The 57,671-nt window shown below is 38.3% G+C and carries 55 protein-coding genes, 3 pseudogenes and 4 riboswitches (2 of these 62 only partly in view); of the genes and pseudogenes, 16 read left to right on the top strand and 42 right to left on the bottom strand.

The annotated features are described in order from the left end of the window. Positions 1–168, top strand: partial view of a GNAT family N-acetyltransferase gene (locus RE409_RS07385; protein ID WP_201221588.1) — the end only. Its footprint begins 339 nt before the window's first position; the window shows 168 of its 507 coding nt (coding positions 340–507); the start codon falls outside the window, past its left edge; it ends in the stop codon at positions 166–168. Positions 169–302: 134 nt separating this feature from the next. Here the strand turns inward: RE409_RS07385 and RE409_RS07380 are convergent, their stop codons facing one another. Next, positions 303–449, bottom strand: a complete 147-nt coding sequence (locus RE409_RS07380; protein WP_201254376.1) for an aspartyl-phosphate phosphatase Spo0E family protein — start codon at positions 447–449, stop codon at positions 303–305. 274 nt (positions 450–723) lie between these two features. Next, positions 724–939, bottom strand: a complete 216-nt coding sequence (locus tag RE409_RS07375; RefSeq protein ID WP_082527750.1) for a Fur-regulated basic protein FbpA — start codon at positions 937–939, stop codon at positions 724–726. A 146-nt stretch (positions 940–1,085) separates the two neighbouring features. After that, positions 1,086–1,190: riboswitch (SAM riboswitch) on the bottom strand. A 158-nt stretch (positions 1,191–1,348) separates the two neighbouring features. Beyond that, positions 1,349–1,452: riboswitch (TPP riboswitch) on the top strand. 78 nt (positions 1,453–1,530) lie between these two features. Next, positions 1,531–1,620: riboswitch (TPP riboswitch) on the top strand. A gap of 118 nt (positions 1,621–1,738) precedes the next feature. Here RE409_RS07375 and tenA point away from each other — a divergent pair. The 5 genes from tenA to thiE are packed head-to-tail and all read left to right on the top strand — an operon-like array spanning position 1,739 to position 5,165. Beyond that, a complete protein-coding gene (gene tenA / locus RE409_RS07370; protein ID WP_201221592.1) occupies positions 1,739–2,428 on the top strand; it encodes a thiaminase II in 690 nt (229 codons plus the stop codon). 15 nt (positions 2,429–2,443) lie between these two features. Then, positions 2,444–2,965: an energy coupling factor transporter S component ThiW gene (thiW, locus tag RE409_RS07365; protein ID WP_053347998.1), complete on the top strand. Its 522-nt coding sequence runs from the start codon at positions 2,444–2,446 to the stop codon at positions 2,963–2,965. Next, positions 2,934–3,740, top strand: coding sequence for a bifunctional hydroxymethylpyrimidine kinase/phosphomethylpyrimidine kinase (gene thiD / locus RE409_RS07360; protein ID WP_053345073.1), 807 nt, complete (start codon positions 2,934–2,936; stop codon positions 3,738–3,740). The genes thiW and thiD overlap by 32 nt, the downstream gene beginning before the upstream one ends. Then, positions 3,737–4,552: a hydroxyethylthiazole kinase gene (thiM, locus tag RE409_RS07355; protein ID WP_201221596.1), complete on the top strand. Its 816-nt coding sequence runs from the start codon at positions 3,737–3,739 to the stop codon at positions 4,550–4,552. The genes thiD and thiM overlap by 4 nt, the downstream gene beginning before the upstream one ends. Then, complete coding sequence (gene thiE, locus RE409_RS07350) at positions 4,533–5,165, top strand: thiamine phosphate synthase (protein WP_309558777.1); 633 nt, start codon at positions 4,533–4,535, stop codon at positions 5,163–5,165. Before thiM ends, thiE begins: the two co-directional genes overlap by 20 nt. A 39-nt stretch (positions 5,166–5,204) precedes the next feature. Here the strand turns inward: thiE and RE409_RS07345 are convergent, their stop codons facing one another. Continuing rightward, positions 5,205–6,410 (bottom strand): MFS transporter, encoded by a 1,206-nt coding sequence (locus RE409_RS07345; RefSeq protein WP_201181724.1) that lies wholly within the window; start codon positions 6,408–6,410, stop codon positions 5,205–5,207. Between the two features lie 298 nt (positions 6,411–6,708). On the opposite strand from RE409_RS07345, the gene RE409_RS07340 reads away from it, so the two are divergent. After that, a complete protein-coding gene (locus RE409_RS07340) occupies positions 6,709–8,196 on the top strand; it encodes an aldehyde dehydrogenase family protein (protein WP_201221598.1) in 1,488 nt (495 codons plus the stop codon). A 151-nt stretch (positions 8,197–8,347) separates the two neighbouring features. On the opposite strand, the pseudogene RE409_RS30645 reads toward RE409_RS07340, so the two are convergent. Next, positions 8,348–8,453, bottom strand: a pseudogene (locus RE409_RS30645) (pyridine nucleotide-disulfide oxidoreductase); the annotation flags it as partial. A 183-nt stretch (positions 8,454–8,636) separates the two neighbouring features. On the opposite strand from RE409_RS30645, the gene RE409_RS07335 reads away from it, so the two are divergent. After that, positions 8,637–9,869, top strand: coding sequence for an aminopeptidase (locus RE409_RS07335; RefSeq protein WP_201249867.1), 1,233 nt, complete (start codon positions 8,637–8,639; stop codon positions 9,867–9,869). 307 nt (positions 9,870–10,176) lie between these two features. Here the strand turns inward: RE409_RS07335 and RE409_RS07330 are convergent, their stop codons facing one another. Further along, positions 10,177–10,425, bottom strand: coding sequence for a hypothetical protein (locus RE409_RS07330; protein ID WP_053345068.1), 249 nt, complete (start codon positions 10,423–10,425; stop codon positions 10,177–10,179). 591 nt (positions 10,426–11,016) lie between these two features. On the opposite strand from RE409_RS07330, the gene RE409_RS07325 reads away from it, so the two are divergent. Next, on the top strand, positions 11,017–11,184 hold the full coding sequence (locus RE409_RS07325; RefSeq protein ID WP_162878786.1) for a hypothetical protein: 168 nt from the start codon (positions 11,017–11,019) through the stop codon (positions 11,182–11,184). Positions 11,185–11,315: 131 nt separating this feature from the next. Here the strand turns inward: RE409_RS07325 and cspC are convergent, their stop codons facing one another. After that, positions 11,316–11,516: a cold shock protein CspC gene (gene cspC, locus RE409_RS07320; RefSeq protein WP_010331195.1), complete on the bottom strand. Its 201-nt coding sequence runs from the start codon at positions 11,514–11,516 to the stop codon at positions 11,316–11,318. Positions 11,517–11,902: 386 nt separating this feature from the next. Here cspC and RE409_RS07315 point away from each other — a divergent pair, with 386 nt between their 5' ends. Continuing rightward, positions 11,903–12,067, top strand: coding sequence for a hypothetical protein (locus RE409_RS07315; protein ID WP_201249868.1), 165 nt, complete (start codon positions 11,903–11,905; stop codon positions 12,065–12,067). Positions 12,068–12,135: 68 nt separating this feature from the next. Here RE409_RS07315 and RE409_RS07310 read toward each other — a convergent pair whose 3' ends face one another. From RE409_RS07310 to RE409_RS07300, 3 genes are all read right to left on the bottom strand, one after another. Further along, positions 12,136–12,714, bottom strand: a complete 579-nt coding sequence (locus RE409_RS07310; protein WP_397444156.1) for a YdcF family protein — start codon at positions 12,712–12,714, stop codon at positions 12,136–12,138. A 211-nt stretch (positions 12,715–12,925) separates the two neighbouring features. Continuing rightward, positions 12,926–13,711 (bottom strand): serine hydrolase, encoded by a 786-nt coding sequence (locus tag RE409_RS07305; protein WP_056530792.1) that lies wholly within the window; start codon positions 13,709–13,711, stop codon positions 12,926–12,928. A 200-nt stretch (positions 13,712–13,911) separates the two neighbouring features. Beyond that, entirely contained in the window at positions 13,912–14,079 is a 168-nt protein-coding gene (locus RE409_RS07300; protein WP_082612767.1) for a YezD family protein, read from the bottom strand. Between the two features lie 554 nt (positions 14,080–14,633). Here RE409_RS07300 and RE409_RS07295 point away from each other — a divergent pair. Further along, positions 14,634–16,022, top strand: a complete 1,389-nt coding sequence (locus tag RE409_RS07295; protein WP_201181730.1) for an amino acid permease — start codon at positions 14,634–14,636, stop codon at positions 16,020–16,022. Positions 16,023–16,063: 41 nt separating this feature from the next. Here the strand turns inward: RE409_RS07295 and RE409_RS07290 are convergent, their stop codons facing one another. The 24 genes and pseudogenes from RE409_RS07290 to RE409_RS07175 all read right to left on the bottom strand — a co-directional run bounded on the left by RE409_RS07290 (position 16,064) and on the right by RE409_RS07175 (position 44,904). Beyond that, positions 16,064–17,035: an aldose 1-epimerase gene (locus tag RE409_RS07290; RefSeq protein ID WP_201221604.1), complete on the bottom strand. Its 972-nt coding sequence runs from the start codon at positions 17,033–17,035 to the stop codon at positions 16,064–16,066. Positions 17,036–17,197: 162 nt separating this feature from the next. Beyond that, positions 17,198–17,497, bottom strand: a complete 300-nt coding sequence (locus RE409_RS07285) for a YxcD family protein (protein WP_201221606.1) — start codon at positions 17,495–17,497, stop codon at positions 17,198–17,200. After that, positions 17,485–17,931 carry a hypothetical protein gene (locus RE409_RS07280; protein ID WP_201183396.1) on the bottom strand — a complete coding sequence of 149 codons (447 nt, stop codon included), beginning with the start codon at positions 17,929–17,931 and terminating at the stop codon, positions 17,485–17,487. The genes RE409_RS07285 and RE409_RS07280 overlap by 13 nt, the downstream gene beginning before the upstream one ends. 216 nt (positions 17,932–18,147) lie before the next feature. Beyond that, entirely contained in the window at positions 18,148–19,530 is a 1,383-nt protein-coding gene (locus RE409_RS07275) for a C40 family peptidase (RefSeq protein WP_201181735.1), read from the bottom strand. 580 nt (positions 19,531–20,110) lie between these two features. After that, on the bottom strand, positions 20,111–23,278 hold the full coding sequence (locus RE409_RS07270; RefSeq protein WP_309558776.1) for a bifunctional cytochrome P450/NADPH--P450 reductase: 3,168 nt from the start codon (positions 23,276–23,278) through the stop codon (positions 20,111–20,113). 78 nt (positions 23,279–23,356) lie between these two features. Beyond that, positions 23,357–23,932, bottom strand: coding sequence for a TetR/AcrR family transcriptional regulator (locus tag RE409_RS07265; protein ID WP_057216637.1), 576 nt, complete (start codon positions 23,930–23,932; stop codon positions 23,357–23,359). A gap of 489 nt (positions 23,933–24,421) precedes the next feature. Next, a complete protein-coding gene (locus RE409_RS07260) occupies positions 24,422–25,075 on the bottom strand; it encodes an HAD family hydrolase (RefSeq protein WP_201249870.1) in 654 nt (217 codons plus the stop codon). 715 nt (positions 25,076–25,790) lie between these two features. Next, complete coding sequence (locus RE409_RS07255) at positions 25,791–26,273, bottom strand: DUF2306 domain-containing protein (protein ID WP_309558775.1); 483 nt, start codon at positions 26,271–26,273, stop codon at positions 25,791–25,793. 184 nt (positions 26,274–26,457) lie between these two features. Continuing rightward, complete coding sequence (gene mgtE / locus RE409_RS07250) at positions 26,458–27,816, bottom strand: magnesium transporter (RefSeq protein ID WP_056530868.1); 1,359 nt, start codon at positions 27,814–27,816, stop codon at positions 26,458–26,460. Between the two features lie 285 nt (positions 27,817–28,101). Further along, positions 28,102–28,267, bottom strand: a riboswitch (M-box (ykoK) riboswitch). A 137-nt stretch (positions 28,268–28,404) separates the two neighbouring features. Then, the gene (locus RE409_RS07245; RefSeq protein ID WP_057216649.1) at positions 28,405–29,469 is read right to left on the bottom strand and encodes a sulfate/molybdate ABC transporter ATP-binding protein; all 1,065 of its coding nucleotides are present in this window, start codon (positions 29,467–29,469) and stop codon (positions 28,405–28,407) included. Positions 29,470–29,480: 11 nt separating this feature from the next. Then, positions 29,481–30,347, bottom strand: a complete 867-nt coding sequence (gene cysW, locus RE409_RS07240) for a sulfate ABC transporter permease subunit CysW (RefSeq protein ID WP_377372447.1) — start codon at positions 30,345–30,347, stop codon at positions 29,481–29,483. Positions 30,348–30,376: 29 nt separating this feature from the next. Beyond that, positions 30,377–31,213 carry a sulfate ABC transporter permease subunit CysT gene (cysT, locus tag RE409_RS07235; RefSeq protein WP_053345054.1) on the bottom strand — a complete coding sequence of 279 codons (837 nt, stop codon included), beginning with the start codon at positions 31,211–31,213 and terminating at the stop codon, positions 30,377–30,379. 71 nt (positions 31,214–31,284) lie between these two features. Further along, entirely contained in the window at positions 31,285–32,316 is a 1,032-nt protein-coding gene (locus RE409_RS07230; RefSeq protein WP_082527752.1) for a sulfate ABC transporter substrate-binding protein, read from the bottom strand. Between the two features lie 302 nt (positions 32,317–32,618). After that, a complete protein-coding gene (gene nadD / locus RE409_RS07225) occupies positions 32,619–33,272 on the bottom strand; it encodes a nicotinate (nicotinamide) nucleotide adenylyltransferase (RefSeq protein WP_201221620.1) in 654 nt (217 codons plus the stop codon). 17 nt (positions 33,273–33,289) lie between these two features. Next, a pseudogene (gene kynB, locus RE409_RS07220) lies at positions 33,290–33,915 on the bottom strand (arylformamidase). A 22-nt stretch (positions 33,916–33,937) separates the two neighbouring features. Continuing rightward, the gene (kynA, locus tag RE409_RS07215; protein WP_201181753.1) at positions 33,938–34,783 is read right to left on the bottom strand and encodes a tryptophan 2,3-dioxygenase; all 846 of its coding nucleotides are present in this window, start codon (positions 34,781–34,783) and stop codon (positions 33,938–33,940) included. Positions 34,784–34,797: 14 nt separating this feature from the next. After that, positions 34,798–36,147: an amino acid permease gene (locus tag RE409_RS07210; RefSeq protein ID WP_309558774.1), complete on the bottom strand. Its 1,350-nt coding sequence runs from the start codon at positions 36,145–36,147 to the stop codon at positions 34,798–34,800. Positions 36,148–36,161: 14 nt separating this feature from the next. Continuing rightward, on the bottom strand, positions 36,162–37,448 hold the full coding sequence (kynU, locus tag RE409_RS07205) for a kynureninase (protein WP_242486793.1): 1,287 nt from the start codon (positions 37,446–37,448) through the stop codon (positions 36,162–36,164). Positions 37,449–37,480: 32 nt separating this feature from the next. Then, entirely contained in the window at positions 37,481–38,995 is a 1,515-nt protein-coding gene (locus RE409_RS07200; protein ID WP_201221624.1) for a carboxylesterase/lipase family protein, read from the bottom strand. A gap of 442 nt (positions 38,996–39,437) precedes the next feature. Next, positions 39,438–39,851 carry a MerR family transcriptional regulator gene (locus RE409_RS07195; protein ID WP_309558773.1) on the bottom strand — a complete coding sequence of 138 codons (414 nt, stop codon included), beginning with the start codon at positions 39,849–39,851 and terminating at the stop codon, positions 39,438–39,440. Between the two features lie 84 nt (positions 39,852–39,935). After that, positions 39,936–41,579, bottom strand: coding sequence for a SulP family inorganic anion transporter (locus RE409_RS07190; RefSeq protein WP_309559247.1), 1,644 nt, complete (start codon positions 41,577–41,579; stop codon positions 39,936–39,938). Positions 41,580–42,356: 777 nt separating this feature from the next. Then, positions 42,357–43,478, bottom strand: coding sequence for an NADH-dependent flavin oxidoreductase (locus tag RE409_RS07185; protein ID WP_201221625.1), 1,122 nt, complete (start codon positions 43,476–43,478; stop codon positions 42,357–42,359). A gap of 20 nt (positions 43,479–43,498) precedes the next feature. Continuing rightward, entirely contained in the window at positions 43,499–43,807 is a 309-nt protein-coding gene (locus RE409_RS07180) for an iron-sulfur cluster assembly accessory protein (protein WP_053345048.1), read from the bottom strand. A gap of 113 nt (positions 43,808–43,920) precedes the next feature. Further along, on the bottom strand, positions 43,921–44,904 hold the full coding sequence (locus RE409_RS07175) for a Gfo/Idh/MocA family protein (protein WP_201221627.1): 984 nt from the start codon (positions 44,902–44,904) through the stop codon (positions 43,921–43,923). Between the two features lie 205 nt (positions 44,905–45,109). Between RE409_RS07175 and RE409_RS07170 the strand changes: the two genes are divergently transcribed. Further along, complete coding sequence (locus tag RE409_RS07170) at positions 45,110–45,895, top strand: SDR family oxidoreductase (protein WP_201183405.1); 786 nt, start codon at positions 45,110–45,112, stop codon at positions 45,893–45,895. Between the two features lie 99 nt (positions 45,896–45,994). On the opposite strand, the gene RE409_RS07165 is transcribed toward RE409_RS07170, so the two are convergent. Further along, on the bottom strand, positions 45,995–47,227 hold the full coding sequence (locus RE409_RS07165; protein ID WP_201181763.1) for a multidrug effflux MFS transporter: 1,233 nt from the start codon (positions 47,225–47,227) through the stop codon (positions 45,995–45,997). A 167-nt stretch (positions 47,228–47,394) separates the two neighbouring features. Between RE409_RS07165 and RE409_RS07160 the strand changes: the two genes are divergently transcribed. After that, positions 47,395–47,580 (top strand): hypothetical protein, encoded by a 186-nt coding sequence (locus tag RE409_RS07160; RefSeq protein WP_201181765.1) that lies wholly within the window; start codon positions 47,395–47,397, stop codon positions 47,578–47,580. A gap of 80 nt (positions 47,581–47,660) precedes the next feature. Here the strand turns inward: RE409_RS07160 and RE409_RS07155 are convergent, their stop codons facing one another. Next, positions 47,661–48,626 carry a 2-hydroxyacid dehydrogenase gene (locus RE409_RS07155; protein WP_309558772.1) on the bottom strand — a complete coding sequence of 322 codons (966 nt, stop codon included), beginning with the start codon at positions 48,624–48,626 and terminating at the stop codon, positions 47,661–47,663. A 354-nt stretch (positions 48,627–48,980) separates the two neighbouring features. Here RE409_RS07155 and RE409_RS07150 point away from each other — a divergent pair, with 354 nt between their 5' ends. Next, complete coding sequence (locus tag RE409_RS07150; RefSeq protein WP_201249875.1) at positions 48,981–49,946, top strand: MBL fold metallo-hydrolase; 966 nt, start codon at positions 48,981–48,983, stop codon at positions 49,944–49,946. Between the two features lie 57 nt (positions 49,947–50,003). Here RE409_RS07150 and RE409_RS07145 read toward each other — a convergent pair whose 3' ends face one another. Continuing rightward, positions 50,004–50,957, bottom strand: a complete 954-nt coding sequence (locus RE409_RS07145) for a TRM11 family SAM-dependent methyltransferase (protein WP_309558771.1) — start codon at positions 50,955–50,957, stop codon at positions 50,004–50,006. Positions 50,958–51,189: 232 nt separating this feature from the next. Continuing rightward, on the bottom strand, positions 51,190–52,281 hold the full coding sequence (locus tag RE409_RS07140; protein ID WP_309559246.1) for a CotH kinase family protein: 1,092 nt from the start codon (positions 52,279–52,281) through the stop codon (positions 51,190–51,192). A gap of 129 nt (positions 52,282–52,410) precedes the next feature. Here RE409_RS07140 and RE409_RS30640 point away from each other — a divergent pair. Further along, positions 52,411–52,509, top strand: a pseudogene (locus tag RE409_RS30640) (CotG/ExsB N-terminal domain-containing protein); the annotation flags it as partial. 63 nt (positions 52,510–52,572) lie between these two features. On the opposite strand, the gene RE409_RS07135 reads toward RE409_RS30640, so the two are convergent. The 4 genes from RE409_RS07135 to RE409_RS07120 form a co-directional block, all read right to left on the bottom strand. Next, positions 52,573–52,776 carry a hypothetical protein gene (locus RE409_RS07135; protein ID WP_201181775.1) on the bottom strand — a complete coding sequence of 68 codons (204 nt, stop codon included), beginning with the start codon at positions 52,774–52,776 and terminating at the stop codon, positions 52,573–52,575. Positions 52,777–53,268: 492 nt separating this feature from the next. Further along, on the bottom strand, positions 53,269–53,580 hold the full coding sequence (locus RE409_RS07130; RefSeq protein ID WP_309558770.1) for a DUF3870 domain-containing protein: 312 nt from the start codon (positions 53,578–53,580) through the stop codon (positions 53,269–53,271). 23 nt (positions 53,581–53,603) lie between these two features. Beyond that, positions 53,604–54,809 carry an acyl-CoA dehydrogenase family protein gene (locus RE409_RS07125; protein ID WP_201183407.1) on the bottom strand — a complete coding sequence of 402 codons (1,206 nt, stop codon included), beginning with the start codon at positions 54,807–54,809 and terminating at the stop codon, positions 53,604–53,606. 14 nt (positions 54,810–54,823) lie between these two features. Beyond that, entirely contained in the window at positions 54,824–56,011 is a 1,188-nt protein-coding gene (locus tag RE409_RS07120; protein ID WP_201181777.1) for a CaiB/BaiF CoA transferase family protein, read from the bottom strand. 521 nt (positions 56,012–56,532) lie between these two features. On the opposite strand from RE409_RS07120, the gene RE409_RS07115 reads away from it, so the two are divergent. After that, on the top strand, positions 56,533–57,474 hold the full coding sequence (locus RE409_RS07115; RefSeq protein WP_309558769.1) for a DHH family phosphoesterase: 942 nt from the start codon (positions 56,533–56,535) through the stop codon (positions 57,472–57,474). 83 nt (positions 57,475–57,557) lie between these two features. On the opposite strand, the gene RE409_RS07110 is transcribed toward RE409_RS07115, so the two are convergent. Beyond that, a protein-coding gene (locus RE409_RS07110) for a hypothetical protein (protein WP_274606908.1) crosses the window boundary here: on the bottom strand, positions 57,558–57,671 show its 3' portion. It continues 15 nt past the right edge of the window; the window shows 114 of its 129 coding nt (coding positions 16–129); its start codon lies beyond the right edge, outside the window; it ends in the stop codon at positions 57,558–57,560.

The following is a 57,671-nucleotide window of genomic DNA, read 5'->3' as shown; positions in this document are numbered from 1 at the left end:
AAATTAGGAGTTAAGACACTACTTGGTTTCATATTTGCTCACAATACACCGAGCATAAGACTGTTTTCTAAATTTGGTTTTGAAGAATGGGCGCATTTACCTCAAGTTGCCGAGCTAGATGGTATTGAACGGGATTTAGTAATCCTTGGTAAGCGTGTTAATATTTGAATTTCATTATTTAAAAGCTATTGCCTTCATTCAGCAGTAGCCTTTTTTAGTTTCAATGAAGAAATCTATTTTAAAGTCACTGACGAAATTTAAAAATCACTATAAACTTTCTTAAGCAAAAAATATTGTGATTTTCATTTATTTGTTATAGCATTTAACAGCGAATCCAATTCTTGACTTGCTTGAACAGTTAGAAGGCTTGTAAAACCATAATCAGCTGCCAATTTAATCATTTCCCGTCTCTTTTCTTCTATTCTTTCTACGGTTATCTGTGGGGGCATCTATAGTCACTTCCTATTTATTCAATTTTCTTACATCTTTTATGATAAAGAAATAAGTAGTTAAAATCAACCATATATGGAAATTAAAATGTGTTATTCCACAAGGTAAATGTGACAAAAAGCCTATTCTATTCCCTGTTTGTGTCTTTTTTGTGACATTTTATATTCTTGACAAATATAAAAAAGCATTCACTCATGTACACTGCGAATGCTTTAATAATATTCATCAGATTAAATAATATTTTAAGATAGTAAAGTATTTTAAGAACTCTTACTATGTCATCCACTCTGAAGGAGACTCGATATTAGGTCTATTTATAACAATCTTATATTCATCTTCAAGCACTTTTAAAGGAACATCATAAAGATGTCTTTCATCAGAGGTTTTATAAACTCCATTCGCTAATAACTCTTCAATCAGCAATGCCTTCCTCTGTTCAATTCTCTTAAATAATTCTGCCATGTAAATGGCTCCTTTCCTTGTCTTCATCAGCCCGCCTTCATATGAGCTAAATTGTAGTAACAGGTATCATTTTCACCAAATTATATCTTTTCTATTATGTCACTAAACGTTATTTCACAAAAATAAAAGCCTCTTCTAATTCAAGAAGAGGCTTACAGTAGTCCGTTCGGCTCTTCTTATCTTCCAAGCGTATGCTTGTTGGATGTAGCACAGTTCCCAAAATGGGTCTGCTGCCGAGGTTTCTTTGGGCCAAGTCCCTCCACCTCTCTGGATAAGAATTCAATATATAAATGATGTAGACATGATTTTATCCCAATATTCTTCAAAAGTCAATCACATGGTTCTCCCTTTTTTTGATAGGTATTCTCTATAGACCCCATTCAAATTGGGTTGCAATTTCCTGGCTTTCTGATATGATGTCAGTAATTACATACATTCACACCACTAGGGGAGTCTTTTTAAGACTGAGATGGAATTTGTTCCGGACCCTTTGAACCTGAACCGGATCATACCGGCGGAGGGAAGTGGATGATATCGTCTTTAAACACATGACTTTATCCATCTGCCCCGCTCCGTATTTCAGGAGCGGTTTTTTTTTCAGATGGAAAAGGTGAATAATTAGACTGCTAGGGGAGCACTTTTGCTGAGAATCAAACCCTTTGCACCTGATCTGGTCATACCAGCGGAGGGAAGCAGGCTGTAAGAAGGAATTTGCTTCTTCCTCGGTAACAGCCGCTTTCTTTCAGAGAGCGGTTTTTTTGTTTATCAGATAGTGTATGCATACTTTACAATTTTAGTAAATTTTAAATTTCAAGGAGGATGTACCATGGAGAATACAAAATTAGAAACCTTCAGTGATAGACTTCATGAACGGGCAAAAGGAATCTGGAAAAGGAACCATACACATCCCTTTGTTCAGGCGATTGGAGATGGGACGCTTTCAGAAAAGAAATTTGCCTATTACCTAAAGCAGGACTATATCTATCTTATGGATTATTCCAAACTCTTTGCGTTAGGAGTCATCAAAGCTCATAATCTCGAAACCATGGCTAAGTTTGCAAGTATTTTGAATGAAACCCTTCAAGTAGAAATGGATATCCATCGACATTATGCTTTGGAATTCGGAATCAGCTCAATCGAATTGGAAAATACAGAACCTACTCCAACCACTCTAGCTTATACGGGTTACATGCTAAATGCAGCCCAAAATGGGACTTTGGCCGACCTGATTGCCTGCCTCCTTCCATGCGCTTGGGATTATTATGAGATCGGCTTGCTATTAAAAGAACAAAATGGTGAAGCATTAGAAAACAATCGCTATGCTGATTGGATTAAATCATATTCGTCTCCTGAATTCGGTAAAGCACACAAATGGCTGATTGCTTTGTTGGAAGAGTTAACAGAAGGCATGCCTGAAAAGGAACTTCTTAGATTAGAGAAGCATTTTTTGGTGACTTCCCGTTATGAATATTTATTCTGGGATATGGTTCAAAATGAGCAGGATTGGCCACTGTAGGATGTTGTCATGATGATGAATCCAATCAAGAAAATGACGTTGACTGCCATGATCACGGCCATTACTACCATAACTAGTTCATTCATTTTCATCCCGGCCGGATTTGCAAAAATCTTTCCGATTCAGCATCTGGCAAATGTCATGACAGCCGTTTTATTGGGACCGGCTTATGCGGTAACACAAGCTTTTTTAGTTTCCATCATTAGAAACATGTCTGGTACAGGTTCAATTTTCGCCTTTCCGGGCAGCATGATCGGTGCACTATTGGCTGCCGTCCTTTATCGAAAAACACAAAGCTTGAAATTCGCTTGTTTAGGGGAAGTGATAGGGACCGGCATTCTTGGATCCCTAGCTTGTTATCCCCTTGCTGTCCTCCTATTGGGAGAAAAAGCAGCTATTTTTGGTTTTTTACCAGCTTTTATGCTTAGTTCATTCGCAGGTGCCATTTTAGCTTTCATTTTACTGAAAATACTTTTAAAAAATAATTATATGAAGGGGTTTTTTTATGAAAACAGCGTTAACCATCGCAGGCTCTGACTCAGGGGGCGGTGCTGGAATACAAGCTGATTTAAAAACATTTTCTGCACATGGGGTTTTTGGAATGTCTGTCATTACAGCTGTAACGGCACAAAATACAATGGAGGTACGTTCAGTACAAGCTATAGATACAGGTATCATAACGGATCAAATTGCAGCTATTTTTGAAGATATACACGTCGATGCAGTAAAAATAGGTATGCTTGGATCAAAAGAAATAGTTGAAACAGTCGCCGCGTCTCTAAATACCTTCTTACCCGCAATCGTTATCCTTGATCCTGTCATGATTTCCAAAAGCGGCCATCATTTGCTCGATGAAAAAGCTGTCTCTGCTTTAAAAACAGAATTACTGCCGCTTGCAACACTTGTAACACCGAATGTACCCGAAGCCGAAGTCCTTACTGGCTTGTCGATTCGAACGAAGCAAGATTTTTACGAGGCTTGTATATCAATTAAAGAACTTGGGGCAAAAGCGGTTTTACTTAAAGGAGGCCATTCAGCAGGGAATCCAAATGATCTTTTTTATGACGGAACTGACTTTTTCTGGATTAAAGGAGAACGCATTCATACAAAAAACACCCATGGGACAGGCTGTACTCTGTCATCCGCCATTACATCCAATCTGGCAAACGGACTACCTTTAAGACAATCCATTGAACAAGCCAAGACATATATTTCTGAAGCCATACGAAATAGCTTTTCACTCGGTAAGGGGCACGGACCCGTCCATCATTTTTATTCATTTTCAAAAGAAGAAAGGAGTGATTTAATATGATTGTTTCCGTTTCAGACTTATTCTTTCAGGTCAGAGAAAGTAAACCGCTCGTTCACCAAATCACTAACTTTGTTACGGTCAATGACTGTGCCAATGCCACTCTTGCCATCGGTGGTTCACCTGTTATGACATCTAGCCCAAGAGAAGTCGAGGAGATGGTCAAATTGGCTGATGCTCTGGTCCTGAACTTCGGTACGATTGATGATAAAGCCTTGGAAGCAATGGAGATTGCCGGTAAGACAGCGAATTCCCTTAATATCCCAGTTATTTTGGACCCAGTGGGAGTTGGTGCAACTTCCTATCGTACAGAACAAGTGGCAGAGCTCCTGAAGAAAGTTACCTTCCAAATCATCCGCGGAAATGCGAGTGAAATCCATCGGTTAATGGGTGGGGATATCGTTACACGTGGAGTGGATTCAGGTGAACTTGCGATTAGCAATGCAGAACTGGCAGCACGTGCGGCTAATAAATTGCATTGTGTCGTCGTAGTGAGTGGCGCCAAAGATGCTGTTAGCGATGGTAAAAATACGTCCATTATCGATAATGGTAATCCTCTATTAACGAGTGTTACAGGTACTGGCTGTATGGCTACTGCTCTTATCGGAACTTTTTCCGGAGTCACAGACAATTTCTATGCTGCGGCAGTTGCCGGGATCTCAACAATGAGCATTTCCGGGGAACTTGCTGCTGCAAAACTTCAAAAAGATGAAGGAACTGGAACGTTTCGTGTGCGATTAATCGATGCGATATCAAGAATAGATAAGGAAATTTGGATAAATGAGGTGAAATTATATGAAGAAGTCTCAAATTGATTTAAGCCTATATTTAGTGACAGAAGAGTCCATAGCAATAGAAGATTTGACCAAAATCATAGCAGAGGCGGTTTCTGGAGGAGTCTCGATCGTACAACTTAGAGAGAAAAACAATTCCTCCCTCTCCTTTTATAAAAAAGCTTCTGCATTAAAACAGTTACTACACGAACTTTCTATTCCGCTGATCATTAATGACCGGGTAGATATAGCACTTGCTGTTGGAGCAGACGGAGTTCATATCGGACAGGATGACCTTCCACTTTCAGTCATCAAACAATTAGTGCCTGACAATATGATTATCGGTGTATCAGTCTCAACTCTAGAAGAAGCTATCGAAGCCGAACAAAATGGAGCGGACTATATCGGTGTTGGTTCTATTTTCCCTACGAAAACAAAGCAAGATGCAACCTTAATGGCAAACGGAGAAGTTGAGAAAATTTGCCGCAGTATATCGATTCCTGCAGTAGCTATCGGAGGTATTACCGCCGAAAATATCTCATCTCTTTCAGAAAGTGGAGTATCTGGTACAGCGGTAGTTTCCGCAATCATGAATGCAAATAGTCCACAGCATGCCGCTGAATTCCTTTTAAGCATAATAAAAGACTTTAAGTAATAAAAAGAGAGGGACTAAATTTAGTCCCTCTCTTTTATGTTATGTCAAAATAGTATTCTTTGTCTCTTTTCCAAAAGCTACGACAACTGCCCCCACTAAAATAGCAATTGTAAATATAGTGAAAATTGTTGAAATTGGTGTACCTGCAGCAACTAAATAACCGACAAGCAATGGTCCCAAGACACCGCCAATTCGACCAATTCCAGCAGCTAAACCAGTACCTGTACCTCGAACTGCCGTTGGATACTGTTCTGGAGTATACGCATAGAGCGCACCCCATGCACCTAAATTGAAGAATGATAGGAACATCCCGGATACGATTAAGAGTGCTAACTCTTCTGCTGAACCAAAGAAAAATGCACTGACAGCCGTTCCAATTAAGTATGTGATCAAAACGAATTTACGTCCTATCTTCTCAATCAACCATGCAGCTGAAAAGTATCCTGGAAGCTGAGCTAGCGTCATAATCAAGACATATTCAAAGCTTTGAATCATACTGAAGCCTTTTAAGACCATGACACTTGGCAGCCATAAAAACATTCCATAATAAGAGAAGACCACGCAAAACCATAGAATCCACAACACGAGGGTCTGACGTGAATATTCCTTTTTCCAAACGCTTTTCATATTATTGAGTACGGATGGCCTCTGCTTCTTTTCCAGTTCCGTATACTTAGGTGAATCTGGTAGTTTCAAACGCAGATAAAGCGCATATAAAGCTGGAACAGCACTTAATAATAATGCAACGCGCCAGCCATAGACCGGAATGATGAAAAAAGAAATAAGTGCTGCCAATATCCATCCAACAGCCCAAAAACTTTCAAGAAGCACGACAACTTGTCCCCTTTTACTCGCTTCAACACTTTCAGAGACAAGTGTCGAGGCAACCGGAAGTTCTCCTCCGAGCCCCATTCCAATCAAAAATCGCAAAATCAAGAACAAACTAAGTGTACTGACTGCTGCAGACAAACCGCTAGCAATAGAAAATAATAATAATGTAATAATAAAGACGTTCTTTCGTCCAACCCTATCTGCCATTGCTCCAAAAAAAACAGCCCCCACAGCCATACCAATGGAGTTAATACTGCCAATCCACCCAACCTGTTCACTGGTTAAGTTCCATTCCTGTTTCAACGCAACAATAATGAAAGAAAGCATACCCACATCAAGTGCATCAAACATCCATCCGAGACCCGCTACACCAAGTAATTTACGTTGCGATATAATTTTCGCATTATTTCCCATATGAATCCTCCTGAAAAACTTTAGAACTTCTATTTATTTTATCCCTTCTTAATTTTAACTATTAAATATCATTTTCGCTATAGTATTTACAGATGTCATGACAAAAAACACATATTTCTTTGTGAAATTAAGAAGAAACACTTATAACTAGTTGTTTATTGAGATAATTATTATGTCGAATAATAATGATTGAATATTCTTTTTTTTTCATTTATGATAAAAATTGGCATAAATCAAAGCGTTATCAATAAGTCAGCATGTTTTGCCCAATTAAACCATTATATTCAGGAGGGTAATTATGACAAATCTAACGTTAGAGGTAAGTGGAAAGTTGCAAAAATTTTTAACAGGACCTAAAAAGCTTTTTATTAATGGTCAATTTGTAGAAAGTGTTTCAAAGAAAACCTTCTCCACTCCAAATCCTGCCACAGGACAAAAACTTGCCGATGTATTTGAAGCAGATAAAGAAGATATTGACTTAGCCGTTAAAGCAGCACGCAAAGCATTCGATGAAGGTCCTTGGTCAAAGATGAGCGCAGCTGCCCGCAGTAGGCTAATGTATAAACTAGCAGATTTAATGGAAGAAAATAAAACAGAGCTTGCGCAGTTAGAAACATTGGATAATGGGAAACCCATCAGTGAAACAACCAATGCTGATATTCCATTAGCCATTGAACATATGAGATATTTTGCCGGCTGGTCGACTAAGATTGTTGGACAGACTATTCCGGTAAGCGGAAATTACTTTAACTACACAAAACACGAAGCTGTAGGTGTGGTAGGTCAAATCATCCCTTGGAACTTCCCACTCCTAATGGCGATGTGGAAACTCGGTGCAGCACTTGCTACAGGTTGTACAGTTATTCTAAAACCTGCTGAGCAAACTCCATTATCTGCGCTTTATTTGGCTGAACTAATCGCTGAGGCTGGTTTCCCGGATGGAGTCGTCAATATCGTTCCTGGTTTTGGTGAAACAGCTGGACAAGCTCTTGTCGATCATCCACAGGTCAATAAAATTGCATTTACCGGTTCTACTGAAGTTGGAAAACTAATCATGCGCTCTGCCTCCTATTCATTGAAACGTGTCACGTTGGAACTTGGCGGAAAATCACCAAACATTATCCTTCCAGATGCAGATTTCTCGAAAGCTATTCCTGGTGCTTTGAATGGTGTTATGTTTAACCAAGGCCAGGTATGTTGTGCCGGATCTCGGGTTTATATTCAAAAGAAACACTATGATAATGTTGTTGCCGATATGGCTAGCCATGCTAAAAATATTAAACAAGGGGTAGGCTTAGATCCGAATACACAAATTGGACCGCTTGTTTCTCAGGAACAGCAAAACCGCGTTCTTGGCTATATTGAAAAAGGGAAAAATGAAGGTGCAGAAGTCCTTGTCGGTGGAAGTAAACCGGGTGAAGAAGGCTATTTTGTTTCTCCTACTATATTCGCTGGTGTAGAAGAGGAAATGACAATTGCCAAAGAAGAGATTTTCGGTCCGGTTATTGCGGCAATGCCTTATGAGGATTTAGACGATGTTATTAACCGTGCCAATGCCAGTGAATATGGATTAGCTGCCGGTTTATGGACAAGTGATTTAGCCAATGCCCATTATGTGGCAGGAAAACTTCGTGCAGGTACCGTTTGGGTGAACTGTTATAACGCATTTGATGCAGCTTCCCCATTCGGTGGTTACAAACAATCTGGAATCGGACGTGAAATGGGATCCTATGCACTTGATAACTATACTGAAGTAAAAAGCGTCTGGGTCAATCTAAATAAGTAATTTTTTATGTGATTTTAAAGAGAGGGTCTCAAAGGGGACCCTCTTTCTTATAGTTCACACATTTTTATTTGGATAATCACTTTAGAGTCTTTACCTATTTACAATAATAGTTATAAAAAGGAGGCATTTTTTCCTAAGTTTGAAATTGCTATTAATTTTTCAGTATATCATGGTCCACATAACGTTCTCCTATGATTTCACTGAGAAGATTAATGGCCAACTTTAGCTCCATCACCAGCTGTAATTAATATTCTTATGAAGCTGAGTCCAACCCACTGGGGTTTGAATTCAGCTTCTTCCTAATTAAGATATACTCCTCCTTTATTGAGTTACAATATATTCCGCACTGTTTTTTCTATACAATGGAGTAAAAAGTTTCTTTTTTAATAAACAATCAGTACAATTATAAATGTAGAAAATGGAAAAGGAGTTTATAAATGATGAGTGAATTTCAAACAAATTTAGAAAAATATGCAGAACTTGCTGTTAAAGTTGGCGTCAATATTCAACAAGGACAAACTCTTGTGGTGAACACTACATTAGAGGGCGCTGATCTTGTCCGAATTATTGTAAAAAAAGCTTATGAAAGCGGCGCGCGTAATGTCATTGTTAATTGGAATGACGATATCGTCGGACGCACCAAATACGAGTTGGCACCGGATGAGGTGTTCAACGAGTATCCAGAGTGGCGTGCAAAAGAGACGATTGAACTTGCAGAAAACGGTGCTGCTTATCTATCTGTCATCTCCTCGAGCCCAGACTTATTAAAAAGTGTAAAACCTGAAAGGATTGCAAACTTCCAAAAGGCATCTGGTACTGCACTGAAAAAGTGGCGTCAATATATGCAATCCGATAAAGTGAGCTGGTCGATAGTCGCGGTGCCTTCAAAGGCTTGGGCTGATAAGGTGTTCTCTGATGAAGCAGAAGAAAAACGCATTGATAAACTGTGGGAAGCCATTTTCAAAGCTGTTCGTGTTGATGTGACGGACCCTGTAGAGGCATGGAAAAAGCACGACGACACGCTTCATGAAAAAGTTAATTATTTAAATGAAAAACATTACCAAAAATTGCATTACACGGCTCCTGGAACAGATTTAACAATTGAGTTACCTGACAAACATCTTTGGGTCGGAGCAGGCAGCATTAACGAAAAGGGGCATGAATTCATGGCTAACATGCCAACTGAAGAAGTGTTCACGGTTCCATTAAAAACGGGTGTAAACGGTACGGTTTCGAGTACCAAACCGCTTAGTTACGGAGGAAACATCATTGATAACTTCTCTGTGACCTTTAAGGATGGCCGCATCATTGAAGTAAAAGCTGAAGAAGGCGAAGAAATTCTAAAGCAATTAGTTGAAACCGATGAAGGCTCCCACTATCTAGGAGAGGTAGCACTTGTTCCTTTCAACTCTCCAATTTCTCAATCGAATGTGTTATTTTTCAATACTTTATTTGATGAAAATGCGTCTAACCATTTAGCGATTGGAAGCTCTTATGCTTTCTGTATTGAAGGCGGAAAAACCATGAGTCCAGAAGAGCTTGCAGAAAATGGACTTAACGAAAGCCTTGCCCATGTAGATTTCATGATTGGTTCTGATAAAATGAACATTGAAGGAATCAAACAGGACGGCACAAGCGAACCTGTCTTCCGTAATGGGGATTGGGCGTTTTAAGAAGAGCATTGATATAGAAGGGTTTGAACGTCAAAAAAAACCTTGAGTGCTCACAGAAATGGTCACATTTCTTTACGAAACAAATTATCAAGTTCATCAGCCACGTGTTTCTGCCTACTAGGAAGCACGTGGCTATACTTGTCTAACGTAATTTGAATAGTCACTAAGATAATGTTCCGCGTCCTTCTTAGCATTCCTGTATTAGTAAAATGGATAAACCCCACCAATCTTAATGACTGGTGGGGTTTATGTATATATAAAAAGACAAAGTATTTTAAATCAAAAATACTTTGTCCAAATTAATATCCTAGCGTAAACGGATGAACACGGCAACTCCGGTTAGACCAGAGTCAAGGTTCAATACTTGTACAAATCCATTTCCAAGTAAACAAAGTACAGCAGCAATGTAACAATCACCAGGATTTAAAGTGTTATCGCAAGGTGCAGCACTTCCAATCACTGTAGCTTGTACAATTGTTTGCTGAGTTAAAGGTATTAACGAAGTTCTTTCCCAAAGAATCGTAACTACATCCACAGTAGTAGGAATAACAGACATATAATTCACCTCTTTTCGTTGTTAATATATTTAATGCAACTTCAGACAGCTTGGTTCATTCTTTTGTCATGCTACACAAAAAAGAGGCAGATTTATTATCTGATGATTATTCAAGAAAAACCTCAGCTACTTATTCAAAAGGAAACGAGCGAGAAACTGAAAATCCAAGAACGCCTTGAAACTGCCAAGTTGTTGAAACGAAAGCTCAAATTATCACGCATACCGCTGAAACTGAACTACTAATGAAGTTTGGGAGTACGACCTTTGTCACAATTTGCCGATTTCGGGGATAGCATTCATTTAAGAAGAACGGGAAGTTTAAGTATTGAGGTTTTTTGTAAGTGAACGATAGAATGGTTGACCATAAAGATTATCTCTCCTTTTCTGGTCACATTTGGTTACAATTATCTTTATTCAAATCAATAAGCTCCGTTCTAACAGTAATCTCACGCTTTTAAGCATGTTTATCAGCTTAAACCAGAACTTCATTTTTTTGTCAATACACATGAATCACATAATATCCCATGGAATATCTTGGACACATTTTTTATTGTGAAATATGTTATACTATTAGTAAAGAGGGTGCATATATTGAAAAGCAATAAGTATAATAGCGGTGAAACAGTAACTATTCAAGATACTGATGAATTAGTAACAATTAATAAATGGGCATATGTAAAAAACATGAAAAGATATTCTTATACTGTCAAAGAACATCCAACTACTTTTTTCTTTGAAGAAGAATTAAAAAAGGCGTAAGATTTTGATTTTACAATACGCACAAAAAAACCCTACCATATTAGTAGGGTTTTTCTTTGTCTTTTTCCCACAATAAAGAACAGACTCCCATCGAGGAGTCTGTTCATATAGGTTACAATTTAATTTTAAAATTAAGCTTTTTGAACGTTAGCTGCTTGAGCTCCACGAGCACCTTGCTCAACGTCGAAAGTTACTTTTTGACCTTCGTCTAAAGATTTGAAGCCTTCGCTTTGGATAGCTGAGAAATGTACGAATACGTCGTCTCCATTTTCACGCTCGATAAATCCAAAACCTTTTTCTGCATTAAACCATTTAACTGTACCTTGTTCCATTTTTGTTGCCTCCTAGTGCTTAACACACAATGTATTACTATTTTTGATCGTTTGGTTAAGACAATAACTAGTATGCTCTCCCACAATCAAAAACAATTCTTTATTAGAGTAACATGAAATGATAAAGATAGCAAATTATCTGGTGATATTTTAAATTCGCAAGAGTTATTTCATTCATTCTATTTCTGCTTGTGACATCGCATTTTTTCATTTCCTTCCAATTATATGGTTCAGATAAGGATGAACGGGCCATATCAGTGTATAGGAAACAGTACTATTTACATTCAATAAGAGCAAATAACTAGGAGGTCTATCAATGAAATATGCGGTTTTGACAGTAAGGTAATCGTAGCATATAGCGGTTATGAAGCACTTGGATTTTTTTTTTGAAGGAAATCGATGACCAAATTGGTTTTGTTGATAATATAGATATAGAAGAAGTTGATGCTGATGAAAGAGTCGAGGTTTCATATACTAGGCATTCCCTGTACAAGACACTTGAGCAAATCTATCAAGTGAAAGAATTTTGGGAAGTGCCTGATGTTGAATAACCTACAATTAAGAAGCCCCCCACCGTGCAGGGGAGGGATTTCGATTTAGAATTTATGTTCAGGAATAGTTAAATTCCAAACAGCTCTGTCAAATAGTATTTGGTAATGGCCAGATATTCACGAATATAAGATTTGACCAGGACCACTTTTGGTGTCTTTGCTGGTATCCCGGTCATGTCCAAGCCTACGCTTTTGGCCATTTCCACCGCACGATAGATATGGAAATCATTAGTAACAATCAATCCTGTAGCTGTTGGATTCGGAATAAGATCTTTTGAGTAAGCAATATTTTCAATGGTTGTTGTTGATTTGTCTTCCATAATGATCCTTGCCTCTTCAATTCCCTGATTGATTAACTCTTGCTGCATTGCCTGAGCTTCTGAAATATCTTCGCCAGGACCTTTGCCGCCCGATACAATGGCTATCGTATTTTTATTTGCGTTTAAATAATCAGCAGCCTTATCAATCCGGTATTGTAAAGATAATGATGGAACTGTTCCTTTAACCCTGGCCCCAAGGACAATAAGGTAACTGGCATCTTCAGGAATTGGCTGATGACTGCTCTCTTGAATTTTCATATGTAAAACCCCAAAATACACTAGTAAAGCAACAACACCAATTACAACAAATTTTACCGCCTTTTTCAAAACTACTTCCCCGTTTCATTTTCTATCCATTATATAACATGTTTTACCATAACTCACCACATAACTATAACCAAATGCTGTAGACGCACAATAGCGGGAAATCAACGTGACTTCCCGCGTTATTGCACTTAGAATGGCCTTAAGGACTAAGCTTACTCAACCCGATTCTATCGCAAAGACCACAAACATTCTAATACTAATAAAGGTTATTCTATTCAGCCATTATGTCATCATAAATCAATTTACCAATTTTACTGATGACTTGACGGCTTTCATCCTCTGATTTCATATCTTCGGTAAGGACGACAGCATAAACGGTTTGAAATTCTGAACGAATGATCGCACAATCATGTGCAACGCCCCGAATTGCGCCCGTTTTGCTTGCGACCTTTACCCCTTTCCCCATTAGTGATGGGAGTTTATCTCTTAATTGCTGATTGTCAAAAGCTCGTAAGATTTTTTCCTGGCTTTCTTTCGTTAAAAAGTCGCCTGTATGTATGGCTTTTAGGCAGGTAATCGTATCTTCAGCCGAGATTGTATTATCCCGCCCTTCCTTTAATGCTTTGAAATCCTGCATTCTGCGCCCGAGAATAGTATTTTTCAGACCAAGTTCTTTGATGCATTGATTAATTTCATCATGACCTAGCAAAGTCATCATCATATTCGTGGATGTATTATCAGATACAGTTATCATCAAAGTCAATAAATCCTCAACGGTTAAAAAAACTTTATTCGATAAGACGTGCAGGACGCCCGATCCTCCAGTCACTTCATTAGGCGGAATGGTCACCGGCTGATTTAAGTAGATTTTCTTTTCTTCACTTTGACGATAGCCTTCGATTATCATTGGTATTTTGATCAAACTCGCTGATTGGAAGGATTCATCATCGTGATAGCTGATAGTATCTCCATCGGCATTTTCAATTTTATAAGCAATTCTTCCATCAAATGTTTCAACTAATGCTAAGATTTCGTGCTCTATAGTTTGTAAAGTCATCGATTCTCTTTCCCCCTTAAGATTTCAACAAATTAACTATTAAAAACTCCCCTTACTTATTCTATCATGCAAAAAGCAGTACAATCTTCTACAAATTCTATATTGATTAAATTTTCATTATAGAACAAATAAAAGGTTTTCACTTCCCAAAAACAAAAGGAGCCTTCGTATCGAAAGCTCCGTTGTGGTCTGGAATTAATTCATCTAGCTTTTGCAGGTCGTCCCTTTGCTAAGGGGAATCGTTTCTTTTCAGTGGTATCCACCTGTGTGATTTCCCCATCATGAACAGTTATAATAACCGATCCATATTGTAGATCTTCCAAGCTGGAAATGATATGTCTGATTTTTAACTCCTCTTTTTTTTCCATATTATCCTCCTCTTAATAATGGTAATTAAGCACCATTCATACCTAATAATAAAAAGAGATTGTACGAAAAATTCACACGTACTCTTCACACCTCTAAAACTTGCTTTAGGAAATTGGTTCATCTTCTGTTTTTTCTTCCTTTTATCTCTCTGGATAAGAAATAATCAGTTCATATTAAACTCCATATTCTCCTCCCTTCAAATATTAAGAAAATAAAAGGCACCCTACATCTAACAGGATAGATGGAAGGGTGCCTTTAGTTGACTAATCGGCAATTTTTATGAGTCCAATAGTTACATAAAAAATCAATCATGCAAATTTTAACAATTCAATTTACACCGGTAAATTACACTATTCTTACCAACTAACTTGGTATTACCACTATAATCCAATAACCACTCTTTGTCAATTATCATTTAAATTTTCTGATTAATCTGCGTATTACATTTTACCTAATTAGCACTTTACCAAACTAAACGATTCGAGATATACTATTTTAGTATAAGTTGTCGGTATATAAATTCAAACTGTATTTAAGAAAGGTTCGATTATAAATGGAAAATAAAAAATGGGGTTTATTGATTTTGACCACATTCGTAATTGGAAATATGGTCGGCGGTGGAATCTTCATGCTCCCTGCTCAATTGGCACAGGTTTCAAGTCCATTAGGTGCTACTTTGGCATGGATGGTTACTGGACTAGGAGTATTTTTAATAGCACTCGTATTTGGTAACTTAGCTGTACGGAAACCGGAGCTGAAAGCCGGTCCCCAAAGTTATGCTCAGTCATTATTTAAGTCTCCTACAAAAGGAAGGCTATCAGGATACAGTATGGCCTGGGGTTATTGGGCTGCAAACTGGGCTGCAACAGCCTCTGTCATCATTTCATTTGCTGGTTACTTATCGACGTTTTTCCCTGTCATGCATAGTACGAAAGTGATTTATACAACAGGTTCTTTCAATCTCGAACTCGGTAAAGCACTAACATTTGCAGTATGTACCATTGCTCTTTGGGGGATTCAGGCAATTTTAGTAAGAAGTTTTAACAGTGCAGGAAAACTAAACCTTGTTGCAACAGTTACAAAAGTGCTTGGATTCTTGTTTTTCATTATTGTTACGATTTTCATCTTTGATTCTTCTAATCTTGGAAACGGTGCAGAATTTTACGATACAGCTGGGACATCCATCTCCTTAGGTGCTCAAGTTAATGCTGCAGCGATATCAACATTATGGGCCTTCATCGGCATTGAAGCAGCTGTGATGCTCTCAAATCGCGCTAAGTCACAAAATGATGTAAAAAAAGCAACGATTCTTGGTTTGCTTATCGCTGTTGTCATTTATATTGGAATTACCTTATTGACAATGGGTGCTATTTCACAAGACGATTTAAAAGTTTCACAAAAGCCACTTGTTGATGCTTTACAAGCTGTGGTTGGTTCAAACGGTACGTATCTTATGGCCGCTCTTGCTGTCATTTCCTTGTTAGGCTCAACAATCGGCTGGATTGTCGTTGCATCTGAAGTTCCTTACCAGGCAGCGAAATTAGATTTATTCCCGACTTATTTTGCGAAAGCGAATAAAAACGGAACACCTGTTCGTTCTATGACAATTACAAATATCATGACACAAATATTCTTATTCTCCACTATCTCTGGAACGATTTTAGAAGCTTATAAATTCTCTATGATTGTCGCTACACTTGCATACCTGATTCCTTATCTCGTATCAACCTTATATCAATTGAAATTAGTCGTAACTGGGGAAACATACGATTTCATGAAAGGTTCAAGAAGTCGCGATGGTATTATCACTATCCTGGCATTAGTTTACTCCGTCTGGGTCATTAAGACAGGTACAGCTGACATGGATACGTTCAAACTAGGCATTGCCTTATATGTACTTGGAATCGTGCTATACCCACTCTGGATGAGAAAGAAAGCATAAACCTAAAACGCCTTGGCATTCAACTATGCCAAGGCGTTTCTTTATATCTGCTTCAAACTTAGTTTCGTCCTCAGCCGAACCCTTTCTCCTGGTCCTAATTCCCTCAATCCTGTTAATTCTGCTGACAAATCTAGATTAGGAGCATTCGTTACCCATGTATATGGTTCAGGACATACAAACCCCTTCTGATTGAATAATACCCAAAACTTAAAATGGTCATCACCATGATAGCAGACTTGTAGACCTGCTTCTTGATCGGTGAGTACGCACTCGTTTTCCAAATCCTCATCATAGCCAAATATATCATCAAACTGTCGCCCCTCAATGCTGAACCCATTTTGAATTTCCATCGTATTTGGCGTTGCTTGAATTTTCCCAGTTGGTAATGACCTGTCATTCAACTCCCATTGTTTATTTACAGGCAGTGAAATCCTGCAATCCATCAACTTACTGCTTGGTACAAATGGAAAATTGAATATCGTATGATAACCCACTCCCCATGGAAAGGGCTCCTGGCCATTGTTGATGATTTCTAGTTGTACATCCAATGCATTATCGTTTAAAGAAAAAGTCATATATATTGTAAAATCATGTGGAAAATATCTTTTTAGAAAAGGAAAATCACTACTTAAAAACTCGGTTGTTATTACGATTTTTTCTCCATTTACTTCTCTTTTAATAACTTGCCATGGCTTATCATATAATAAACCATGAATATGATTTGATTTTTCTATTTCATTAATCGGAAATTTATACGTGATCTGCTTATATGTAAATTGGCCACCCTCAATCCGATTAGGAGGAAACAAGATTGGCATGCCATATAATATTGGAACTTCTCTATAGTCTTCTAACGTTTTCGGTGTTCGCAGCAACTCAATATCATTCTGTTTGAACTTAAATGAGAGAAGATTACTTCCTAAGACTGGTACAAGTATTGCTTCTATTGTTTCATTGCCAAACTTTATTGCCTTTTCATTTAAAAAAATGATATCTTCTATATAACCTGTCACTTACTCTCCTCCTTTACCATGAGTATATATTCATCCTACTTGCCTCAACCACTTTTTGCAACAAATGGAAATTAAACACAGTGAAAATAACATAACAAAAAAACTATCAATATAGTATTTAAACAACAAAAAGGATGCTCCCTTTAGGAACATCCTTTTTGTTTATCTATTACTTTCACTTACTAAGGCAACTATACCCTCTTCATCATCCAAAACAAGTTCAATGCCTGAATATGGATCTATGTTCAAATATTCATCCAACCATTGGCGAAGAGCCTCAATCAAATTGATGGTAATTAACACTTGTTTCCGGCCGTCAACATACGTTTCAGCGGAAAAACCGTAATCATCATCAAACATCAACTCGACTTCTACCTCATTAGGTTGTACCTGCTTTTTACGAGCAATGTAAACACAAACTGCATTAATGATATCTTGTTCGGAAATTCTTAGCCTCTCCATGGGTTTGGATCCTCTTTTTTCTTCTTATCTTTGAAATATGTGAAAATTTTACGGATTACAACCACTAATGCAACAACCGCTAACACGTTAATTAACAGACCAAGTATAGAACCTAGCGCTCCCATATTGGCGAATAGACTACCAAATAGTAGACCTGCTAGTCCTCCTAGCATTATCCCTTTCATTAAGCCGCCTTTAGAAAACGAGCTTCCGCTTTTTGTATCTGTTTTTGCTTTGTTCGTAGTCGCATCAGATTTTTTCGTTTCTTTATTTTGGAAATTCGATTTATTACTATTAGTGTTGCTGTTAAAACTTCTTTTTCCAGACTTATAGCCCCTTGCATCTACTGATTCCGAGTGATCTTTGAATACGTAGGTGCCAACTGGCGAGAATGCTAATGTAATCGTGAGTAGAGCTGCCATAAATTTTTTCATCATGATTTTTTTCCTCCGTTTTTAATAGTATGGAATGTTGTTTCATTAAATATCTTTTCAGATTTGCTGAAAGTCCACATCACCTATCTTTATTTTATCTTATAGTATTTACGTTGATAATCAAAATAAGTTTCACTTTTTTCTATATTTCTTCAAAAAAAAAATCCCAAAAAAAAATAAGCAGGGTATGCTCTCCCCCTGCTTATTGATGAGCTATTAATTTACACGAACTACACGTCCATTGAATTTTTCTGCCCAATATCCGCTTCCCATATTAGCAATAGCAACACCTGTTGAACTTTGAGAACCGATAAATTTGCCGCCACCAACATAAATACCAACATGTCCATCCGTTTTATAGGTATTGAAAAATACTAAATCTCCAGGTTGCATCTGGCTTTTAGATACTTGGCGTCCTGCACTTGTCAAGGCACCTGTACTTGCTGGTAAATTCACACCGGCTTGTTTGTAAGCCCATGCAACAAATGCTGAACAATCGAATCGGCCATTAGCAATGTCCGATGCTGTTCTTCCGCCACCGAATACATACGTTGAGTTACCGATATATTTATAGCCTGCTGTAATTGCAGAGCCTGTATTTGCACTACTTGGCTTGCTTGATGTTTCAGTTTTACTAGCTGTAGGTTTATCAGTAGAACTGTTTTTAGATGAATTTGAAGATGATTCACCTTTAGAAGAACTTGATGCCGACGCCTCGCCTTTAGAAGAACTTGATGCCGATGCTTCGCCTTTAGACGAATTTGATGATTCTTTACTTGAAGCATTTGAAGAATTCACTTCTTCCGCGGCACGGTTAAGATCAGCTTTCTCTGATGCTTTAAGTTCTTCTTCTTTTTTGATGTTTTCACGGATGGATGCAATTTTAGCCTCTAAACCTGCATCTTTATTCTCTAAAGCCTGTTTAAGAGCTTTTGTTTCTGATTCTTTCTTTTCAAGCTTTGCCTTCATATTAACGGTTTCTGCTTGTTGTTCTTTAATTTGAGATTGCATACCTTTAAGCTCTACGTCCATATCCTTTAGGCTTTGCAATTTTTTCTCTACAGTCGCTTGTTTTTTTTCTAATTCAGCTTTATCTGCTTCCTGCTGACTAAGAATCTCCCGATCTGCTTCTACAATTGCAGCTACTGCTCCAACACGATCAACAAGTTCACGGAAACTACTAGAACCTAAAAGAACTTCAAGGTAGTTAACATCTCCACCGCTCTCTTGGAATGCAAGGGCACGCTCTTTCAAGACTTCCTCGCGTTTTGCGATTCTTTCTTCCAAAGCTTTAATTTCTTTCTTTAAAGAATCTATATCTTTTTCCGTGTCTTTAATTTCTTGTTTAGTATCTTTAATTTTTTCGTCATTTTCTTTCATTGCTGTTTCAATTTGTGCAATTTGGGAATTCATTTTCGATTGTTCTTTTTTCAATTCCTGAATAACTTGTTCTGCCGCTGAAATATCTGATTGGATTCCTGTGCGTTCTGATTGAATTTCCGAGATAGATTCAGCTTTTACTGATGGTATCGCAAAAGCGCTTCCTAAGCCGAGCATAATAGTCGTGTTTAATATAATTAGTTTTTTCTTCAAACTCATTTCCCCTGCTTTCCTCCCTGTGCATTTCAATTGACCTACTTCTTTCTTCTATGAAAATAGTAGCCAAAATAAATTACTAGGAACTCTTCTCTATTTTTTTACTCATTATGTAATCTTCTAAGGTTGTAACAATATAATAATAAATTCTGAAACTCTACTAAGTATTTCACCTAATTCGTAGTATAACATCAGATTTTGTCAAATAAGTAATAATAATATTACAATTACATTTCATTTTTAACATCAAACGTAAAATTTCGACTTTTTCACGATATAAAACGACCATATATTTACAAGTTCCTTCATTTTCCTTTCTATCTAGCGTTTAGCACCAAAGAACTATATTCTGAAAGTAAGATAAAAAGCTGCTATTTCCAAAATAAGTTCAGTCTTGTTATGGAAAATATCCGCTTAACTTTAATAGAAAGCAATAAAGCAAGAAACCTTCAACATTTGGCTTATATTAAATTATAGCTTTGTTATATCAAGCTATTGATTTTCACAATTTACTAGAAAGCCTACAGCAGAGCGAATATTAAAAAAGGCAGCGAATCCCCCCGGGATCGCTGCTCTCCTCCATTTATGCTCCTGCCCAAACATCCTTTGCATATCGACCATTCGCCTCTAATGATTGCAACCATTCTGTGGCTTCTTCTTTAGATGATTGATACAAATGCATATAGCTTTCGATTAACGTTTGTTCAACATCCGGTGCCATTTTGCTTCCGTCCCCGCAGATGTATAAGTGTCCGCCTTCTTTTAATAAAGAAAGAATGTCTTGAGCGTTTTCTGCTAACCGATGCTGGACATACATTTTTTCTTGACCAGGACATCTTGAGAAAGCGGTGTGCAGTGTTATAAGACCATCTTGTTCAGCTTGCACGAGTTCTTCTTGATATAGGAAATCGTGTTCGGGATTGCGGCATCCAAAGTAAAGATGGGCCGCCCCTAGTTTTTCACCTTTTTCTGTTAGGGCGCGGCGAGCCTGAATAAATCCTCTGAACGGTGCAATTCCTGTTCCAGGGCCAATCATAATGATAGGTTTCCCTGTTTGCTCCGGAAGCTGGAAGTTGGATTGCGGTGTATTGATAAAGCAGGCTACCTTGTCTCCTTCGGAACGTTCTGCTAAATAATTTGATGCAATTCCTTTGTATTCTCCGTTGCCACTCCAGGCATCTCCACGGACGACACTAACAGTGATGCTTGCTTTTCCTTCCTTGTGAAGTGGAGAACTTGAAATAGAGTAGTATCTAGCCTTTAAAGGAGGCAGTAAAGCTAGAAATCCTTCAAATGGTATTTCACATGCAAGGTACTTTTCTGTCAGGTCAAGCATAGTAATGCGTTTGTTCAGAATTTCTTGTTTATAGGTACTGTCCTCAAGAAGCTTTTCAAGCTCTTTTACATGGGGAGGACATACCGTGTGAGTAGCAAGCGTCCGAATTTGAGAACGGGTAGCAGGTTCTTGTAACTCCACATAGTTAGATAGTAACTCCTGTAATTTTACAGGTTTCTCTGTAGGAAGATGGGCAGCTTTTCCCGAATCTCCAGTCAGTTTGACATAGTCTTGGCCGTTAAAATTGAATCGACTGAGCACTCGCTCAACGAGTTCCGATGGATTTTGAGGAAGAACCCCGACATGGTCGCCTTCTAGATAATGAATACCCTCTGGAAGAGTTAACTCTATATGCCGTGTACTTCTTCCGCTATCCTCATGTTGTAATTCGACACTCCTGTTCACAACAGCTGTAAAAGCATGATGAGTGCGGGCGAGCGGTGTGTCGCTCACATCACTTACAAAATTCATCATAATCGAGCTGTTTTTTCTATCATTTATATTTAGTTCAATGTTCAAGGTTTGGGCAAGCTTCGGCCAAAGGGCTTCTGTCCATTTCTCGTAATCCCCTTCAAAATCATCGCTTGCATCTCCATAACCTGTTTCTGACAGACGATTAGCTCCTTTTTGTTCCAGTTGTTCATCAATGAAGGTTGGAATACGTTGGTACGTATTGGCCCAATTGCGGTCTCCGCATCCAAAGATAGCATAGTGAACACCGTCCAATGTTCCATCCTGACTTTCCTTCAGCCATGAAACAAAGTCATTTGCATTGTCTGGTGGATTTCCATTATAAGATGCTGAGACAATGAGAACAGCTCCTTCTTGAGGAAGATGATTTGTGTAATCATTTAAAGGAGCAACCTCGGTATAGAAACCTTGTTGACTCCCCGTTTCAGCGAGATCACGAGCTATTCCTTCTGCGGTTCCCATGTTTGATCCAAACAGAACGAGTAATGGCGTGCCATGTGCAGATTCAATAGAAGCTTCCGTTGCTTCTAAATCCGCATACACTGGTTCTGGAGAAGCAACGGTAAATGACATCGCCGGCTTCCTAGGTGAAACACGCATGGTTAATCCATCCGGTTTAAGAGTCAAAGTTTCTTTAACATCCAATTGATAATCTTTATGATCTATCAGGTCAAAGTGTTGTAAAACCATTCCGAGCACCAGAGTTGCTTCATGAAGAGCAAACTGCTGCCCGATACAGGCACGCTGTCCGTTTCCAAACGGTTTATAAGCATGGTATGGAATTGAGACCGGATCCTCAAAACGTTCTGGAATAAAGGATTCTACGTCTTCTCCCCAAACGGATGGATCACGGTGAAGCTCTGGAATAAGAAGAGTGAACACCTCATCTTTCTTCACATTGTATTTTCCGTTTAATGTGGTGTCTTCTTTCGCATAAACAGAAAACGCCGGAGCAGTTGGCCACAGACGAAGCGCTTCATTTAACACCATCCGAACATATTTCAATTTCTTCACCTGTTTATAATCAGGAACCTCGTCACCCAGTACTTCATCGACTTCCTGCTGTGCTTTTTTTAACTTTTCCGGGTTATTCATAAGAAAATAGATGGCGAAAGAAAGGAGACCGCTCGTCGTTTCATGTCCAGCGATTAAAAAGGTAATGATTTGATAACGAATATTTTCATCATCCAGTGCTGCACCAGTTTCAGGATCAACCCCTTTTAACATATGGGAAAGAAGGTCATCTTCTCCCTGATCACCATTTAGTTTTCGTTCTGTAATCAATTCATCTACAAGTGAGAACATGTATTGAATGTCTTCTCTGAATTGTTTTTTAGACTTAATCATCAGTTTATCTTGAACACCGAGTCGCTGCGTTTGACTCATCGCTTCATCTAATGCACGCACCATACTGTCGACAAAGGGATGGGAGGTCTCTCGATAAAAACTGTTAAAGCGGTAATTAAATCCGCAGAGTCCAATCGTATCTAAGGTCAAGCGTGTCATATCTTCAGGAATATCAATCTCATCAGCGGGATTTAAGCGAGCCCATTTTTGGATGAGTTGGGTAGCAAGATCTACCATTTTTGCATGATAGCTCTTCATTGCCTGCTGGCTAAAGCTAGGCAGCAGAATGTTATGAGCCTTTTTCCAATTTGTCTCCGATGTTTCACTTGTGAAAAGGCCATCACCACCAAATGCTCTCACTTTTTGCAGGGCAGGACCGACTTTCTTATCAAATCTTGTTTCATCACAAATTTCTTTAGCAAGGGCAGCGCTGGATACAAAGGTACTAATACGACCCGGAAATTGAAACTGAAAAACCGGTCCAAGTTCCCTAGCCAGCTTCATGAATGACTGAAGTGGCTTATCCTTATCAATAACAGGCAGGCTTCCGAGGGGTCCATAAGTTTTTGGCTGTGGAAATTGAGTTATATTTGTCATTTTTTAGCACCTCTTTAAATAAATTAGCTAACGGAATGAACATTCATTCCGCTAAGTGAATGAAAAATCAAATTTTTCTCAAACGTGTAATCGTACAGCATCCCAAATGCTTTCTTCTACATCTGCTAAAAGTTTTGCTTCAGGTTCTAACTCCCCAATACGGACAAGTCGTTGAAGCTCAAGAAATGCTCCGTAAATAATGGCAATCAAAGCTGCAGAAGGAAGCTCCTTAATTTCTTTTTTTGCTTTTCCTGAATCAAAGAAACTTTTTAATATATTCAGTAGCCCTTGAAAGCTAGAATGACTTTCTTCATTTAAAAAATGGGCACTACTATGTGTTTTTATAAAATAAAGCGCTTGACTGTGCTCGGTTGTAAAGTGAATCATTGATATAAAAATATGGTGGAACTGATTTCGAATCGATTCATCATAAGGAAATCCATTCTCAAGTGTTTCAGTAAAAATATTCAGGTACTCTTGAAAAATCTTGTTCCCGAGCACTTCCTTATTCTCAAAGTAACGATAGATGGTACCAGCTCCAACTCCTGCCGATGTAGCAATCATTGGAATCGTCGTCGCATCATATCCCCGCTCAGCAAATAGTACCAAAGCGCTGGATACTATGCTGTCTCGTTTATTTACTGCAGTTTGCATAATAATTCAGCCTTTCATTAATTAAATGCGGAATGAATGTTCATTCCTGTTAATTATATACCCCATAAAATTCCATCTCAACCACTCATTGGACCTATAATTTGTGAAGGTTTTGTTAACGGATGGGGGACAAAAGGCTGAGTAGTCGTCATTTGAGAGAAGGAGTTAAATAGATAATATCGTTAAAGATGGCATTTTTCTTTGTCTGCAAGGGGTTAGAGTGGGTATTTTAATAATTTTGAGGTTTAAGATAGTGTAAATAAGTTTTTTAAGTATCGTTAGGAGACATGGAAAAGAGCGCTATCCTTTTTCAGTAATAGCGCCCGATTGCGGAATATTGAAAAATGCGAAAGATCTGTAAAAATGGCTTCTCAGTTATTTTTACTAAAGCCACTTGTTTAATAGTGTTCCATTCTAATTGTACTGATTTATTATGAAAACCTCACCATAATCATATTAACAATAGGGCGAAGTAATTTTCCGAACACCTTATTGCTCAATAAGTTTTATAACATCAGTCAAGCTCTTTTCTACCATAGATTGAAGACGTAAAGAATGATTTTCAAAAGCTAAAGCTTCTGTAACGGGATTTGGTACGATTACACACTTTAATCCAGCATTTAGAGCCGATTGAAGTCCATTTAACGAATCTTCAAATGCTACGGCTTCTGTGGAATGAATGTTCAAAACTTCGATTGCCTTTAAATACAAATCAGGCGCTGGTTTTACTTTTTCAACATCATCCCCTGTGATAATAACTTCAAAATAGTTTAGCAGTCCGAGTTCACCCAAATAATGAGTGACCCACTCTTTTGTTGAACTTGAAGCAAGGGCAATTTTATATCCAAATTTTTTTGCTTCTTCTAAATAATCCTTTACACCTTCACGTGCCTGGGATGTTTTCATCTTTACTTTATGTAAGCTTTTTGCTCTAGCTTCAATTTCTTCAATATTACAACTTTCCCCCAGTTTTTCTTGGAAAAACTTATAAAGTTCAGTATTATCTGTTCCGATACATTTAACAAAATGTTCGAGAGGCAAATCAGATTTATAAAAGCCCATAGTTTCTTTATAAGCCTCATACCAAGCCGTCTCCGTGTCTAAAATTAAACCATCAAAGTCGAAAATAACAGCTTTAATCATAATAATTTCCTCCTTTTTACTTATTAGAAGGTAACACTTTTTCCTGAAATACACATTGATTGAAAAGCACAAGTTTCATAGTGATTACTATCCTTAAATAAACGTACATTAGTGAATACCCTTGTTCAACTAAATTGTTCCATTTTTGAATAACTTAGAACTTCGATTCACCGTCTAATAATTTCTTCTCTTATTCAAGAATATGGCCCATTTGTTGAATAAAGATCAAACAGCACTCTCCAACAAATCTTGGTAAAACTCATGTTGGAATTCTAATGTCAGGTGGAATATCCAGGGTGTTATTTGATGATGTTAAAGTTATCGGTGCTAAAAAATAGATTATGAGTTTGAATAAAGGTTGATAATTTTAAACTTAACAGAACCTATATTGTAAAAAGTAATAAAAATAAAAGGTGGTACATATTATACATGACTAATATGTACCATTTCCTTATTTCATAATCTGGTCCAATTCATTAGGAAGGGCGCATTTCTTTATCCAGAAATGCGCCCGTTTGTTGAAGAACAATTAGACGATGTTGTTGTTCTTTTGTCTGAATAGTTCGGATGGTAAAGTAAGGGTTCAGCCGAGATACGTATAAAATGGGTCATAATCTAGAGAGTTTATTTCCAGTTATACTTCGTTTTTTTTGTAACAGAATCTTCTTTTCAATTCTCGATTCTCTAAAGATGAATAAAGATTTTTATGCAACTATTATTGTATAAACTCTTTTGGTTTAGTCCGACTGCTATAACGCCTACTTACTATAGTAATGAGTGGTGTTCCAATGATTGTAGGTATAAACCATAATAAGAGAGAAGGGATTTCATTCACTAATGGAATCTTTGAACCATTAACGACTAAAGTAGCCGTAATAATTCCAATATAAGACCCTAACATTCCTCCTATATGCATCTTCAACCAATTTCTCCAACGTAGTTTTCTTGCTAAGTATCCCAAAAGAACTAAGCTATAAGAAAAAATTGCAATATAGAAAAGATAAGCACTTTCTGACCAGTTCACGATTGCCATTACAAGAGAGGTTATGAAAATTACAAGATACCCACCATGATACACTTCTCCAATGGTAGTATGATTGCCTTTCTTTTTCTTTGCTATTGATGCTATCGCCCCTGTCAATAAACAAACACAGCCTGCAATAATGTGAATGACAAGCAGAACAGTAACAACGCCCATTCAGTTATCGCCCCTTGAGATAATTTGATTATTTCTATTACCATTTTTCTGCAAATAATTGGTTGAATATGTTAACATTCATTATTACTATTCTGCTATTTAGCGTAATATCCATTATTTCAAATTATTATAATTATTTATTTTTAAAGAATACCATGAAGAACAGAATTTAATCGTGGTTTTACTACATCAATTTTGAAATAAACATTGTTGCAATGCCAAAGTAGATAAGTAACGATAGAATATCATTTAGAGTTGTAATTAATGGACCAGAGGCCACTGCTGGATCGATGTTGAATTTATATAATATTAGAGGAATAATGGTCCCAGCTAAAGTCCCAATAATTAGGGTCATAACTAATGAACTTCCAACCACTAACCCTAGAACAGGATTTCCTTGCCAAACAAAAGCTATAATGGAAATTAATATTCCACAGGTAATGCCTATTATCAATCCAACTTTAAGTTCTCGGATAATAAGTCTAAAAACAACTCCTTTATCCGTATCAGTAGTAATTAGACCTCTTACAACAACAGCTAATGATTGAGTACCTGTATTTCCAGTCATCCCTGCTATCATCGGCATAAAGAAGGCAAGTGCAACAACTTTAGACAATGTTTCTTCAAAACCACTAATAATAGTTCCAGACACTAATCCGATAAATAAAAGTAAAATAAGCCAGGGAAGTCGGCGATACGCAGCCACATGTGCCTTCGTGTCAAAATCAATAGCTTTACCAGATGCCGAAAGTTTTTCGATATCTTCGTTTGCTTCCTTAATGACAACGTCAATAATATCATCAACGGTTACAATTCCTAATAACTCATTATTATTATCTACAACAGGAATTGATAAAAAATCATAACGCTCAATAACATGTGCTACCTCTTCTTGGTCTTCATAAGCGAATACGGAGATAACTCTACTGTACATAATATCTTGTATTTTTTCATTCTCATCATTTATTATTAAATCTCGATATGAGACTACACCTACTAATTTTTTATCGTTATCAATTACATACAGATAGTTAATCGTTCCCGAGAACTCCGCAAATATTTTAAGTTTTTCAACTGATTCACGAACCGTATAGTGTTGAGGGATCCACACAAAACGGTTTGTCATTATTCGTCCTGCCGTTTCAGGGGGATAATTCATGATATTTTGAACGATTTTAGATTCTTCTTGTTTCATACCTGAAAGAAGTTCTTCAATTTTATCCGGAGATAGGTTCTCTAACAATGAAGCTAAATCATCATTATCCATTAGATCCATTACTTGACCTGATTTTTCAATTCCTAATTTAGTAAGAATTTTTAATTGATGTACTTTTTCAAGTTCCTGTATTAGTTCCGCGATTTGTTCTGGAGTAAGAAACAATAAGAAACGTGTATGATGTTTTTCTGGAAGCCCCTCAAAAATTCGAGCAATATCATAAGGTTGGAGTTCTTCTAATATTGCTTGAAATTCTTTCTTTTTTCCTTCTTTTAATGCTTTTATGATTTGAAGAGTTATTTGGTCTTCAGTCATGTCTTTTATCATCTTCACCACTCCTTTTTTGAGGAGCAAAAAATATTTCCCCTTAACGATATATTAAAAGTAAGAAAAATATTTTATAATTCCCCTTCCTTAATCTTTGTATTTATTTGATATTTATTATGCTTCGAGTATAAGGTCGTGAATAGTTATCCACTATCCTCACCTCCCAGAAAAATATAAAAACACCTCCATTACAAATGGAGGTGTTCACACGGTACATTTACGTACATTTCTGAATGACAAATACACATACGTACATTGTCTGAATGACAAATACATAGCAGAAATCCTGTTCCTCCATTCGTAGAGCTTTAGCACTGTGTGGCATAGGACAACGCCAGCTACATTAAAAACCACCTTATGTCGATGGTTTCTGTTGACCCATTGGCGTCTTTCGACATTTTTGGGCAGTAGCATATCTCCTACACAGGAGCCTCACCTAACGAGGATATTTAGTTTACCAATCCACTCTAAAAGAGTTTCTTTTAGAAGTCAATGTTTTTTTATTAATAAAATTAGATATTGACGCTAGTTAATGATAATAAAAAAACCGCTAATTAGCGGTTTTTTGGTTAACTTATCGACTTCCTGTTAGATTCCAGCCATATAGTCAACAAAGACCTTCAATTCTTTGGGCCGGACAAACACTATTTCTCCTTTTTTTAATTCAAGATTATTATATTGTTCTTTAGTAAGTTCGATTTCAAGCGGTTCATTTATATCCTGACGAATCACTTCAATACGGACAATAGGTCCAATTGTATGAATATGGTCAATAACAGATGCAATCGAATCCGTTTCTAATGATTCTCTTTCTATGATAAAGTTATGAGCTCTTACATAACCAGTACTCTCTCCATCCTCACTGTCTGGAACATGTATTTCCACATTTCCTGTTGCCAATTTCCCTTGATGAACCTTGCCCTTGAAAAGATTGACACTACCGAGAAAATCGTAAACAAATGGATTCTTGGGTTGATCATATACTTCTTCCGGAGTTCCAATCTGTTCAATTTTCCCTTCATTCATGATTACAACTCGATCAGCAACATCCATCGCTTCTTCCTGATCATGTGTTACAAAGACACTCGTAACATTGAATTCATCATGAAGTCTTCTTAGCCAACGCCTAAGTTCCTTACGCACTTTAGCATCCAGTGCCCCGAATGGTTCATCAAGCAAAAGAATATTCGGCTCTACAGCAAGAGCCCTTGCCAATGCCACACGCTGACGCTGGCCGCCTGATAATTGAGAAGGATAACGGTCCTTATATCCTTCCAACTTAACTAGCTGAAGCAATTCTGTAACCTTTTGTTCAATCGCTGTTTTACTAGGTCTTATTTTTCTTGGACGAACCTTTAAACCGTAGGCAACATTATCAAAAATGGTCATGTTGCGAAAAAGAGCATAATGCTGAAAAACAAAGCCCACATTCCGATCTTTCACATGCTTATTGGTGTAATTCTCTTCATTAAATAAGATATTTCCGTTCTCTGCCTGTTCAAGTCCAGCAATGATACGTAGCAATGATGTTTTTCCCGAACCAGAGGGGCCAAGTAGCGCTACAAGCTCCCCGCTTTTTATTTCCAGATTGATATTTTGGAGGGCTTGATAAGACCCATAATATTTTGTAACATTTTCGATGACGATACTCATTACTTTCCCTCCTAACTTACTTTTGATGATTTAAAGTCTGTTTTCCATTCTATGAAACTTTTAATAACCAACGTTATGATTGCAAAAATGGACATCAGTGATGCCACGGCAAAGGCCGCTGAAAATTGATATTCATTGTATAAGATTTCAATATGAAGTGGCATCGTGTTCGTCATCCCGCGTATATGGCCTGATACGACCGATACGGCCCCAAATTCTCCGATTGTCCTCGCATTACATAAAATGACTCCATATAAAAGGCCCCATTTAATATTAGGAAGCGTTACATACCAAAACGTCTTGAATCCTCCTGCTCCTAGTGTGAGCGATGCCTCTTCTTCAGACGTTCCCTGGCTTTGCATGAGCGGAATTAATTCACGTGCAATGAATGGGAAGGTAATGAAAATAGAGGCGATGACAATCCCTGGTATCGAAAAGATCACTTTAATATCATAGTTTTGCAACAATGGACCAAGGGCCCCATGTAAGCCAAATAAAAGTACAAAAATCAATCCAGCAATGACTGGTGAAACCGAAAAGGGTAGATCAATCAAAGTTATTAAAAAGTTTTTTCCTTTAAATTCATATTTTGTAATCGTCCATGCCGCCACTACCCCAAATATAGCATTAAGCGGTAACGTGATTAGGACAACGATTAATGTTAATTTAATGGCAGACATAGAATCAGGATGGGCTATGGCCGCAAAATAAGCATCAGCCCCCTTTTCAAAGGCTTTTACAAAGATTGCGATTAATGGAACAACTAAAAATAAGGTAAGAAATAGCAACACAATGGAAATAAGAATCCACTGTATAGATTTAGGCTCTTTCGTTGCGTTTCTCGTTAAAATGACTGGTTTGTTCGTCTCTGCAGCCACTGAATTGTGATTTGCCAACATGTCCCCTCCTATTTCCCGGTATATCTTTTGCTAGTCCACCATTGTAAGATATTGATGGTGAACAAAATTAGAAATGTAATAATAAGCATGACGGTGGCCACAGCAGTTGCACCCTGATAATCATACTGTTCGAGTTTTGTCATGATGATAAGCGGTGAAATCTCTGTTTTAAAAGGCATATTTCCTGCAATGAACACAACGGATCCATACTCTCCAAGCGCCCTTGCAAAAGAAAGTGCAAAACCCGTCAAAATCGCTGGTATCAATTCAGGAAAGATAATTTTAATAAACGTCTGCATTCGATTCGCCCCTAGCGAAGCAGATGCTTCTTCCATTCCTTTTTCTATATTTTCAAGCACCGGTTGGACCATGCGGACAACGAAAGGCAGACCGATAAATATCAGGGCAATGATAATCCCGATGGGAGTGAAGGCAATTTTAAAGCTGAAAAATTGGCCAATCCACCCATTCGGTGAGTACAAAGTGGTCAATGTAATCCCCGCTACAGCAGTCGGCAGGGCAAAAGGCAAATCAACTAGACCATCGATGATTCGTTTGCCAGGAAATTCATAACGAGTCAGCACCCAGGCAATTAAAACGCCAAAAACTGCGTTCACAAAGGCCGCAGTTAAAGCTGTCAGAAAGCTTAGTTTATAGGAAGCAACGACCCTCGGTTCGGTAATAGTCGCCCAAAAATCCTGAAACCCCATTGTAAATGTGTTTAAAAAAACCATGGATAATGGAATCAAAACGATGATGGATAGATACAGCAATGTAAACCCCATCGTTAGTCCAAAACCAGGTATGGTTCTTTTTTTCTTTTGTTTAACTTCCGCTATATTCATCGATTCGCCCCAGCTCTTTCTGATTGATTAGTGAAGGAGAAAATGTGAATTTACATCTTCTCCTCCAACGCTTATTGTGGTTGATAAATTTCGTCAAATGTACCACCATCATTGAAATGTGTTTCCTGGGCTTTTTTCCACCCGCCGAACTTTTCATCAACAGTCACCATATCAATATTTGCAAACTGATCCTTGTATTTAGCAAGAACCTTCTCATCCCTCGGACGATAGAAGTTCTTTGCTGCAATTTCTTGACCGGCATCTGTATAAAGGTATTCCAGATAGGCCTCAGCTACTTCCTTCGTTCCTTTTTTCTCAACCACTTTATCAACAATAGCTACTGGAGGTTCAGCTAGAATACTAATCGACGGATTCACAATTTCATATTTATCATCACCGAATTCTTCTAGTGTTAAATAAGCTTCATTCTCCCAAGCAATTAGTACGTCACCAATTTCCCTTTCCACAAATGTGGTCGTTGCACCTCGTGCTCCTGAATCCAAAACTTCAACATTTTGATAAAGCTTTTTCATAAAATCCTTCACTTTGGTTTCATCATTATTAAAACTCTTTTCTGCATAAGCCCATGCAGCCAGGTAATTCCACCTTGCTCCACCACTTGTCTTTGGATTTGGCGTAATTACGGAAACATCCTTTTTGATTAAATCATTCCAATCTTTTATACCTTTCGGATTATCTTTTTTTACTAAAAACACAATAGTTGATGTGTACGGTGTCGAGTTTTCAGGTAAACGTTTTTGCCAATCTTCCGCTAATAAGTTACTAGCTTCATAAATGGCATCAATATCATAAGCCAATGCCAGTGTCACGACATCCGCTTCCAACCCATCAATAACCGCTCTACCTTGTTTACCAGAACCGCCATGAGATTGCTGAATCGTTACATCCTGACCTGACTCTTCTTTCCAATGTTTCACAAACGCATCATTAAATTCTTGATACAGTTCACGCGTCGGATCATATGACACATTCAAAAGCTCCACAGACTTAGAGTTCCCTTCTCCTTCTGTTTTTTCTGAATTACATCCTGCTAGTACTCCAAAGGCTAAAATCAAACTTGAAAATACCATCAACTTTTTCATAAACTTCCCCCGTTTTTCACTTTTTCCAACAAAAAAGACATACTATTTCCTTCAATTAATATATAAGGAGATAGTATGCCTTCAGTTTTCTGATCAGCAAATATTCTGTTTTTATGTATCACTACCATAAAACAAAGTATACCAAGTTGTCAACTATGTTTTTTCTTTTTATCTTTTCCGCGACGCTTATTTAGATTAAAATAATATAGTCTGTATTAATGGAATTATATACCAATGCAAAAGAGCTCAATCTCATTAGATTGAGCTCTTTTGCATTCTTTGTTCTCGCTTATACTAAAAACTCAAGATTTTGATTCTTTCTGATACAACTTATTGTCCACAATATACTGATAACATTGACCAGGCAGTAAATATCTCGGTTCTCCACCCATCGCGAACTCATCTCTTATATATGTCGAACTGATTTCCATGGAGAGACCTTTATCAATAAGGTGAAATGTATTGCCATCATCATAATTTCTCAGCAACGGACTTTTGGAAATGATTTTCAGCATATCTATTCCATCCCGGGCCATGACGATAAATTTATGATTGGCAATCAACTTTTCCCTGAATTTCCAGCGTAAGTGTACCGGTAATTCCTGATTATCAATATCTTCAAGAAGATCGGCACCCATAATGAAATAAACATCATCCTTCGGGTACTGTTGTTTAAAGTATTCCATCGTATACCAAGTATACTGTTTACTCGTCCCAGCCCGTTCATTAATTTCATAATCACTAACTTCGAACAGCGGGTTGTCCTCGATAGCTAGCCCAAGCATATCCCAGCGATGTTCATTACTCGTTTTCATCTGTTTATCAATCCGATTATCGGCGCAAGGTAAAAAAATAACTTTGTCCAACTTAGCACGATGTGCAATGGTAGATGCTGTCCATAAATGGACATTCGTAACTGGATCGAAGGAAGATCCGTAAACTCCAATTTTGCCCATCTCTTATTCCCCCTCGTTTAACCCTTCCTTTTCAGCACAGCCCTGACCGGACTGCCGTCTCCCTCTTCTAACGCAAGCGGCAGTGCTGCCAAATCATACAGTCCCGGCTCCACGCTTTCTAGGACTAGACCTTCCGAGATATGAATACCACAACCTGACAGAGCATGGTGGGCAGGCAATTCTTTGCTGTCGAGATAGTCAACGGAAGGCAAATCAAGTCCAAGCAACTTCACTCCTTTATCAGCAAGATAAGGTGCTAATTCAGGATCAATTGTAGGAATCCATTCAGGAAAACGGTTGAGATCCTTCCACTGTCCTGTTGCCAGTAATAACCGTTCGATGCCTGTAAAGTCGATACCTGTAAAAGCCTCAACTCCAATACTTTTAGTAGCATCTATCTTTACTAAAAGTGCTGGGCCAATATATAAATCCAAATCGAGCTCAATGATTTTTTTTCCGTTTTCATCAAAATGGAAAGGAGCATCAATATGTGTTCCTAAATGTGTACTCATCCTAATTTCCCCAACATTGACTGATGATCCCTTTGCTATTGAAGATTCAGATGATATGAATACGGTGTATCTCCTGGCCAATATGGCGTATTTTCGTTCAGTCGCTGAGAAATATCTCTCCATAGATTCATCTATTTTCCCCTCCAGTCTTGCTTACAGCTTTGTTCGCAGTGTCCAGAGTTCAGGGAAAAATGGCTGGTCGACCACTTTCTTTAGGTAGCTCACTCCGGACGAACCACCTGTGCCCATTCTTTGGCCGATGATTCTTTCTACCGTACTCATATGATGGAATCTCCAAAATTGTTGCTGACTACCAATATCAACAAGCTTTTCGGCCAGCTCATATAAGTCCCAATATTTATGAACATCACGGTAGACCGTCAGCCAGGCACTCTCCACACTGGCATTTATTCGATATGTTTCAGACCAATCCCTTTTCAAAACGGATGCATCAACCGGAAGACCTCTTGCAGCCAAGGCCCCAATCGCAGCATCATAAATACTAGGTTTATTTAAATTAACCATCATCGTTTCATAAAGTTCAGGCTGATGTCGAAAAACGGTCAATATTTGCGTATTCTTTTGGCCCATTGCAAATTCAATCAACCGGTTTTGAAATGATTGAAAGCCAGAAGAGTTTCCGAGTTTCTCACGGAATTCCATATAATCCGATGGCGTCAAGGTCGAGAGAACATTCCACGATTGAACAAGTTGTTGTTGAATCCTTGATACCCTAGATAGCATTTTAAAGGAAGGCTCCAAACGTCCTGCCTTGATATTGTCTGTTGCTGCTGTTAATTCATGAAGAATCAGTTTCATCCATAATTCACTTGTTTGATGAATGATAATAAACAACATCTCATCATGATGACCGGAAAGCAGGTGCTGACTCGATAGAATTTGATTTAAATGTAGATAGTCCCCATAGGACATATCCTTTTCAAAATCAGTAACCATTCCTTCTTCTAAACGATTCTTATCAGTCGGTCCCTTATCCATACTCTCTCTCCCTTTTACGTTCTTTTTATTTTCATCATTAACAAATAAGCGATGCAAAGAAAGATCAGCCAAGGAACACCGAACTGGAGAACGATTTTAAATGGACCAGTGAACCAAGTCGATACCGTCAAAGCAAACAGCAGAAATGCACCTAGTATCGTTAAATATGGAAAGCCATACATTTTCACCGGCAACTTCCGCCCTCCAGATTTTTCCCAATTCCTTCTAAAATACAAATGTGAGATAAACACCATAAACCAGGTGAAAATAGCTCCGAACATCGAAATCCCCATCATGAACGCATATGAAGTATCCGGAAGCAGAACTTTTACACCAGCAGCTAGAAAAATGCCCAGTGTAGAGATGAGTAGGGCACGTAATGGAACACCTTTTCGGCTCACCTTTTGAAATAATGCAGGAGCCTGCTTTTGCTCGGATAATGAAAATATCATTCTTGTAGAAGCATATAACTGGCTATTCATCGCAGATAGAGCGGCTGTTAGCACAATAAAATTCATTATTCCTGATGCTCCTGGAATATTCAAAATTTCCATTACCTTTACAAATGGGCTTTTATCGATTCCAGCATATTGCCATGGTACAATCATCAACATAAGACCGATTGTCAGTACATAAAAAGTAGCAAGTCTGAAAACAGTTGCCTTTAAAGCTTTGGGCACGGCAATATCGGGGTCTTTTGCTTCTCCCGCTGTCACTGCAATTAATTCCGTCCCTAAAAAGCTGAAGAGAGAAATAAATATTGTAACCCAAAGCCCCCAAAACCCGAATGGCATAAACCCTCCGTCATTGACATAATTCTCTACCCCAATACCACTTGAGGGTTCGGCGCCAATCACCACGTATGCTCCAAGTAAAATAAAAATAACAATAGCGCTAATTTTAATCATTGAAAATACATATTCAAAATTTCCGAATGTATTGACACTCGTTGCATTTACATAGATAAGCAGTGCAGCAAAAAGAAAAATCCACACACTTCCAGCTACATCAGGGAACCAATATTTCATGTACACGGCGATTGCACTCACTTCGACTCCAATAGCAAGGACATTCGCTATCCAATATGAATATCGCACAACAAAGCCTGCAAATGGACTGATATATTTTTCAGCAATCGTTCCAAATGACCCTGATGTTGGATAGGCTACAGTCATTTCTGCCAAACAGCCCATCAATAGGAGGACAATGAATGCACCTGCTGCATAGCTGATTAATACACTTGGGCCTGCGGTCGAAATCGCAAGGCCGCTGCCCAAAAATAAACCGGTACCAATTGCACAACCCATGGCAATCATTGTGATTTGATTTGACGATAACTTACGATGCAACTTATTTTTCTCCATACGGTTCTCCCATCCTAGGCAATGATTCCCCGTTTATTTTCATAGTTTTCATATAACCTTCCGTCCATGATTTTTTTAAGGACCTGTACCGTTTCAAAGACTTCCTGAAAAGAGGTATAAAGAGCAACAGGTGCTAGTCGGATCATATTAGGTTCACGGTAATCGGGTATGATAGCCTCTTTTTTCAATGCTTTACATATTCTTGCCGCTTCCTTATGTTCAAGGATGATATGACCGCCCCTTTTTGATTCATCCCTTGGGCTACCAATTTTAAATCCGTAATCAGTAAGTTCCGAGTCGATTAAATCCATTAGATATTTCGTCAGCCTCAAAGATTTTGACCGAACCTGCTCTATTCCCACTTCTGCAAACATTTCAAGTGAACCTAAAAGAGGGGCCATGCTTAATATATGGGGAGTTCCAATTTGAAAAGCACCTGCAGAATTTGCCTGGGTAAAGGAATGTTCCATATCGAACTGCTTATCCTTCCTCGATCCAAACCAGCCTGCCAATCCCGGCTTCCTGTCAAAATGCTTACGGTTCACATACAACCCAGCTACACAACCTGGCCCACCATTCAAATGCTTATAATTACACCAAAATGCAAAATCCACTTCCCACTTGTCAAACCAATGCGGAACAGCACCTATAGAATGACAGCCATCGAACCCAATAATGATCCCACGTGCATGGGCTTCCTTGGTTAACCTTTCAATATCAAGGATCTGACCGCTCCGATACAAGACCGTCGGCAGTACAATCAAGGCTATTTCCTCGTTCATCGCTGCAATGATGTCATCTTCCTTAAGGAATTTCCCATCTCGGCTTTTCACCTGAACTAAATGTGTCGCAGGATCAAGTCCATGTAATAGCAGCTGGCTTTGGAGCGCATAAATATCACTGGGAAACGTTAGCTCATCCGCCATGATTTTGTTCCTACCAGCTTTCGGTTCAAAAAAAGTTGCCGCAAGCTGATGTAAATTAGCTGTCGTTGACCCGCTCATTATCACTTCATCCCCTGCAGCCCCTACCAATTGGGCACTCAATTCTCCCAATCTCTCAGAAAAGTAAAACCAAGGCTCAGCGCCCTCCGTCCACCCATTTATCCCAAACCTTTTCCAGTCTTCCAATGACCTCATTAAGCTTTTTTCCGCCCGCTTCGATAAAAGTCCCAATGAGTTCCCATCCAAATAAATCATTCCGGGATTCAAATAGAATTCCTCTCTGTATGAAACTAAGGCATCTTGCTGATCCAAAGTTCTCGCATACTCTTTCGTAGACATAAAATTTTTTATATCCATGTTGTCCGTCCTTTCTTCCTATCCACTATATTTCACTTGTAAATCCCTACTCCCTCCCAGGCCAACCTTATCATTCTGTTAGGATCTTTTTCAATATAATCCTTTTTATCAAAAATCATAGTGTAGTGGTTGTTTTCATCATATTTCGGCCAGATTTCCCCTTCTGCGGGATTTGGGTTTCCATATTTCGCAAAGTTAACCCAATGACCTTGAATCCTTTGGGAAACCTTAAGCGCTGCTGTCTTGGATCCATAAGAAGTAATCCGTTTGCCCAATGCCGAGTCGAATGTCTGGAAGGCAAATAGAATTTCCATTCCATGGGTCGCCCCTAATTTGCTTAAACGCAGTGCCGGCGTTTTATAATCAAAACGATACATCCACGTTTTTTCAAAACGACTGTACGCCTCCGCATACCAAACGGAAGGAATATGGAAAGTCGCATCGCGGCCAATGCCAAGCGCCGCTTCCTTTTTAGGGAAGTTCATATAAGCATTCGTAATTCGCTCTTTCGCCTCTGGATCAGTATTTTCGAACATTTTATGAATCATCTCTTCATTAGTTGGGATTAAAGGGGGATCCATTTGTTCAAATAATGTCGCTTCGTCTCTATTTGTTCCTATAAGCAAGGGTATCCCCTTGGCTTTTCCGGACCGAATCGAATCTAGTGGATAATCAGGCAGGAAGTCACCATCAACGACAGGTCCAAAAGATAGGGAACCAGGCATAGCTTGTGAGTTTTCCTGTAAGAGTTGGTAAGAGGCGGCGACAATTTCTTGAACTGGAAGTGTTTTTAATCGATGGATTTCATTCTTGCCAATTCCCAAGATATCCAGGAATTTTTCACTGAATTGTCGTGCAAATGCTTTTCCGTAAACAGATGTTGGAGCAGAACTTTCTGCAATAGCCTGTTTAAAAAGACCTCTCGCTGAAGGTACAGTAAGTAAGGTTGTTACGGCATTTCCTCCAGCTGATTCGCCAAATATCGTAACATTCTCAGGGTCGCCGCCAAAGGCTTCAATATTCTCTTTCACCCATTTCAAAGAAGCCACTTGATCACGTAAGCCTAAGTTGGTTTCAAATGTTTCTCCATCATCTGTCAACTCAGTAAAATCCAAATATCCAAGTGCACCTAACCTATAGTTGATGCTTACTACGACTACGTCTCCATTCTTAGCCAACAAATGTCCATTGTACATATCAATAGATCCAGCTCCCGTTATATATGCCCCACCAGGAATCCATACCATGACCGGGCGCTTCTTATCATCAGCTCTTGGTGACCAAATATTCAGGAACAAGCAATCCTCATCCATTTTTTCATTGCCAGCCATTCCTGTTCTTACAGCCCGATCCATCGGCTGTGGAGGAACGGCACCAAAATCCACTGCATCCAAGACACCGCTCCATTTTTCAACTGGCTCCGGCGAGTGGAAACGCAAAGCATCAATTGGCGCTTTCGCATACCTGACTCCACGCCAAACGCATACATCGTTTTCCATAGTACCTTGAAGATGTCCTTTTGCCGTCGTTACGATTGATCCAATCATACACTCTCACCTCTTCTTATATTTATAGATACTTAAGTTCTTCTTTTTCCATTCCCTTATATCCTTCATCTTTATCGAAAAAAGATTTATAAGGCTATTTCAACCAAAAATAATTCAAATAAATGTTCTACTCATAGTCAACTTCATATTCCGGTGTTCCAATCATCCTTAAGGATTAGAAACGCAATTGTGTGGACATTCCTATTAGTGGGCATACGACCACGAATATTACTCCAGCCAAAATTATTAGTGGACAACCACTGTTCATGGATAAGACTTTTAACCAAATATTATAAACAAGTTAAATCAGTTATCCACTCATATAACGATAGATGAAAATGGACAAATCTATTCAAAATGATGATTCCCCTGATGTGAAATTTATTAAATCAAAACAAAAAAAGACCAATTCAGGTCTTTTTTGTTGATCGAGGCAAAATATTTAGGTGAGCATAGTAATGATGCTTAATAAAGACCCTCCTCGAACGGACAGCTGTTTTGCAGCAAATTTTAATTGCTGATCATCGAGCTGATCCAATAGCGGTTTTAATTCAAGCAGTTCTTTTTCCAGTTCTTTGATATCTGATGATATCTTGTCCACTTTCACGAGCACCTGCCCAGAAACCACAGTGGTTTTTGACCAGACATGTAACCGTTCCTTAATTTCAGTCAATGGCATATTTTGTTCTTTGTACCGATTAATCATTTGAAGACGATTGAGAGCATCTTCTGTATAATATCGATATCTTGACCCATTTTTTTCATAGTTCAGCATTCCTAATTGTGTGTAATAGTCGATGGTTCTCTTCGAAACATTCGCAAGTTCAGCAAGCTGGCCAATCCGATATATATTCACCCAGATAGTCACCTTCTTTTAAAATCTACTGTTAACGTTACTATAACATAACAATCCAAAAAGGTGACTTCGAGGATGAAACTATTAGACTACTTTATCCGAATTAACATACAACTGCTTCTTGGCAAAATAAAGGGCATCTTCCTTCGATTTAAAAAAATGTTGTTTTTCTATTTTATGGTATAATCCAGTGCTGATCAGCAATTCCTTTGGTTGCTGCTGAATTCCAGAAATGATTAATTTCCCCTTATATTTTCCTAAACGATTAACAATAGCCAGAAGTGCAGCCTCTGCAGACGTATCCATATATGTTACCCTCCGCATACTTAATACCAAAACTTTCGTTTTATTATCCAAGTTTGCTAAAATGGATGACTCCAGGACATCAATCGAACCAAAGAATAATGGCCCCTCCAAATTATACACATTGATCTTTGAATCCAAATTATCGCTTGGAACAATTTCATGATGAACTTCATGATTTCTTTCTCTAATTTTTAATGTGTGGCTCATTTTTTTAATAAAGGTGGCAAATGCAATCAATAAGCCAATTCCGACTCCCATGATTAAATCAGTGAAAACAGTAACAAGAAAGGTAACTAGCAAAACGACCGAATCTGCTGTTTTCGTTTTTAAAACATGAGCGAATTCCTTTCTTTCACTCATATTCCATGCAACAAACATCAAAATGGGTGCCATGCTTGCCAAAGGTATATGCGCTGCATATGGAGAAAGTACAAGCAAAACCAACAAAACGACAATTCCGTGAATGATTCCGGACATTGGAGAGACTGCACCACTTTTGATATTGGTAGCCGTCCTGGCAATAGCACCTGTAGCCGGTATCCCCCCAAAGAATGGAGTAGCAATGTTTGCAATCCCTTGTCCAACCAATTCCTTATTACTATCATGTTTGGAACCGCCCATATTATCTGCCACGGTAGCGGATAACAAAGACTCAACGCCTCCTAATAAGGCAATCGTAAAAGCAACGGGAAGAAGTGTGATAATGATTTCCATTGAAAGCTCTGGCACTTTAAATTCAGGAAATCCTCTTGGAATCGCTCCATACGTAGAACCGATTGTAGCAACCTTATTGGGAAATAAATAGTAGGCTGCTATTGTGGAAATGAGTAGACCCAGTAGCGGTCCTGGCACTCGTGGCAGAATCCTCGGTGAAAGCAAGATAACGATAAAACATATAGCCGCAACACTCACACTATAAACATTAATCGTATCTGCTTTAACCACCAGTTCCCTCATGTTGTCCATAAACGTTTCATGTTTTTCCACCCTCATACCGAAGAAGCTGGCGATCTGCCCAGAAAAGATAATTATCGCAATTCCTGTTGTAAACCCAATGATGACAGGGCGGGGAATGAACTTCATCAAATTACCTAATTTAAGAAGTCCCATCACAACTAGTATCAATCCAGCTAAAAATCCCGCAATTAGCAGACTATCATATCCATATTGCATAACAATACCAAATAACAAAGGCACAAAAGCTCCAGTCGGTCCACCAATTTGATACTTGGATCCTCCCAAAATGGAAATGAGGATTCCAGCGATGATCGTAGTATATAACCCGTATATTGGCTCAACTCCTGACGCAATTGCAAAAGCTAATCCCAAAGGAATGGCAACAATACCTACAACCAATCCTGCCGTAACGTCTTTTTGAAAACCTCTCATGTTATATCCTTGGAATCTCGTATCTTTTATCATTCTCTTCATTTTCACATCCTTAGTTGTTTTTAAGATTGAACTCTACAATTATCGGAATATATTCTTGCTTTTTAGAGTAGTTACTCGTTCAAATACGTATAATTGTATACGCTAAGTAAATATATAGAGGGAACGTAACTTCTTCCAACGGACATATTTTCTGTTTACAACAAACATGCGGGGGGCAAATAAAACCGAAGAAATAATCGTCATCTGTATTCTCCTTTGTAAAGTTATTTGACATGGTTATCAACTACGGTTCAACATTATACAGTAAAACGTAGAACTGTACATTACTAGTAAAGTTAACATTTGTTTACATATTTTTACGTTTATATTACAAACTGGGACGATACGTCCAGACTAGTTATTTTGAAGCCGGAAGTAATGACTACTATGCAGGGAATTGGAATGTTCGACTAATTGCCTATTCTTCGGCATATATTAAATTGATTTATCCAATAGAGAGATATTTTCCGTTTGAACGGAATAAGTCTGATTATCTGTAACTCTAGGGATACTGATTGTTGGGTTAATTCACAAAATGAGCTACGGATGCCCGTATCATTTGTTTAGGCAAGTTCAAATGTAGCCGAAATACTATTTTAATTGCCTTCCTCAACATATATCTTATTGGAATGCTCATTTTCCAGGAAAAGGAATCTGAACATTCCAATCCATTGAGACCATCTATGCATAAGTTGCCCATACAAAAACCCGTCCTCAATAAAGAGAGGACGGGTTTAAGGTATTATATATTTCTAATGCTTTTTACACTTACTCTACTACCGGAAGCCAACCTTTTATATTAATCAACTTCTCCCAAAGTGGATCTGGAATGACAAGTTCATCCTGATCTTTCTTGGAAAGAGTCGTACGTATTTCAATTTCTTTTCCTGCCCTGATTTTTTCAATCCAATGCGGTTCCATAAGCAGTTCTCGACCGAGTGCGATAAATGGCACGCCGGTTTCCATAGCTTCTGCTACTTCCTCCGGTGTGTGCAGAGAGCCTACTCCGACTATCGGGATACGATTACCAACCTTTTCATGAATTTTAACGATTCGGGATTTTGTCCTATCACTCTCACGGAATGAACCATTCCAGAAATGACCTACCGATATATGCAGATAATCTAAGTTTTGATTAGCTAGTCTATCGACGAACTGGAGCGTGTCATTCAAAGTGATTCCAGGATTGCTGCCTTCTTCAGGAGAAATGCGGTAGCCGATAATAAATGGCTTTTTCGCATGCTCAGCCACTGTTTTTTCCACTTCGTTTACAAGGGTAAGCGGAAAAATCAATCGTTTTCCTAGAGTTCCTCCCCATTTATCTGTACGACGGTTCGAGTGTGGTGAAAAGAATTGTTGAAGCAAATACGTATTGGCCCCATGAATTTCTACGCCATCAAATCCTGCTTCGATGGCTCTTCTAGTCGCTTCTCCAAATGCCATAATAACGTCCTGAATTTCGTTTTCCGACATTTCCCGTGGTACCGGTGCATCTTGTTTGGAAGCAATCGCACTCGCGGAAACAGGTTGGTTATCAGGTACTAATTCGGGTGGACTTTGCCGACCACCATGATATATTTGTAAAATTGCTTTTGACCCTTTAGCTTGAATCGTCTCAGCCAATTTTCTCAAAGAAGGGATAAATAAATCGTCATCTACACTAAATTGACCTGGAAACCCTTTTCCTCCAGCTATTACATAAGCACAAGCCGTAATCACCGCACCAACACCTGCCGAGCGTTCCGCATAATAAGCCAGTTCATCTTCGGTTATAAAGCCATGATCATCCGAAGAATAAGTTGTCATCGGAGCCATCATGATACGGTTTTTCACTTCTACCCCTGAAGAAAATTTATATGGTTGAAAGATCTTTTCGTATTTTTGATTCATGCCATTCTCCCCTTTTTTTCTTAATGGTGGTGATGCCCGTGAGGTTCTTTCGAAGGATTAGTAATTTCAAAACCTTCTTCCGGAACATAAAAATATTTAATCCATACCCCATCAAGAAATTCCTCACGTGAATCAAGCAAAATATCTATATCTTTATCTGTTTTGACAATTTCGTCATGTTCTGTCGGCGTATCAAGTTTCATCTCATAGTGAGCATGATCACCATGCATATGCGTGATATATACTCGAATCATTTTGCCTTCGGCTTCTTCACTGCTCAACATATTTTGTAAAACTTTTGCTGCATTACGGTTAATTTTGCATTTCATATCCATTCCTCCAACATAAATATTATCTATGTACTAAAATTCTACCCAATTAAAGGATATCTGTAACATCCATTTATACTCTTCTTCCAAGACCGTGTCTATTTAAATGCTTATCAACGGTCAGCAGGAAAAACGATGCCAATTTGCTTTCTTGCTTCATCCATGATTTCTATAGTCAATAGTGAATTCGCGAATGAATTTTTATCCGATTCTATTTTACCCTGATGAATCAATTCAACAAACTCTTTAACTTCATAATACATGGAAGGCATGTCCTGCTTAACCGAAATACTTTCCCTAGAACCATCCCGATAATGGATATCCACTGCTTCGGGTCCGGAAATCTTATTAATGAGAATGCTGCCATGTTCGCCTTGTATTTCGGATGGCTGGTTGGACTCCGTAATTTTCGAATACATTACGACCGCTTCCATTTCGTCATAGGAAAGTAATATGGTTCCCTGTCCATCTGCCCCTGATTCAAGCAATGTTCCTGTTGCCTGAATCTTATTTGGTTTACCGAACAGTACAACAAGTGGGTAAATGACGTAAATCCCTAAATCCATTAATGCGCCGCTTGAAAATTCCGGATTGAACGCATTCAAAACTGTGCCTTTTTTATACGCGTCATAGCGTGATGAATATTGACAATAGCTTCCTGAAAATCGCCGTATGGTACCTATTTTACTAATATTTTTCTCGATACTTTCAAAGTTAGGCATTACTGTTGATTTCATTGCTTCCATTAATAGCACTTCATTTTTTTGGGCAGCGTCAATCATCTTCTTAACTTCCATTGCATTCGAAGCTAATGGTTTTTCACATAACACATGCTTTTTATTATCTAAAAATAACACTGCCTGCCTGCTGTGATGAGAGTTAGGACTTGCAATATATACAGCATCAATCTCATCGCTTGCGGCCATTTCCTCTAAATTTGTAAATATCGTAGAAACTCCATATTTTCCGGCAAATTCCTTAGCCTTCTCTTCTGTACGTGAATAAACAGCGGTTAAAGAAAACTCCTCCACAAGCTTTGCTGCCTCTAAAAATCGCTCAGTGATCCAGTTTGTTCCTATTACTCCTAAACGTATCAACATCATATCCCCTTTCAAGCTAACTTATTATGTCCTCAATATACAGACAATTCACTAAAAAACAAAGGAAAATGACGACCAACGACGGTTTAAATTGGATTTTTCAGGTAATTTTCCTTTATAATCTTTCTATATTACTACTGCCATGATGTTTCTACATACTACCTATTCGGGAAAGAAAACTAAAAAGGAGCGTGTGAAGTTTATGACAGATTTAATGAAAAATAAAGTCGCAATAATTACGGGTGGCGGATCAGGAATTGGCCGTGGCGCTGCACTAAAGCTAGCTGAAAACGGTGCAAATATTGTCTTTTTTGATCGGACAGTTGAAAATGCAGAAAAGGTGAAGGAAGAAGTAGAATCCCTTGGTAGAGAGGCTTTAATCGTCAAAACCGATGTTTCTAAAGCCGATCAAGTTGAAAAGGCATACCAGGTAGCCTTTGACCATTTCGGGAAAATTGATTTCGTATTCGCCAACGCAGGCATCAACGGTGTGATAGCCCCCATTGAAGACATAAAGCCAGAAGACTGGGATCAAACACATACCATCAACCTAAAGGGCACCTTCCTCACTGTCAAATACGCCATTCCATATATGAAGGAAACAGGTGGCAGCATCGTCATCAACAGCTCCATCAATGGAAACCGATTTTTCAAGAATTTTGGTTTTTCCGCCTACAGCTCATCAAAAGCTGGTCAAGTTGCTTTCGGTAAAATGGCGGCACTCGAATTGGCAAAATATAAAATCCGAGTCAACATCATTTGTCCCGGCTCCATCGATACGAACATTCACGACAACACTTTCCCAGAAGATGAAAACTTAAAAAAAATCAGAATCCCAATTGAATACCCGGAAGGTTCACAGCCCCTTGCAAAAAAAGCCGGCACTACCGAGCAAGCAGGGGACCTTGTCTTGTTCCTAGCTTCAGCTATGTCCTCCCATGTAACAGGCACGGAAGTTTATATTGACGGAGCGGAATCACTGTTATAAGAATTGAAAAAAGCAGCCCTGATTTTTATCAGGAGTACTTTCTAAACAAGGTAAAAAGCTGAAACCCTATAAAAGGGATTCAGCTTTTTTTTTTTATTTTTATGCTAATCCCTTTAACCCACGGCGGGCAAGAACTAGATAAGCCAACATGGCGATGGCATGACAACTTACCATCACAATACCCATCGGAAGGGGTGAATCACCTGAACCTAGACCCACTAGGGGAGCCATTAGTGACCCTAATATAAAAGGGAGCAGTCCAATTAAGGCCGAGGCACTGCCTGCTGTTTTTTTCTGATTCTGCATCGATAAAGAAAAACTTGTTGTACCGACAATTCCAACGCTAGAAACGGAGAAGAATAAAGCTATCAAGATTCCTGCTAACCCAATTTCGAGAAGGATAGATGAAAGAAGTAGGATCCCTCCAAATAATGCAAGACATAATCCTATTTGAAGGAGTTTTTCCTCTTTTACCTTACCTGCCAGCCTTCCAGTCACTTGAGAGGCAATAATGATACCCATTCCGTTTGTTGCAAAAATAAGACTGAACGTTTGGGGAGAGACACCAAAGATATTTTGGAGAACAAAAGGCGAACCGGAAATGTACGCAAACATTGCGGCACTTACGAATCCTTGTGAAAAAGCATAGCCCATAAATACACGGTCTTTTAATAAATTCCCAAAAGTTCGGAGTGTATCGGTTACCCCTCCCGCACTTCTATGATTAGGAGATAATGTTTCCTTTACACCGAAAAATGCTGCGGCAACCATAAGCACACTTAATACACAAATGACTATGAAAACTCCCCGCCAAGATGTGAACTGTAACAGCTGACCTCCAAAAACTGGAGCCAAAATCGGCGCAGCTCCATTTACCAGCATTAACATGGAGAAGAATTTTGTCAAATCCGTTCCTGAAAAAAGGTCACGAACAATGGCCCTGGAAATGACAATTCCTCCTGCTCCTGCGATACCTTGAATAAAACGTAATAATAAAAGCAATTCAATGGATGGAGCAAAAGCACATAACAGAGATGAAACGCAATAAATAGATAGTGAAATGATTAACGGTACCCGTCTTCCTTTTGCATCACTTAGTGGTCCTAGATAAATCTGCCCTAACGCCAATCCTAATAAACAGGCAGTCAAACTAAGCTGGGCTAAAGACGTACTGCTGTTTAGATCTTCAGCAAGCGTAGGCAGACCTGGTAAATACATATCAAGTGACAATGGTCCAATCGCTGCAAAGGAACCAAGCATAAGAGCCATCAACAGCCTTTTGGATTTAGTCATTTCGTTACCTGATGAAATTGTTTCTTTCAATTCAATCATTACTACCCCTATCCCTTTTAACAAGTTGTTTTTTCTAAAAAATACGTGATCTTCTTTATTTTACAAAAAATCCAGTCAATTTACGATAAGTATGCTTTCCTTAAGTTAAAGATAATCCGAGTAATTCTATTTAGCACTCTTTTAAAATGATAAAGAGGGGATTCAAATTGCTTTGCACCATATTAACCTGTACACAGCAGTCTATCAATATTAAGGTGTATGACGAGAAGTCATCTAAAGTTTATGAGAAAGAAGGAGAACTAACCTTATCCACCACAAATAATGAATTAAAAATCACACGTGATTTTAGTAGAGGGATAGAAATTGACGGTTTAGAGACAGGAGGATTTTAATAAAAAAGGCATTTTGGTTGATATTTCACTCTCAAAAAAGGACCCCATTTTTTTTGGAGTCCTTTTTTCACATGTCATTTTCATAATACTACTAAATTACGAGGAGTATCACCTGCTAAGCCATCCATCAAGTTTTGTGCAGCAAGGCTTGCCATTTTCAATCTTGTCGCAATGCTGGCACTCCCGATATGCGGTAACGTAACCACATTTGGCAATGTTAGCAGCGGATGATCCAATGAAACTGGTTCTTCTTCAAATACATCTAATCCTGCCGCCCAAATTACTCGGTTTTTCAACGCCTGATATAACGCCTTTTCATCAACAATCCCACCTCTTGCCGTATTTATGAGTACAGCCGTCTCTTTCATTAAATCCAGCTGATCTGCGCCAATCATATAAGTGGTTTCCGGAGTAAGCGGCAACATTACACAGACAAAATCCGAAACTTGGAGCAATTTTTCAAGGGGCTGATATTCAATTCCTAATTCTTTTTCCTGTTCATATTTACGGCTTCGATTAAAATAAACTAGATCCATATCAAAGCCCTTAGCTCTTTTAGCCAGTGCCTCACCAATCCTCCCTAACCCGATGATTCCCATCGTTGCACCGTGTACATCCTGCCCGGTCAGCTGCATAGGTGACCACGTTTCCCATTGTCCACTCTTTAAATAATCTTCTGCTTCTATCAGCCTTCTTGCCGTTGCAAGCAGCAAGCCAAAGGTTAAATCGGCTGTTGTTTCCGTTAAAACCCCCGGCGTGTTCGTGACCATGATGCCTCTTTTTATTACACTATGTATATCAATATTGTTATAACCAACCGCCATATTGGCAATGATTTTTAGATTAACCGCCTTTTCAATCAGCGCCTCATCTATTTGTTCCGTCAACAAACAAAGCAGCCCATCAATTTCTTCTATTTCTTTTTCAAGCACATCTCTAGGAACCGGTATATCCTCTTGTTCCCACATCGTGACATGATAATTCCCTCTCAGCCTATTAACTATTTGTTCTGGCAATTTCCTTGTAATATAGATCTTAGGTTTCAAACTAGTCCCTCCTATACACTTTCTATTTTCTATAGAACGCTTTCTCTCAACATACATTACATCTTCAGTTTTAGTTATAAAAAATACATGATATGAAACCTCAACAGCTAAAACTAATTATAAGAATATTGGCTCAATTATTGAGATGCTTATTCAATTTTAAAATAAACAAGATAAATAAACCATCCATTACCAGTTATTTTCTCTATTAAAATCTTTTTCATTTGGAAGTTTCCGCTTGACAGTTTCATTTCATTCATCTCATCATAGATTAATAACCCTTTATATATACTTGCTCATTATTAGTAATATCACTATTTAGTTAATCTCAATTTGGGAGGATAGGCGACGTTCATGAAAACTAATACATTACTTGAAATTTATCCAATTATGGCTCCAAGTGCTTTATCATTGAAAAGCATAAACTTTTACTTAGTAAAACAGGATGAATCTTTAACATTAGTAGATGCTGGTATGAATGACGATGTTTGCTGGAATGCATTACAGAATACATTAAAGGAAAATGGTTTTACCATTAAGGATATTACAGAAATTTTGTTAACCCATCACCATGGAGACCATGTAGGTTTGGTTAACCGGATTACTGCACTCCACCCGATTCCTGTTTATGCCCATTCTAAATCCGTTCCTCGTTTAAAACGGGATCCTGACTTCTTAAGTATGAGAATTGAATTTTATAAACAGCTTTACCTTCAAATGGGCTGTGGTGAACTAGGTGATAAACAAGTCGCCTATTTATTCAATGCCGTTGATAATAATAAAGATCAAAGACTGAATTGTGACATCATTGAAATCACGGAAAAAAAATGGCTGAACTTTGAAGTAATCGAATTTCCCGGACATGCCCCGGATCAAATAGCCTTCCTTGACCAAAAAGAGAAACGGCTGCTTGCTGGTGATTTATTGATTGAACATATTTCAAGTAACGCCTTGATTGAACCTGATGAAAACGGCAATAGAATGCTGACGCTTGTGGATCATATCGATTCATTAAAGCGGTGTTTATCATTACAGATTAATCTCATTTTACCAGGACATGGTAATATCATCGAACACCCCGGTTCTTTAATTGAAAAAAGACTCAACAGTATTGAGTCAAAATCACAAAAAATCTTGGCTTTAATAGAATCCGGAATTTCGACGGGTAATGAACTGGCGAAAACCTTTTACAAAGAAAAATATGTAAAAGAGTTCCCGCTTGTCATGTCAGAAATTATTGGTCATTTAGATTACTTAGAATATCAGGAAAAGATCAACAAGGAAATTATCAAAAATGTGGTTCATTATTACGTTAAGTAAAAATCAAAAAGGCTGAAATCCACAAAGATTTCAGCCTTTTTATCTTCCCAATTAAGCTTATACACACAAAACAATCTGTCTGGAAAAAATGCCTTTCTTGGCCACACATCGATCTGCAATTTCAAACCCGGCTTCTTCAATCATGTGATCCATCGTATCAATGGTTACGACAACCACCTTGTCAGCAAAGCTTCTGGCATGTTTAAGGATTGAGAGTTGATCTTCCGGAGTCGCATGTGTATATAGATTGTAAGGCATATCAATAATCGCTACATCATAATTTTTCGTAACATCTGAGATTGGCCCGGTTGTTACATCACCTTCGAGTCCGAAATAAGCAATATTCTCTCTCGATCCATCTGTCACAAGAGGATTGATATCGCGACCATCAATATCTATGCCCATTGATAGGGCTTCCACTAACACTGTCCCAATGCCGCAGCATGGATCAATGGCTTTCACTCCATCTGGATGTGGAACCGCAATGTTAGCAATGGCTCTAGCTACTCTTGTGCTAAGTGCTGTTGAATACTCACGAGGCTTTTTCATATGATGTAACCAAACAGCTTCCGGTTTAACATATTTCCCGAAATACCAACGACCACCAAGTGGCACAATACCAAAGACCTGATCAGGATTACGTACATCGGCATTTCCCTGAATGTGCCAGCCAATTTCCCGTTCAATTTCACGTTGTCCATCATAATCTATTTTTGCTTCTTTATCCAAATCATTAATTTTAACAAATAACACTTTAAATGTTGAATGTGGTAAGTGAATATTTTTTACCTGCTCAACAATTTCGGATATGCTTTCCCCTTCGTACATCACCTCGACCCGTCCTTTAATAAACGGACTTCTGCTCGGTTCAATTTCAATATTACTTTTCAAAATATTAACTGATGCTTCTAAACCGAAGAACGAGCGCATCTCCATATTACATAAAGAGCGTTCATCTGGGCTGCACGTAAAGGTATATATATATGCCGGCAAACGGCTATGATTATTCAATGTATTCCCATCCTTCATAATACTTTAGATTATATCTTTCTATCAAACATAGCTTTAAAAGATTAGAAAAGCAAATAGAATCATGACGAAAAACAGCAGGAACGCTGTTCTTTCAGCGTACCTGCCGTTTTTAATAAAATTTAACCATTTACCTTCCTCCATCTAAAGCTAGAAAATATACGCAATATCTTACAACTTCGATTGGAAAAACAAGTGAATGTTAAACAAGTAATTAATCTAATGTATGCAATTGACTAGTTATATAATTTGCCCGTGACTCTATGAAATTGAGGATGAAATCAGGTTCTTTATCGAAAATTTCAATATTATCCCTAATATATGGATCTTTCGGAACATACGGTCTGATTTGGTTATACATATCCTGAATAATAGGTTCCATATATCTTACGTTAAACTGATTGTTCATAATCTCTTTTAAAAGACGTTGATATTTTTGACGAAATGTATCTATATCCAGAATTCTTGCAGTCAATGTATTAAAGCCTTTAATACCAACATAGTCCTCCTCCATCACCTTTCCATTTACATCTCTCCCCCATGTCGCATCATAATCCCACGGGATGATTTCAAATAGTCCAGTGTCTCCATTTCGGTACAAAGCATAATTGTGAACAAATCCATCAAAGTTTTGTGTGAAAATGACACCAGCCAGCCACCGCAGATACTTTTCCACATCTACATATTTTACAATTTCCTTTTCAAAATCCACTCTTGGAATTGTATTAATATTGATAATTAATTCTTGTAAATATAATTCATCCTGAGCTGTCCCACATTTTTTTTGATAGCCCAATTCTAAAGATTGTTTAATTCCTTTGTCTAAATCACTCATTAACGAGAAATTAGCATCTCCATCAACTGCATAAAAAATAGATCCTTTAGGCAAGTTTCCATTCTTCAAATAATGTTCATCTACTGATTCTAATTCTAGGTATACCCCCTCGTCCTTACCATTCAAATTCAAGAAAACAAATTGGGATCTTGGTGATAAAGTTCCTATATCTGCAAAAAAATCTAATGATAATTTATTTCTTAGTAAAGATTTATCCTTATATTCAGCGTTTAAATGCACTTCTTTGGCATTTCGATAAGTATTTGGCTTGTAAAAGATTACATTATAGGACTTCTTCCGAAAATCTCGGATATGGGAGCCACGGTAAACGATATCAATATCGAGTTTTTTTCTGTTTATTGTTAACTTTGCACATACCGGATCATTGCACCAAATGTCTCTACGAAGTTCCATTAAATTTACAGGTGGAATAAAAAGCTGATATATAGGTATTTCCTTGTCAGCATTCATATAACCCTTCCCTTTCATTTTCATTTTAATTTATGAAAGAAAGCGAAGGATGCCACAAAAATAACTAATTTTTTTAAAAAGGTTTTGTGATAATCAATAGCACATTACGTACAAGCAACATAGTTTATTATGGAAAAGGAGGATAAATATATGTCAAATATTTCTCGTGATATACAAAATGCGGTGGATAGGGCTAATTCTTTTGGGTTAAGCGACTTCATGTATCAGGACCCTCGTTCAAGAGCCCGTTCTACGAGGAAAAAGAATAGAAAAAGGCGGAGTACTCGTCGTTCACCACGGCGCACCAGCAGAAATCGGGCCACGTGTAGCATTCAACGACGTACCAGCAGGAACCGCTCTACTTGTAGCACTCAACGACGCACCAGCAGGAACCGGTTTACTTGCAGGTCTCTCCGACGCACCAGCAGGAACCGTTCTACTTGCAGGTCTCATCGACGCTCTTGCTGGAGAAGGAGATGTACTTGCAGGACTCAACTAGGCTCTTGCTGGAGAAGGAGATCTACCTGCAGGACTGAACGACGTACTAGCAGAAATCGGCGTTCTTGCGGAGATCGACGTTCTTCCAACAATCGGCGATGCCATAGAAGGCCTTCCATTTGCTTCCGAAATAATTGTAGATGGAACTTTTAATTGTATGAATGTTTTGAGGAGAAATCTTTAGAAGAGGCAACTTCAGAACGTTGAAAATATTTTTAAAGAGGTGATACTTTTTTATCACCTCTATTATTATGAAAAAATATAACTAGCTTTTTTTAAACTACTAAAGAATCTGTCAAATCTCATGAACGATCACCCAATGTAGAAATCAGAATTACTACCATATGCATTAACGGCAATTCAACACATGCCCAATTAGGGGGGCATGGACCACCTTCATTATTTTTGCACAATGAAAGTGCGTACCTTGCAATGCAGTCAAAAAAAGGATCCTACCGGCTTTAAGACCGGCACGATCCATTTTAATTCTTATTTAACGGAGACCAATTCGAACTGTGCATATACATCCTTCAGCCCTGCATGAATCGCTTGACCTGCCTTACCACGATAATACATTTGCACACGATCAATCAATTCTTCGATACCATCTTTAAGACAATAACCGCGAAGTAGTTGACGAATGTATTCCCTGCCATGTTCTGTAGCAAGGGTACAGGATGCATCAACGATAACACCATATTTAAAGTCCAATTCTACAGTGATTGTGATGGAATCATATACATTCCTCGCTGCCATACCTTGTGGAAGTTTTGCATGTCCTGCAATAAAATATGTGTTCATCATCTGATCTCCTCTGTCTGTAATTAATGTACGGAAACCTGCTCGAAGGGCCATGCAGGCAATTGCTTACGTAGTTCTTTATCTTGTCTGAAGCCCAGAGCGTATTCCCCCTGCATTACAGTATGAATTTCACGCGTTCCTTCGTAAATGACTGGAGCTTTTGAATTCCGTAGGAAACGTTCCACCGGATATTCATCCGAGTAGCCATAGGCACCATGGATTTGAACCGCATCATTCGCTGCTTCGTTCGCTGCATTACATGAAACCCACTTAGCAAGTGATGTTTCCTTGGTATTACGTTTGCCTTGGTTTTTTAATGTTCCAGCTTTAAAGACCAGCAATCTGGAAATCTCTAGATTCGCGCTCATCTTAGCAATCATCTGTTGAACAAGCTGATGCCTACCAATCTCTTTTCCAAATGTACTGCGCTCATGGCAATACTTTAAGCTTGCTTCTAGACTTGCCTCGATTAACCCTACAGCACCTGCAGCTACTGTAAAACGACCGCTGTCCAATGCTGACATGGAAATTTTGAAGCCCTCTCCCTCTTCACCAAGTCTATTCGCAATTGGAACCTTTACATCCGTTAAAAAGACTTCGCCTGTATTTCCTGCGCGAATTCCTAATTTTCCTTTAATGGCTTTGGATTCCACTCCCTCAAAAGTACGTTCTACAATAAAAGCAGTAATCCCTTTGGAGCCAAGATCATGATCCGTCTTAGCAAAAATGAGGAAATGATCCGCATAATCGCAGAGAGAAATCCAAGTTTTTGATCCATTCAAAATGTAATAATCCCCATCACGCTTAGCCGTTGATTTCATTGCTGCTACGTCAGACCCTGCATTCGGTTCAGTCAGTCCGAAAGCGCCAATCTTAGTTCCTTTTGCTTGCGGTACTAAATATTTTTGTTTTTGTTCTTCAGTTCCCCATTGCAATAAAGTCATGCTATTCAACCCTGTATGTACTGAAACTGCAGTGCGGTAAGCCGTATCACCACGCTCTAACTCTTCACAAACGATAGCGAGGGTATTATAATCCATTCCGACTCCACCATACTCTTCAGGGATACAAACACCCATCAGCTGCAATTCTGCCAATCTCTTTAGAATATGAGGTTGAAACTGTCCTTGTCGATCCCACTCTTGAATGTATGGGATAATTTCCTTATCCACAAATTTCCTTACCACTTTTTTCACACTTTGCTGCTCTTCTGTTAATTCGAAATTCATCATCTAAATTCCTCCTAAATAATTTTATTTTGTTTAAATTTGATTATTTCGTCTGGTTTATACCCAATTCCAGCCAAAATCGAATCAGTATGCTCTCCATACAGGGGTGGATGCTTTCTCATCGTGACAGGTGTTTTCGAAAGTTTTAAGGGGGATCCTGTTACTCTCAGATTTTCAACAGTAGGATGCTCCATATTCACCAACATGTCTCTCGCTTTTATTTGGGGATCCTCTAACATCTCTGCGATAGTATTAATTGGTCCATTTGGAATCCCCGCGTCATCAAGCAGCATTTTCCACTCTTTTTTTGTCTTTCTTTTTAACAAATCTTCAACTATCGGTATTAATTCTTCCTTGTTAAGCAAACGATTTTCATTACGCTTAAACTGTTCCTGCTCCGCTAAATCCGGTCTTTCTAAAACATATGTGAATCGCCTGAACTGCTCATCATTTCCTACAGCCACGACTAACTCTCCATCGCTTGCATGAAAAGTTTGATAAGGCACAATATTCGGATGTTGATTTCCCATTCGCTCAGGAGTTATTCCATTGAATAAATAATTACTGGCAACATTTACTAACGAAGAAACCTGACAATCCATTAACGAAATATCAATTTCCTGTCCTTCCCCCGTTTTTTCCCTATGATGTAAAGCTGATAAAATGCCTATGCATGTATATAAACCAGTCAATATGTCAGCAATAGCAACGCCGACTTTCATGGGACTCCCATCCGTTTCTCCCGTGATGCTCATCAAACCACTCATCGCTTGAATGATATAATCATAGCCAGGTAAATCTTTATAAGGGCCGGTTAAACCAAATCCTGTGATCGAGGCCATAATCAATTGGGGGTTGAATTCCTTTAATTCCTCATAACCTATCCCCATTTTTTCCAAGGTACCTGTCTTAAAGTTTTGAACCACTATATCCCCCGAAGACACCAGCTTACGGAAAATCTCTTTCCCTTTTTCAGACTTTAAATTCAAAGTCATGCTTTGCTTATTTCGGTTGGCGCATAAATAGTAAGCGCTTTCTCCTTGGGCAAACGGTGGACCCCAGCCTCTCGTTTCGTCACCTGATTCATGGTGCTCAATTTTAATTACATCCGCTCCCAAATCTCCGAGAATCATTGAACAAAACGGCCCCGCCAAAACACGGGATACATCGATAATCCGGACTCCATCCAAAGCTCCATTCATTTTATCACCCCTTTCTAACTGTCGGGATACACAAAAAGAGCCAGCAAAACCAACAATGTTATTACATTGAACGTTTCACTGACTCTTATCCATGGCTTGTCTACCGGCAAAGGAAGATCAAGTGAACAAAGTCAATTTTATAAATTCTAAGTTTAAACCAAGCCGGCTTTGCAGCAAGGTAACTTGCCGTCATCGGTTTGGTAAATTAAGTATAAAACTATTAATTGAATTTTGCAATAATTTTGTTCATTACTTAATAATAGCTAATTTAATTGTACCCCCCTCTAAACTGTTTAATTATGAATTTGAAATATTGACATTCCTAATACACTCTGAAATCTCTCTATACTCATCTTTATGGTGTTTGGAATTGCCTTAATAGTTGTGACATGTGATGATTAGAGTACCTATTTCTATATGTAAATATGATTCAAGAGTACTTGCTTTCTTTTCTTATTTAAATTTTTTAAAATTTAATATTGATCGGCGAGGTAATTAATGATTCAAAGGGAGATGGCAAAATGGAAAATATTAAAAACGAAATAGTCGAAGCCATCAAGAACTATTCTACTATTATCATTCACCGTCATATTAATCCGGACCCGGATGCATTAGGATCACAAGTCGGTCTACAACAACTAATTAAACATTCCTACCCTTCCAAAGAGGTTTATGTGGTAGGAGAAGAAGTGAATAGCCTGTTGTTTATTAGTAAAATGGAAGTTATCCCTGATAAAACTTACAAGGGCGCATTAGTGATCGTTTGCGATACTTCTAACACTTCACGCATTAGTGATTCCCGATATACACTTGGGGACATGTTGATTAAAATTGACCACCACCCCGAATATGAACAATTCGGTGACCTTTCTTGGGTTGACCCTTCTTATAGCTCTGCAAGTGAAATGCTTGTTGACTTATTTTTGAATTTTCCAGAGGATTTTAAAATAAACAAAGAAGCAGCTAAAGCATTTTATGCAGGGATAATTAGTGATACAGGGCGTTTCTTGAATGGAAATACTTCTCCTAGGACCTTAAAAACGGTTTCGCTCTTACGAACTTATAATTTTCAGCCAGAAAGAATCCATAACCTCCTTAATACAAAGACTAAAAATTCTTCAAGGCTTCAAAAAGATATTCTTATGAGCTTCAAAGTAACCGATAAAGGGGTAGCTTACTTTATTATGACAAAGGAACTGTTAAATAAGTATGGTGTAGACCGAGTAGAAGCTTCAAATTTAGTTAACACCCTTTCTTCTATTAAAGGAAACAAAATCTGGGCGTTCTTTATCGAATATCCGACGGAAATCCGTGTCAGAATTCGTTCAAGAAATATCCCTATCTCTTTAATTGCCCGGCAATTCAATGGAGGAGGGCATTCATTTGCTGCCGGTGCAACCATCCATTCGTGGGAAGAAGTAGATCATGTTATTGAGGCCTTAAATCAAGTTTGCCCAAAGTAAGCTAGAGAAAAATTGCCTGCTCCTAGGTAAAGTAAAAAGCCTCAAACCTATATCAGTCTAAGGCATGAGGCTCTCTCTACCATTTATTTTTTAACTGCCTTCAGCTCCACTTTACCCAGTTCATCTACTAAGAATGTTAAATTTTCAGATTTATCATAAGAAGTTATTGGGAAATTCACAGCAATGGTTGTTTGACT

The organism is Peribacillus sp. R9-11, assembly GCF_031345095.1.
Classification (GTDB): domain Bacteria; phylum Bacillota; class Bacilli; order Bacillales; family DSM-1321; genus Peribacillus; species Peribacillus butanolivorans.
Note: the sequence above shows the minus strand (reverse complement) of the source record. Positions and strands in the feature narration are given on the sequence as shown.

Excerpts from the sequence above, each read along its gene's own strand:
- mgtE (WP_056530868.1), bottom strand. The coding sequence starts at position 27,816 with ATGATAAAAGACATGACTGAAGACCAAATAACTCTTCAAATCATAAAA.
- RE409_RS07285 (WP_201221606.1), bottom strand. The coding sequence starts at position 17,497 with ATGGAGAGGCTAAGAATTTCCGAACAAGATATCATTAATGCAGTTTGT.
- RE409_RS07345 (WP_201181724.1), bottom strand. The coding sequence starts at position 6,410 with ATGGGAAATAATGCGAAAATTATATCGCAACGTAAATTACTTGGTGTA.
- nadD (WP_201221620.1), bottom strand. The coding sequence starts at position 33,272 with ATGGGCAAAATTGGAGTTTACGGATCTTCCTTCGATCCAGTTACGAAT.
- RE409_RS07335 (WP_201249867.1), top strand. The coding sequence starts at position 8,637 with ATGAGTGAATTTCAAACAAATTTAGAAAAATATGCAGAACTTGCTGTT.
- RE409_RS07165 (WP_201181763.1), bottom strand. The coding sequence starts at position 47,227 with ATGATTGAATTGAAAGAAACAATTTCATCAGGTAACGAAATGACTAAA.
- RE409_RS07180 (WP_053345048.1), bottom strand. The coding sequence starts at position 43,807 with ATGAAATGCAAAATTAACCGTAATGCAGCAAAAGTTTTACAAAATATG.
- RE409_RS07190 (WP_309559247.1), bottom strand. The coding sequence starts at position 41,579 with ATGATAAAAGATACGAGATTCCAAGGATATAACATGAGAGGTTTTCAA.
- RE409_RS07280 (WP_201183396.1), bottom strand. The coding sequence starts at position 17,931 with ATGAAAAAATTTATGGCAGCTCTACTCACGATTACATTAGCATTCTCG.
- RE409_RS07340 (WP_201221598.1), top strand. The coding sequence starts at position 6,709 with ATGACAAATCTAACGTTAGAGGTAAGTGGAAAGTTGCAAAAATTTTTA.
- RE409_RS07255 (WP_309558775.1), bottom strand. The coding sequence starts at position 26,273 with ATGGGCGTTGTTACTGTTCTGCTTGTCATTCACATTATTGCAGGCTGT.
- thiE (WP_309558777.1), top strand. The coding sequence starts at position 4,533 with ATGAAGAAGTCTCAAATTGATTTAAGCCTATATTTAGTGACAGAAGAG.
- RE409_RS07150 (WP_201249875.1), top strand. The coding sequence starts at position 48,981 with ATGAAAACTAATACATTACTTGAAATTTATCCAATTATGGCTCCAAGT.
- RE409_RS07140 (WP_309559246.1), bottom strand. The coding sequence starts at position 52,281 with ATGAATGCTGACAAGGAAATACCTATATATCAGCTTTTTATTCCACCT.
- kynA (WP_201181753.1), bottom strand. The coding sequence starts at position 34,783 with ATGGATAAGGGACCGACTGATAAGAATCGTTTAGAAGAAGGAATGGTT.
- RE409_RS07115 (WP_309558769.1), top strand. The coding sequence starts at position 56,533 with ATGGAAAATATTAAAAACGAAATAGTCGAAGCCATCAAGAACTATTCT.
- RE409_RS07270 (WP_309558776.1), bottom strand. The coding sequence starts at position 23,278 with ATGACAAATATAACTCAATTTCCACAGCCAAAAACTTATGGACCCCTC.
- RE409_RS07275 (WP_201181735.1), bottom strand. The coding sequence starts at position 19,530 with ATGAGTTTGAAGAAAAAACTAATTATATTAAACACGACTATTATGCTC.
- RE409_RS07230 (WP_082527752.1), bottom strand. The coding sequence starts at position 32,316 with ATGAAAAAGTTGATGGTATTTTCAAGTTTGATTTTAGCCTTTGGAGTA.
- thiM (WP_201221596.1), top strand. The coding sequence starts at position 3,737 with ATGATTGTTTCCGTTTCAGACTTATTCTTTCAGGTCAGAGAAAGTAAA.
- kynU (WP_242486793.1), bottom strand. The coding sequence starts at position 37,448 with ATGGATATAAAAAATTTTATGTCTACGAAAGAGTATGCGAGAACTTTG.
- RE409_RS07295 (WP_201181730.1), top strand. The coding sequence starts at position 14,634 with ATGGAAAATAAAAAATGGGGTTTATTGATTTTGACCACATTCGTAATT.
- RE409_RS07260 (WP_201249870.1), bottom strand. The coding sequence starts at position 25,075 with ATGATTAAAGCTGTTATTTTCGACTTTGATGGTTTAATTTTAGACACG.
- thiD (WP_053345073.1), top strand. The coding sequence starts at position 2,934 with ATGAAAACAGCGTTAACCATCGCAGGCTCTGACTCAGGGGGCGGTGCT.
- tenA (WP_201221592.1), top strand. The coding sequence starts at position 1,739 with ATGGAGAATACAAAATTAGAAACCTTCAGTGATAGACTTCATGAACGG.
- RE409_RS07265 (WP_057216637.1), bottom strand. The coding sequence starts at position 23,932 with ATGCAAACTGCAGTAAATAAACGAGACAGCATAGTATCCAGCGCTTTG.
- RE409_RS07125 (WP_201183407.1), bottom strand. The coding sequence starts at position 54,809 with ATGAATTTCGAATTAACAGAAGAGCAGCAAAGTGTGAAAAAAGTGGTA.
- RE409_RS07300 (WP_082612767.1), bottom strand. The coding sequence starts at position 14,079 with ATGGAAAAAAAAGAGGAGTTAAAAATCAGACATATCATTTCCAGCTTG.
- thiW (WP_053347998.1), top strand. The coding sequence starts at position 2,444 with ATGAATCCAATCAAGAAAATGACGTTGACTGCCATGATCACGGCCATT.
- cysT (WP_053345054.1), bottom strand. The coding sequence starts at position 31,213 with ATGAATATAGCGGAAGTTAAACAAAAGAAAAAAAGAACCATACCTGGT.
- RE409_RS07120 (WP_201181777.1), bottom strand. The coding sequence starts at position 56,011 with ATGAATGGAGCTTTGGATGGAGTCCGGATTATCGATGTATCCCGTGTT.
- RE409_RS07130 (WP_309558770.1), bottom strand. The coding sequence starts at position 53,580 with ATGAACACATATTTTATTGCAGGACATGCAAAACTTCCACAAGGTATG.
- RE409_RS07210 (WP_309558774.1), bottom strand. The coding sequence starts at position 36,147 with ATGGAGAAAAATAAGTTGCATCGTAAGTTATCGTCAAATCAAATCACA.
- cspC (WP_010331195.1), bottom strand. The coding sequence starts at position 11,516 with ATGGAACAAGGTACAGTTAAATGGTTTAATGCAGAAAAAGGTTTTGGA.
- RE409_RS07185 (WP_201221625.1), bottom strand. The coding sequence starts at position 43,478 with ATGAATCAAAAATACGAAAAGATCTTTCAACCATATAAATTTTCTTCA.
- RE409_RS07245 (WP_057216649.1), bottom strand. The coding sequence starts at position 29,469 with ATGAGTATCGTCATCGAAAATGTTACAAAATATTATGGGTCTTATCAA.
- RE409_RS07170 (WP_201183405.1), top strand. The coding sequence starts at position 45,110 with ATGACAGATTTAATGAAAAATAAAGTCGCAATAATTACGGGTGGCGGA.
- RE409_RS07380 (WP_201254376.1), bottom strand. The coding sequence starts at position 449 with ATGCCCCCACAGATAACCGTAGAAAGAATAGAAGAAAAGAGACGGGAA.
- RE409_RS07305 (WP_056530792.1), bottom strand. The coding sequence starts at position 13,711 with ATGACTTTACAAACTATAGAGCACGAAATCTTAGCATTAGTTGAAACA.
- RE409_RS07200 (WP_201221624.1), bottom strand. The coding sequence starts at position 38,995 with ATGATTGGATCAATCGTAACGACGGCAAAAGGACATCTTCAAGGTACT.
- RE409_RS07375 (WP_082527750.1), bottom strand. The coding sequence starts at position 939 with ATGAAGACAAGGAAAGGAGCCATTTACATGGCAGAATTATTTAAGAGA.
- RE409_RS07330 (WP_053345068.1), bottom strand. The coding sequence starts at position 10,425 with ATGTCTGTTATTCCTACTACTGTGGATGTAGTTACGATTCTTTGGGAA.